At 60.8% G+C, this 55,990-nt stretch carries 54 protein-coding genes, 2 tRNA genes and 1 riboswitch (2 of these 57 only partly in view); of the genes, 29 read left to right on the top strand and 27 right to left on the bottom strand.

What is annotated here, in order from left to right; genetic code table 11:
- The 4 genes from JNB85_RS05615 to JNB85_RS05600 form a co-directional block, all read right to left on the bottom strand.
- Positions 1–623, bottom strand: the 5' portion of a protein-coding gene (locus tag JNB85_RS05615; protein ID WP_220333384.1) for an ABC transporter substrate-binding protein. 367 nt of this gene lie to the left of the window's left edge; only the first 623 of its 990 coding nucleotides appear in the window; the start codon lies at positions 621–623; its stop codon lies off the left edge, out of view.
- Positions 624–834: 211 nt separating this feature from the next.
- Complete coding sequence (locus JNB85_RS05610) at positions 835–1,281, bottom strand: RbsD/FucU family protein (protein ID WP_220333383.1); 447 nt, start codon at positions 1,279–1,281, stop codon at positions 835–837.
- A gap of 9 nt (positions 1,282–1,290) precedes the next feature.
- Positions 1,291–2,310, bottom strand: coding sequence for an aldo/keto reductase (locus JNB85_RS05605; protein ID WP_220333382.1), 1,020 nt, complete (start codon positions 2,308–2,310; stop codon positions 1,291–1,293).
- A 40-nt stretch (positions 2,311–2,350) separates the two neighbouring features.
- On the bottom strand, positions 2,351–3,853 hold the full coding sequence (locus tag JNB85_RS05600; RefSeq protein WP_220333381.1) for a UxaA family hydrolase: 1,503 nt from the start codon (positions 3,851–3,853) through the stop codon (positions 2,351–2,353).
- 250 nt (positions 3,854–4,103) lie between these two features.
- Here JNB85_RS05600 and JNB85_RS05595 point away from each other — a divergent pair, with 250 nt between their 5' ends.
- Positions 4,104–5,000 (top strand): GntR family transcriptional regulator, encoded by an 897-nt coding sequence (locus tag JNB85_RS05595; protein WP_220333380.1) that lies wholly within the window; start codon positions 4,104–4,106, stop codon positions 4,998–5,000.
- A 202-nt stretch (positions 5,001–5,202) separates the two neighbouring features.
- Here JNB85_RS05595 and JNB85_RS05590 read toward each other — a convergent pair whose 3' ends face one another.
- Complete coding sequence (locus JNB85_RS05590; RefSeq protein WP_220333379.1) at positions 5,203–6,696, bottom strand: MDR family MFS transporter; 1,494 nt, start codon at positions 6,694–6,696, stop codon at positions 5,203–5,205.
- Between the two features lie 476 nt (positions 6,697–7,172).
- Between JNB85_RS05590 and JNB85_RS05585 the strand changes: the two genes are divergently transcribed.
- Together JNB85_RS05585 and JNB85_RS05580 are read left to right on the top strand one after the other, a co-directional pair.
- Positions 7,173–8,015, top strand: a complete 843-nt coding sequence (locus JNB85_RS05585) for a glycosyl transferase (protein WP_220333378.1) — start codon at positions 7,173–7,175, stop codon at positions 8,013–8,015.
- A gap of 69 nt (positions 8,016–8,084) precedes the next feature.
- Positions 8,085–8,588 carry a hypothetical protein gene (locus JNB85_RS05580; RefSeq protein ID WP_220333377.1) on the top strand — a complete coding sequence of 168 codons (504 nt, stop codon included), beginning with the start codon at positions 8,085–8,087 and terminating at the stop codon, positions 8,586–8,588.
- Between the two features lie 71 nt (positions 8,589–8,659).
- On the opposite strand, the gene JNB85_RS05575 is transcribed toward JNB85_RS05580, so the two are convergent.
- A complete protein-coding gene (locus JNB85_RS05575; protein ID WP_220333376.1) occupies positions 8,660–9,703 on the bottom strand; it encodes a class I SAM-dependent methyltransferase in 1,044 nt (347 codons plus the stop codon).
- Between the two features lie 257 nt (positions 9,704–9,960).
- Here JNB85_RS05575 and JNB85_RS05570 point away from each other — a divergent pair, with 257 nt between their 5' ends.
- The 4 genes from JNB85_RS05570 to JNB85_RS05555 all read left to right on the top strand — a co-directional run bounded on the left by JNB85_RS05570 (position 9,961) and on the right by JNB85_RS05555 (position 15,012).
- On the top strand, positions 9,961–11,967 hold the full coding sequence (locus tag JNB85_RS05570; protein WP_420852255.1) for a putative bifunctional diguanylate cyclase/phosphodiesterase: 2,007 nt from the start codon (positions 9,961–9,963) through the stop codon (positions 11,965–11,967).
- Between the two features lie 197 nt (positions 11,968–12,164).
- The gene (locus JNB85_RS05565; RefSeq protein ID WP_220333375.1) at positions 12,165–12,398 is read left to right on the top strand and encodes a helix-turn-helix transcriptional regulator; all 234 of its coding nucleotides are present in this window, start codon (positions 12,165–12,167) and stop codon (positions 12,396–12,398) included.
- 29 nt (positions 12,399–12,427) lie between these two features.
- Positions 12,428–14,449 carry a DUF7338 family protein gene (locus JNB85_RS05560; protein WP_220333374.1) on the top strand — a complete coding sequence of 674 codons (2,022 nt, stop codon included), beginning with the start codon at positions 12,428–12,430 and terminating at the stop codon, positions 14,447–14,449.
- Positions 14,450–14,595: 146 nt separating this feature from the next.
- Positions 14,596–15,012 (top strand): hypothetical protein, encoded by a 417-nt coding sequence (locus tag JNB85_RS05555; RefSeq protein WP_220333373.1) that lies wholly within the window; start codon positions 14,596–14,598, stop codon positions 15,010–15,012.
- A 688-nt stretch (positions 15,013–15,700) separates the two neighbouring features.
- On the opposite strand, the gene JNB85_RS05550 is transcribed toward JNB85_RS05555, so the two are convergent.
- From JNB85_RS05550 to JNB85_RS05540, 3 genes are all read right to left on the bottom strand, one after another.
- Positions 15,701–16,450: a hypothetical protein gene (locus JNB85_RS05550; RefSeq protein WP_220333372.1), complete on the bottom strand. Its 750-nt coding sequence runs from the start codon at positions 16,448–16,450 to the stop codon at positions 15,701–15,703.
- Between the two features lie 192 nt (positions 16,451–16,642).
- Positions 16,643–18,058, bottom strand: a complete 1,416-nt coding sequence (locus JNB85_RS05545; RefSeq protein ID WP_220333371.1) for an MBOAT family O-acyltransferase — start codon at positions 18,056–18,058, stop codon at positions 16,643–16,645.
- Positions 18,059–18,342: 284 nt separating this feature from the next.
- On the bottom strand, positions 18,343–18,675 hold the full coding sequence (locus tag JNB85_RS05540; protein WP_220333370.1) for a hypothetical protein: 333 nt from the start codon (positions 18,673–18,675) through the stop codon (positions 18,343–18,345).
- A gap of 178 nt (positions 18,676–18,853) precedes the next feature.
- Between JNB85_RS05540 and JNB85_RS05535 the strand changes: the two genes are divergently transcribed.
- Entirely contained in the window at positions 18,854–19,399 is a 546-nt protein-coding gene (locus tag JNB85_RS05535; RefSeq protein ID WP_220333369.1) for a hypothetical protein, read from the top strand.
- A 243-nt stretch (positions 19,400–19,642) separates the two neighbouring features.
- Here the strand turns inward: JNB85_RS05535 and JNB85_RS05530 are convergent.
- Together JNB85_RS05530 and JNB85_RS05525 are read right to left on the bottom strand one after the other, a co-directional pair.
- Positions 19,643–19,718: transfer RNA gene (locus tag JNB85_RS05530), tRNA-Thr, on the bottom strand.
- A 125-nt stretch (positions 19,719–19,843) separates the two neighbouring features.
- Entirely contained in the window at positions 19,844–20,803 is a 960-nt protein-coding gene (locus JNB85_RS05525; protein ID WP_220333368.1) for an NAD(P)H-dependent flavin oxidoreductase, read from the bottom strand.
- A gap of 292 nt (positions 20,804–21,095) precedes the next feature.
- Between JNB85_RS05525 and JNB85_RS05520 the strand changes: the two genes are divergently transcribed.
- A complete protein-coding gene (locus tag JNB85_RS05520; RefSeq protein ID WP_220333367.1) occupies positions 21,096–22,325 on the top strand; it encodes a hypothetical protein in 1,230 nt (409 codons plus the stop codon).
- 20 nt (positions 22,326–22,345) lie between these two features.
- Here JNB85_RS05520 and ppk2 read toward each other — a convergent pair whose 3' ends face one another.
- Positions 22,346–23,227, bottom strand: coding sequence for a polyphosphate kinase 2 (ppk2, locus tag JNB85_RS05515; protein WP_220333366.1), 882 nt, complete (start codon positions 23,225–23,227; stop codon positions 22,346–22,348).
- A gap of 246 nt (positions 23,228–23,473) precedes the next feature.
- Between ppk2 and phoR the strand changes: the two genes are divergently transcribed.
- From phoR to phoB, 7 genes are all read left to right on the top strand, one after another.
- Complete coding sequence (phoR, locus tag JNB85_RS05510; protein ID WP_220333733.1) at positions 23,474–24,697, top strand: phosphate regulon sensor histidine kinase PhoR; 1,224 nt, start codon at positions 23,474–23,476, stop codon at positions 24,695–24,697.
- 198 nt (positions 24,698–24,895) lie between these two features.
- Entirely contained in the window at positions 24,896–25,930 is a 1,035-nt protein-coding gene (locus tag JNB85_RS05505; RefSeq protein WP_220333365.1) for a substrate-binding domain-containing protein, read from the top strand.
- A 163-nt stretch (positions 25,931–26,093) separates the two neighbouring features.
- Positions 26,094–27,575 carry a phosphate ABC transporter permease subunit PstC gene (gene pstC / locus JNB85_RS05500; protein ID WP_220333364.1) on the top strand — a complete coding sequence of 494 codons (1,482 nt, stop codon included), beginning with the start codon at positions 26,094–26,096 and terminating at the stop codon, positions 27,573–27,575.
- The gene (pstA, locus tag JNB85_RS05495) at positions 27,572–28,894 is read left to right on the top strand and encodes a phosphate ABC transporter permease PstA (RefSeq protein ID WP_220333363.1); all 1,323 of its coding nucleotides are present in this window, start codon (positions 27,572–27,574) and stop codon (positions 28,892–28,894) included. Before pstC ends, pstA begins: the two co-directional genes overlap by 4 nt.
- Positions 28,895–28,908: 14 nt before the next feature.
- Positions 28,909–29,724: a phosphate ABC transporter ATP-binding protein PstB gene (pstB, locus tag JNB85_RS05490; RefSeq protein ID WP_220333362.1), complete on the top strand. Its 816-nt coding sequence runs from the start codon at positions 28,909–28,911 to the stop codon at positions 29,722–29,724.
- 44 nt (positions 29,725–29,768) lie between these two features.
- Complete coding sequence (gene phoU / locus JNB85_RS05485; protein WP_220333361.1) at positions 29,769–30,482, top strand: phosphate signaling complex protein PhoU; 714 nt, start codon at positions 29,769–29,771, stop codon at positions 30,480–30,482.
- Positions 30,483–30,609: 127 nt separating this feature from the next.
- A complete protein-coding gene (phoB, locus tag JNB85_RS05480; RefSeq protein ID WP_183746447.1) occupies positions 30,610–31,293 on the top strand; it encodes a phosphate regulon transcriptional regulator PhoB in 684 nt (227 codons plus the stop codon).
- 224 nt (positions 31,294–31,517) lie between these two features.
- Here the strand turns inward: phoB and JNB85_RS05475 are convergent, their stop codons facing one another.
- On the bottom strand, positions 31,518–32,048 hold the full coding sequence (locus tag JNB85_RS05475) for a GcrA family cell cycle regulator (RefSeq protein ID WP_183823226.1): 531 nt from the start codon (positions 32,046–32,048) through the stop codon (positions 31,518–31,520).
- 423 nt (positions 32,049–32,471) lie between these two features.
- Here JNB85_RS05475 and JNB85_RS05470 point away from each other — a divergent pair, with 423 nt between their 5' ends.
- The 3 genes from JNB85_RS05470 (at position 32,472) to JNB85_RS05460 (ending at position 35,718) form a co-directional block, all read left to right on the top strand.
- A complete protein-coding gene (locus JNB85_RS05470) occupies positions 32,472–33,671 on the top strand; it encodes an aspartate aminotransferase family protein (protein ID WP_220333360.1) in 1,200 nt (399 codons plus the stop codon).
- 45 nt (positions 33,672–33,716) lie between these two features.
- Entirely contained in the window at positions 33,717–34,634 is a 918-nt protein-coding gene (gene argF / locus JNB85_RS05465; RefSeq protein WP_220333359.1) for an ornithine carbamoyltransferase, read from the top strand.
- A gap of 91 nt (positions 34,635–34,725) precedes the next feature.
- Entirely contained in the window at positions 34,726–35,718 is a 993-nt protein-coding gene (locus tag JNB85_RS05460) for an Hsp33 family molecular chaperone (RefSeq protein ID WP_220333358.1), read from the top strand.
- 10 nt (positions 35,719–35,728) lie between these two features.
- Here JNB85_RS05460 and apaG read toward each other — a convergent pair whose 3' ends face one another.
- Positions 35,729–36,121, bottom strand: coding sequence for a Co2+/Mg2+ efflux protein ApaG (apaG, locus tag JNB85_RS05455; RefSeq protein WP_183746465.1), 393 nt, complete (start codon positions 36,119–36,121; stop codon positions 35,729–35,731).
- Between the two features lie 245 nt (positions 36,122–36,366).
- Positions 36,367–37,551 carry an O-succinylhomoserine sulfhydrylase gene (locus tag JNB85_RS05450; RefSeq protein WP_220333357.1) on the bottom strand — a complete coding sequence of 395 codons (1,185 nt, stop codon included), beginning with the start codon at positions 37,549–37,551 and terminating at the stop codon, positions 36,367–36,369.
- A gap of 46 nt (positions 37,552–37,597) precedes the next feature.
- Positions 37,598–37,676: riboswitch (SAM riboswitch) on the bottom strand.
- A 73-nt stretch (positions 37,677–37,749) separates the two neighbouring features.
- Here JNB85_RS05450 and JNB85_RS05445 point away from each other — a divergent pair.
- On the top strand, positions 37,750–38,844 hold the full coding sequence (locus JNB85_RS05445) for a 2'-deoxycytidine 5'-triphosphate deaminase (protein ID WP_220333356.1): 1,095 nt from the start codon (positions 37,750–37,752) through the stop codon (positions 38,842–38,844).
- Positions 38,845–38,902: 58 nt separating this feature from the next.
- A tRNA-Gly gene (locus JNB85_RS05440) sits at positions 38,903–38,976 on the top strand.
- A gap of 10 nt (positions 38,977–38,986) precedes the next feature.
- Here the strand turns inward: JNB85_RS05440 and JNB85_RS05435 are convergent.
- Entirely contained in the window at positions 38,987–39,268 is a 282-nt protein-coding gene (locus tag JNB85_RS05435) for a hypothetical protein (RefSeq protein ID WP_220333355.1), read from the bottom strand.
- Positions 39,269–39,446: 178 nt separating this feature from the next.
- The gene (locus JNB85_RS05430; protein ID WP_220333354.1) at positions 39,447–41,447 is read right to left on the bottom strand and encodes a methyl-accepting chemotaxis protein; all 2,001 of its coding nucleotides are present in this window, start codon (positions 41,445–41,447) and stop codon (positions 39,447–39,449) included.
- A gap of 425 nt (positions 41,448–41,872) precedes the next feature.
- On the opposite strand from JNB85_RS05430, the gene JNB85_RS05425 reads away from it, so the two are divergent.
- Positions 41,873–42,748, top strand: coding sequence for a transporter substrate-binding domain-containing protein (locus JNB85_RS05425; protein WP_220333353.1), 876 nt, complete (start codon positions 41,873–41,875; stop codon positions 42,746–42,748).
- Between the two features lie 59 nt (positions 42,749–42,807).
- On the opposite strand, the gene JNB85_RS05420 is transcribed toward JNB85_RS05425, so the two are convergent.
- From JNB85_RS05420 to JNB85_RS05400, 5 genes are all read right to left on the bottom strand, one after another.
- Complete coding sequence (locus tag JNB85_RS05420) at positions 42,808–43,221, bottom strand: tellurite resistance TerB family protein (protein ID WP_132652752.1); 414 nt, start codon at positions 43,219–43,221, stop codon at positions 42,808–42,810.
- Between the two features lie 48 nt (positions 43,222–43,269).
- Positions 43,270–44,043 (bottom strand): thermonuclease family protein, encoded by a 774-nt coding sequence (locus JNB85_RS05415; protein WP_220333352.1) that lies wholly within the window; start codon positions 44,041–44,043, stop codon positions 43,270–43,272.
- A gap of 10 nt (positions 44,044–44,053) precedes the next feature.
- On the bottom strand, positions 44,054–44,719 hold the full coding sequence (locus tag JNB85_RS05410; protein WP_220333351.1) for a S24 family peptidase: 666 nt from the start codon (positions 44,717–44,719) through the stop codon (positions 44,054–44,056).
- 116 nt (positions 44,720–44,835) lie between these two features.
- Positions 44,836–45,483 (bottom strand): response regulator, encoded by a 648-nt coding sequence (locus JNB85_RS05405; RefSeq protein WP_220333350.1) that lies wholly within the window; start codon positions 45,481–45,483, stop codon positions 44,836–44,838.
- A gap of 90 nt (positions 45,484–45,573) precedes the next feature.
- The gene (locus JNB85_RS05400) at positions 45,574–45,972 is read right to left on the bottom strand and encodes a hypothetical protein (protein ID WP_220333349.1); all 399 of its coding nucleotides are present in this window, start codon (positions 45,970–45,972) and stop codon (positions 45,574–45,576) included.
- 112 nt (positions 45,973–46,084) lie between these two features.
- Between JNB85_RS05400 and JNB85_RS05395 the strand changes: the two genes are divergently transcribed.
- Positions 46,085–46,438 carry a DUF952 domain-containing protein gene (locus JNB85_RS05395; RefSeq protein WP_220333348.1) on the top strand — a complete coding sequence of 118 codons (354 nt, stop codon included), beginning with the start codon at positions 46,085–46,087 and terminating at the stop codon, positions 46,436–46,438.
- Complete coding sequence (locus JNB85_RS05390; protein ID WP_220333347.1) at positions 46,435–47,523, top strand: quinone-dependent dihydroorotate dehydrogenase; 1,089 nt, start codon at positions 46,435–46,437, stop codon at positions 47,521–47,523. Before JNB85_RS05395 ends, JNB85_RS05390 begins: the two co-directional genes overlap by 4 nt.
- Here JNB85_RS05390 and JNB85_RS05385 read toward each other — a convergent pair.
- Genes JNB85_RS05385 through JNB85_RS05375 form a run of 3 tightly spaced genes read right to left on the bottom strand, consistent with a single transcriptional unit; the run spans position 47,499 to position 49,643 of the window.
- Entirely contained in the window at positions 47,499–48,845 is a 1,347-nt protein-coding gene (locus JNB85_RS05385) for an MATE family efflux transporter (RefSeq protein ID WP_220333346.1), read from the bottom strand. The genes JNB85_RS05390 and JNB85_RS05385 overlap by 25 nt on opposite strands.
- A gap of 32 nt (positions 48,846–48,877) precedes the next feature.
- The gene (locus JNB85_RS05380) at positions 48,878–49,375 is read right to left on the bottom strand and encodes a CAP domain-containing protein (RefSeq protein WP_220333345.1); all 498 of its coding nucleotides are present in this window, start codon (positions 49,373–49,375) and stop codon (positions 48,878–48,880) included.
- A 1-nt stretch (position 49,376) separates the two neighbouring features.
- Positions 49,377–49,643: a DUF6460 domain-containing protein gene (locus JNB85_RS05375; RefSeq protein WP_007821228.1), complete on the bottom strand. Its 267-nt coding sequence runs from the start codon at positions 49,641–49,643 to the stop codon at positions 49,377–49,379.
- A gap of 140 nt (positions 49,644–49,783) precedes the next feature.
- On the opposite strand from JNB85_RS05375, the gene JNB85_RS05370 reads away from it, so the two are divergent.
- The 3 genes from JNB85_RS05370 to JNB85_RS05360 all read left to right on the top strand — a co-directional run bounded on the left by JNB85_RS05370 (position 49,784) and on the right by JNB85_RS05360 (position 51,810).
- Positions 49,784–50,716 (top strand): class I SAM-dependent DNA methyltransferase, encoded by a 933-nt coding sequence (locus JNB85_RS05370; RefSeq protein WP_220333344.1) that lies wholly within the window; start codon positions 49,784–49,786, stop codon positions 50,714–50,716.
- 193 nt (positions 50,717–50,909) lie between these two features.
- Positions 50,910–51,545, top strand: a complete 636-nt coding sequence (locus JNB85_RS05365) for a YitT family protein (protein WP_220333732.1) — start codon at positions 50,910–50,912, stop codon at positions 51,543–51,545.
- A 97-nt stretch (positions 51,546–51,642) separates the two neighbouring features.
- Positions 51,643–51,810 carry a hypothetical protein gene (locus JNB85_RS05360; RefSeq protein WP_220333751.1) on the top strand — a complete coding sequence of 56 codons (168 nt, stop codon included), beginning with the start codon at positions 51,643–51,645 and terminating at the stop codon, positions 51,808–51,810.
- Between the two features lie 69 nt (positions 51,811–51,879).
- Here JNB85_RS05360 and JNB85_RS05355 read toward each other — a convergent pair whose 3' ends face one another.
- Complete coding sequence (locus JNB85_RS05355) at positions 51,880–52,341, bottom strand: carboxymuconolactone decarboxylase family protein (RefSeq protein ID WP_220333343.1); 462 nt, start codon at positions 52,339–52,341, stop codon at positions 51,880–51,882.
- A gap of 46 nt (positions 52,342–52,387) precedes the next feature.
- Positions 52,388–52,888, bottom strand: coding sequence for an RrF2 family transcriptional regulator (locus JNB85_RS05350; RefSeq protein ID WP_220333342.1), 501 nt, complete (start codon positions 52,886–52,888; stop codon positions 52,388–52,390).
- 96 nt (positions 52,889–52,984) lie between these two features.
- Between JNB85_RS05350 and JNB85_RS05345 the strand changes: the two genes are divergently transcribed.
- Together JNB85_RS05345 and pdeM are read left to right on the top strand one after the other, a co-directional pair.
- Entirely contained in the window at positions 52,985–55,495 is a 2,511-nt protein-coding gene (locus tag JNB85_RS05345) for a ligase-associated DNA damage response DEXH box helicase (RefSeq protein WP_220333341.1), read from the top strand.
- Between the two features lie 37 nt (positions 55,496–55,532).
- A protein-coding gene (pdeM, locus tag JNB85_RS05340) for a ligase-associated DNA damage response endonuclease PdeM (RefSeq protein ID WP_223216432.1) crosses the window boundary here: on the top strand, positions 55,533–55,990 show its 5' portion. The gene runs 280 nt beyond the window's last position; the window shows 458 of its 738 coding nt (coding positions 1–458); the start codon lies at positions 55,533–55,535; its stop codon lies off the right edge, out of view.

The raw sequence follows: 55,990 nt of genomic DNA, 5'->3' as shown, positions 1-55,990 counted from the left end.
GTTGCCTGACCGTCGCCATACTTGTCGGCGACCACCTTGAGGCCCGGATGCTTGGTCTTGATCTGATCCAGGAAGCCTTCGCGGCGCTGTTCCAGCGAGCCGACGCCGGGAAGGTTGGTCAGGATGACGACGTCGCCCTCTTCCTTGCCGGTCGCTTCCTTGATCGCGGCAGCAAGGCCGTCGGCAGCGATACGGCCACCCTGGACGTTGTCGGTCGTCAGGAACGACTTGAATGCCTTGGAGTCGGCGCCGGAGTCGATGCCGATGATCGGAACCGACTTGGCGGCTTCATCGATCGGCTTGCCGAGCGCCTTGAACTCGGTCGGCGAGATCACGATGGCGGCCGGCTTGCCGGCAACAGCGTTTTCCAGGATCGAGATCTGGCCGTTGATGTCGGATTCAGCCTGGGCGCCGAGTTCCGGCACCTTGACGCCGAGATCCTTGCCTGCCTTGCGGGCGCCGGCCAGAACGATCTGCCAATAGAAGGACGTCGTGTCCTTGACGATGATCGGGATCGTCACTTCGGCGGCAAAGGACGTGGCCGGCATCGCCGTTGCGATGACGGCGGCACCCGCCAGTGCCGTAAAGGCGCGGCGAGACAGAATGGATTTCACGATACTCATAAGGGTTCTCCTCTCAGGTGCGTTCTCCTCCAATGAAACCGGACCGCTGAACGCAGGCGGACGATTTTTATCGATAAAAAACATTTACGATGAGAAGCTAGCCGAGGTGCAGGCAAATTGCAAGTGCGCTGATCTCGCCTTCATGATTCACTGATTTGGCTCCCAACCGATTGTTTTTATTCCAAATACATAAAGACCTAAAATAAGGTCTTTAGTTGAATTGCACCTCATGCGGATGCACGACGCCCTTCTTCAAAATGAGGTTGCCGTACAGCCGGAATTCGGTGGTCGCCACGATATAGGCCGCCTTCCGTGCCATTTCGTAGAAGGCGAAGCGCTCGACGGATGCGATGGGAAAATCGCCGGCGCGCCTGACAACGATCTCCTGGAATTCGGCACAGACCTCGGGCACCGCCTTTGGGTCGCCGACCACTTCCATCCGCCATGCCGACTGCGGCACGAACGTATCGAGCGGCATGTGGGTCAGGATCGCCTCGGCCATATCAGTGGCGCTGACGCCGTCGGCGCGGATGACGTCAGGTCCCATGCTGCTGGCCGGGAAATTGGCGTCGGCAATGACGATATCGTCGCCATGCCCCATGCTCTTCAGTGCGTAGAGCAGGTCGGGGCCGAGAAGTGGATGAATACCTCTAAGCATGTTGTCTCCTCAGACCCGGACCGCTTCCTCGCCGAGCGGCGGCGCGACCAGTGTGTAGGGATCGAATTCGGGATAGATATCTGCCGGAATATGCGGCTCGAAATTTTCCATGTTGCGCGTAAGGCTCGAAGGTTTCGCCGTGCCGATCAGCACCGAGGAGACGACGGGGTCGAGCAACGGAAACTGCAGAGCGGGTGCGGCCAGCGGCAGGCCGTGGCGCTTAGCCACTTCCTCCATCGCACCGACCTTTCCGAGCACCTCGTCGGTCGCGGGCATGTAATCGAAATGCGATCCCGGCACCGGGCCGGTTGCCAGAATGCCGGAATTGAAGACGCCGCCGACGACGAGCGATGTGCCCTTCTGCCGGCAGAGCGGGATGAGCTCGGCAACCGCAGACCGATCGAGCAGCGTGTAGCGGCCGGCAAGCAGGATCGCGTCAATATCCGCATTGCGCATGACGTCGAGGCAGACAGGCACTTCGTTGACGCCGAGGCCGAAAGCCTTGATCGCGCCCGAAGACTTCAGCTTTTCCAGCGCCTTGATGCCGGTATCGAGGAAGTTCTTCAGGTGCACGGCATTCTTCGCGGCGCCATGCGTATAGGAGCCGATATCGTGGACGAAGAGCATATCGATGCGGTTGAGGCCGAGCCGCGCGTAGCTGAAATCGACCGACCGCATGATGCCGTCATAGGAATAGTCGTAGTCGGCATCGAAGGAGAGAGCATCGACATAGCCGTAACCGGGAACGGTGCCCGTCGGCACCGGGCGCAGCAGGCGGCCGACCTTGGTGGACAGCACGTAATCACTTTCCGGCTTGTCGCGCAGGAAATCGCCAACCCTCCGTTCGCCGAGTCCCAGGCCATACCACGGCGCCACATCGTAATAGCGTATGCCGTGGTTCCACGCCGTCTCCAGCGTTTCCATAGCCTGCTCGCGCGGGCAGGCGCGATAAAGGCCGCCGAGCGCTGCTGCACCGAAGCTGATTTCGGTGACCTCCAGCGCTGTCTTGCCAATTCTCCTCGTCTTCATCATTCCTCCTCGTGAAGACCCGAAATTCAATAAATAATATTCAGAGTGTGGCGCCGAGATGCCACGGGACGAACTCGTTGTCGCCATAGCCGAAAATTTCGCTTTTCGTCTTCTTGCCCGAGGCCGTTTCGACGATCAGATCGAAAATCTCGCGGCCCTTGCCGCTGATGGTCGCGTCACCGGTAACGATCGTGCCGCAGTCGATGTCCATGTCCTCTTCCATCGAAGCATAGAGCGCCGAATTGCTGGCGAGCTTCAGCGACGGCGCCGGGCGACAGCCGAAGCAGCTGCCGCGGCCGGTCGTGAACGCGATCATGTTCGCGCCGCCTGCCACCTGGCCGGTTGCGGAAACAGGGTCGTAGCCGGGCGTATCCATGAAGACGAGGCCGGGGGCCGTGACGCGCTCGGCATAACCATAGACGGCGGTCAGCGGCGAGCGCCCGCCCTTGGCAACGGCGCCGAGCGACTTTTCCAGAATGGTCGTCAGGCCGCCGCGCTTGTTCCCCGGTGATGGATTGTTGTCGAGCGAAGCGCCGTGCAGGGCGACATAATCTTCCCACCAGGCGATCTTCTCGTCGAGCTTCTTGGCGACCTCGTCGCTGACCGCGCGGCTGCGCAGCAGATGCTCCGCGCCGTAGATCTCGGAGGTTTCCGAAAGGATCGCCGTGCCGCCGGCCGCCGCCAAGAGGTCGGCAGCCACACCAAGCGCCGGATTGGCGGTGATGCCCGAAAAACCGTCGGAACCGCCGCACTGCAGGCCGATGATGATCTCGCCGACGGATATCGGCACGCGCTTTTCGCGCCCGACATCGGCAGCGATCTCGCGCAGCACACCCATGGCGCGCTCGACTGCGCGGCGCGAACCGCCGGCATCCTGGATGTTGAAATGCCGCTTGGAGGCGCCCGCACCACTCTGGCCGTAAAGGGTGAGCTGGTTGACCTCGCAGCCGAGGCCGATCATCAGTACGCCGCCGAAATTCACATGGCGCGTATAGCCGGCAAGCGTCCGGTGCAGCACGTTCATGCCGTCGCCCGTCGAGCTCATGCCGCAGCCCTGGTCGTGAACGATCGGCACGAAGCCGTCGATGCCGTCATAATGCGGCAGGATGGTGCGGTTGGCTTCGTCGGCGATCGCCCGGCAGACCGTGGTGGAACAGTTCACGCTTGCGATGATGCCGATATAGTTGCGCGTTGCCGCCCGCCCGTCGGCACGGCGATAGCCCATGAACGTTCGCGCCTTGTCCGCCGCACTTGCTTCCTCGGGAGCGGAATTGGCCGTTGCCGCAAGCCGGTCGTTTTCGAAATGCAGATTGTGGCTGTGAACGTGGTCGCCGGCTTTTACGTCAGCAGTCGTGCGGCCGATCGCCTGGCCGTATTTGACGACCGGCATGCCGAGCGGAATGTCCGTGATGGCGATCTTGTGGCCGGCGTCGATCTTCTGCCGGGTCGTCACATTGGCGACATCGGATCCTTCAGCGATCGGTGCCGTTGCGACCGCGACATTGTCTCCGGCCGACAGGATGATCCAATTCTGTCTGTCCAATTTCTTCTCCCTAGGGAAGCGTTCGCTACATCGGCGAAATGCGCATTGATTTTGTTTTTTATCTACAATAAACATTTTCAAGTCAACGGGAATATTGATCCTGTGGACGAGGGAGGCAAACAGCCGCATGCGACCGAAAATAAGATAAAAGTCGCTTGAAGAGGCTCCTGGTCCGGCTATGCCCGTTCTTGGCGGCGGGCATCATCGCCGTGTCGCCAGGACCGTCGGGTTTGGCGGAAAGCAGGGTCTGATGGCAAGACAGAATACGGTCTTCAAGGAAGCGTATAATCGGTATGCGGCAGCGTTGCGCCTGGACACAGCGCTGCCTTCGGAGCCCGAGATTGCCGCCCAGCTCGGCATCAGCCGCAGCACGGCGCGCGCCATCCTGACCCGCCTCAGCGACGAAGGCATCATCCGCTGGAACAAGCGCCAGAAGATCGTGCTGCGCCAGCCTGTTGACCGCGACTTCTTCCCCTCGGAAGAAACGGATTCTCTGCACGACATCATCGAGCGCAGTTTCATGCAGCGGATCCTTTCGGATGAGGCAGCACCCGGCATGCAGATCAACGAATTGGAGCTTGCCCGCGAGATCGGGACCGGGACCACGAGCGTGCGCGAATTCCTGATCCGCTTCTCGCGCTTCGGCCTGATCGAAAAGCGGCCGAACAGCCACTGGACGCTGAAGGGTTTTACCCGCGAATTCGCCCTGGAGCTTGCCGATGTGCGCGAAATGTTCGAGCTGCATTCGGCCGCCGAATTCGGCAGGCTTTCTGCCGACAATCAGGCCTGGGCCGATCTTGCGATCATCAAGGAAGAGCACCTTTCCGTGCTCTCTGATATCAACAACCGCTTCAAGGAATTCTCGGCCCTCGACGAGCGCTTTCACTTGCTGATCCACCGCGCCTCGAAGAACCGCTTCATCGCCGATTTCTACGACGCGATCGCCATCATCTTTCACTATCACTATCAGTGGAACAAGACCGCCGCCCGGGAACGCAACGAGCGCGCGATCCACGAACATCTCGATTATATCGCAGCGCTCGAAGCTCGCGATCAGGCAAAGATCGAGGCGGCCTGTCGCATCCACCTCCGCTCGGCCCGCCAGACGCTGCTGCAGTCCATCCCGCAGACGACGGAAAGTATCTGAGCGAGGACGTCGGTGCTTGGAAAAGTGGTCGTGAAGGCTGTGCCGTGTGGCCCCCTCATCCGCCCTTCGGGCACCTCTCTCCCCGATGGGTAGAAGGGGGAGCCGAGACGCCGCAGCATGTCCCTTCTCCCCTGGGGGAGAAGGTGGCCCGAAGGGTCGGATGAGGCGGCCACACCCACCGATTCCAACCGATCAGCCCACCCTAATGCGACGCCGCCTCGCTCGCCGCCCCGCCCGTCGTCCCGGTCTTCACCCCGTGTCTGACCGGAATAAGCCAAGTCGTCGCAAAGGTCAGCACCGCCACGACCACGACACCCCAGAAGCTCCAGTGCAGTGCCGCATCGAAGACCGCGCGGATCGCCGGATCGGCGGCGAGTGCGGAGAGCCCGGTCGGCTGGTTCAGCGCCTCACGCAGGCTGTTGGCCGCCCCACCCGTCGCATAGTGGTCGATGCCGGCATTGAGGATGGCGCCGAGCACGGTGGCGCCGAGCGTATTGCCGAGGCTGCGGGAAAAGATGTTCGAGGCAGTGGCGCTTCCGCGCATCGACCACTCCACGCTGTCCTGCACCAGTGCGATGCTGGTGAGGTTGATGAGGCCCATGCCGAAGCCCATGAAGAAGGAACCGGCGCCGGCCACGGCCGGATGGCTTTCCGGCGTGAGGAACAAGAGAAAGAAGGCGCCGAAGGGGAACATGAAGCTGCCGACGCGCAGCGTGTTGCGGATGCCGAATGCCCTGAAGAACCGGCTGGAAAGCATCACCGACAGCGGCCAACCGACCACCAGCATGGTCAGCGTGAAACCGGCAACGATCGGCGAGCGACCGAGCACGCCCTGCACATAGATCGGCAGGATCGTGGAAAGGCCGATCAGCGCCATGCCGGCCAGAAGCATGCAGGCATTGCTGGTCGCCACCAGCCGCCGGCTCCAGAGCGCAATCGAAATGATCGGCTCCGGCGTGCGCTTTTCCTGCAGCACGAAAAGAATGCCGGTCACGACGAAGACGACGGCAAGAGAGATGAGAATCCAGGCCGGCGCAGTCGTTTCCGTCAGGATCGTCAGGAGCGCGACGATGGAAATCGAAAACAGGATGGCGCCGAGATAATCGATCCTGGCTTGCCTGTGCGCCACGTCCTCCTTCAGGAAGAGCGTGAAGGCGATAATGGAGAAGATGCCGATGGGCAGGTTGATCCAGAAGATCCAGGCCCAGGAGATCGTATCGACGATGATGCCGCCGGCAAGCGGTCCGACGACCGCCGAGGTGGCCCAGACGGTCGCCATCACGCCCTGCACCTTGCCGCGTTCCTCCAGCTTGAACAGGTCGCCGATGATTGTCATCGTCACCGGCTGGATCGCCCCGGCGCCTAGGCCCTGCACCAGGCGGAAGACGATGAGCGAGGCCATCGACCAGGCCAGTCCGCAGAAGAGCGAGCCGGCGAGGAAAATGAGGATGCCGCCGATCAGCACCGGCTTGCGCCCGAAAATGTCGGACAGCTTGCCGTAGATGACCGTGGTCGTGGACTGCGCCAGCAGGAAGGCGGAGAAGACCCAGCTGTAATAGGTGAAGCCGCCGAGCTGGCCGACGATGCGGGGCATGGCGGTCGCAACGATCGTGGCTTCGATCGCCACCATGAAGGTCGCGAGCATGATCGTGGCGACGACGAGCGTGCGGTTGGATTGCTGGGCTGCGGCGGACATGAGAATCTCTCGGGCTTTCTCAGCGAGACGGGTTTCGACTACAGCATCGGCCTGAAAATCGGAATCGATTTTCAGAAAGCCTGATGCGTAGCTTCAGAAAGCTAGAGCGTCCTTTGTGCGTCCGAATGGACGCACGGCGCTCTAGTAGCCAGGTTGCAATGTGCGATGTCGGCAGTCTTTTATGCTCCTGCTGGTAGCAGGTAAAGCGCAAGTGAATCCTTTCCACTATATCGACGCTTCAAATCGCTTCCGGCCTTGATAAATTTCAAATACAACGCATCTTGCGAAGGACTTTTCGGTGGCTGCCCGCCGAAAAAAGAGGTCTGGCAGGCTGCGATCAGGCAAGCCGCCGGGGCTCTCGGACGTCAGGATTGCATTTCCGGCAGGTTATTCCCAATTGAAAACCTGATGCAGGCCTGTGACCGCTCCATCGCGGCTGCGAAGGGTTTCGGTTCCGGGCACGGAAATGGCGAGTGATGATGGCGCATGTTTTGGCTGCGAGCGGCGGCGTTAAACAGGTAATTTGCATCAATTGGGGTACACGATACGGGCCGACTTTCATAAACCGGCTATATGCGGCGGTGGCCCGCAACATCACGCCGCCCTTTACCTTCACCTGCTTCACCGACTGTCGGGACAATCTCCATCCCGGCATCCTGTGCGAGGACCTGCCGCCTCTCGATGTCGAAATGCCCGTCAATACCAGGGGCATCTGGCCGAAGGCGAGGCTTTGGGGGCCGAAGCTCGGAAGCCTTGATGGCCCGGTCCTCTATCTGGACCTCGACCTCGTCATCGTCGCTTCTCTCGATGCCTTTTTCGAAGTCGGAGGGCCTGACGACGTCGTCATGGCCCGCAACCAGACGACGCCTTTCGAAAGGCTCGGCCAGAGCTCGCTCTTTCGCTTTCCGGTCGGCAAGCTTCTGCCGCTGCAGGAAAAGTTCAGGGCCGACCCGCAGAAGGTGGCCGATGAATATGAGTATGAGCAGCGCTTCGTCACTCGCAATGCCCCCGGCGGGGTGAAATTCTTCCCGCGAAACTGGGTTCTGCATTTCCGGCAGGATTGCCACAGGCCCTTTCCGCTGAACTACTTCCTCGCGCCGCGCCTGCCGTCCGGCGCCCGTGTCGTCCTCTTCCCGCGCGGCTTCCATCCGCAGAACGCCATCGAAGGGAAGTTCGGTCCGAGGGGCCGGGGCGAAACCAGGCTTAATCATATCAAGGGCGTCTTCGACGCCAGCAAACGCGACGGCAAGCAGCCCTTCCGCTACCTGCGCCACTATATATTGCCGACGCCCTGGGTGGCCGAGCATTGGCACGAGTGAGAACGGGCCGCGGCGGAACTATTTCCAACGTCGATTGTTGTCGCCTGAGGAAAACTGCGGGGTGCTCCCATGCGTCCTCTTTTCGTTGCGACATTGCTCACGCTCACAGGCCTGGCCGCCGGCGCAAACGCGTCCGAGGCGGATTTCCTCAATTCGCTCGAGGGTGACTGGAGCGGCAGCGGAATGGTCATGACCAGGATCGGCGGAGCGAAGGTCAACGTCTCCTGCAATCTGAAATCCGATGCGAGCGCTGCGGCCGTCGCCATGAACGGCAGCTGTCGCGGTCTCGCCATCATCACGAAGAGCTTTTCGGCAAATGTGAAGGCGGCCGGTCAGCGTTACGTCGGCAACTACACCGGACCGTCGGGCCAGCCGTCGAAGCTTGTCGGCAGCAGGACAGGGGATGCTCTCAACTTCAACGTCACCTGGGCGCGCGTCACCAACGGCGACCGAAGCGCCAACATGATGATCGAGAAGGTGGGCCAGAACGGCCTTCGCCTGCAGACCGTCGATCGCGACCCGGCTTCGGGCCGGTCGGTGGTGACGAGCCGGATCGATCTGCAGCGGCAGTGACCATATCCCGATAGCGGCGACATCGCCGACCCGGGGGGATCGGATTTGCGATGCCCCCGATCCCTGGAAGTTTACGACTTCTTCCTGATGGTGGCGTAAATAATGTTGCGGTTGGCGCCGAACCAGACCGTCTTCTCGTCCGTGTCCTCAGGCGCGCTGCTGTTGACGATGCGCCACATATCTGCCTCGGAACGCTGGAGGAGCTCCCAGTTCATGTAGGATTCCATGTATCCGTCGTCAGCCATCTCGTCGGAGAAGTTGGCGAAGAGAAAGACGCCGCCCGGCTTCAGCATGTCCATGCAGATCTGCGTCAACCGGATCGCGACTTTATCGGCGAGGTAATCGTACAATCCCGCTGCGTAGATCAGATCGAATGTGCCAATCTGGTGCTTTCGCGCCAGCAGGCCGCGCACGGATCCATTGACAGGCTCGACGGCAGTTCCATGAAATTGGCTGGAGATCGTGCCAATGCTTTCGGGGTCCTGATCGAGGGCAACCCAGCGTTTAAGGCGGCCTTCTGCAAGTGCTTTTGATGCCTCCGCTTCGCGAAGGTGACCGGCGGCGACGGCCAGCACCTCGGTATCCGGACCCGTTCGCGCCGCGGTCTCGTCGACGAAGCGGGTCAGGATGTCGCGACGTTCCCTCACGGCGACCGGGCCGGGAGCGTTTATCGTGTATTCGAAGATATTGAGACCGAGAGGGGTGGATCTGGCCACTTCTTCGGCCACCGCCGGATGCCCGTAAATAAAGTCTATAAGACTGGCATCGCCGGAATAACCGCGAGGTTTTTCAAAGGACCAGCGGGTGAACGGGCACTGCTGCAGAATCTCTGCGGAGGGATGGGCCTGAATGATCGGGATGAGCCTCTGCCAGACCGCAGCGCCGAATTTATGACGGACCTCATGGAGCTGGCCGATCAGCCACCTGACTGCATCAGGCAGGTTTCTGCCCGCGGCCAGCCGCTGCATGGCGATGTTGATGACGACAGCAAACTCGGCCTCCGCAGTGCGCAGGAGATCTGGTTCATTATTCTGGTGGGGTGAAGGGAAGTTATTGCTGACGGACTGCGGTGTGATCAGGCTTTGGCCATCAAGAGCAAAAAGGGGCTGAGCCACGGAACCTCGCTGGTAAATATAGACTTAATACATTGTATAAAATCACCAATACTCGCATAAAGGTCAAGCGTTAAGGTTGGCGGTGGCGGGCAAATGCACGTCTTAGCTTTAGAAAATATTAGTGAACCCAAGAGATACTCCGCCCGCTAGGAGATCGTTCGAGCGTTATTGGTTGATGTGGAGTGGGCGTAAGGCTATCCAGCGTCAGCTAGCAGTCTGCGGAGGGCAGCTGCTGCAAGAAGTTTGGTGGCAGGGGCATGATGCACGTGTTAGCCGAGACCGCAGCCGCTACCGTGCAGCCGACGCTGTCGCCAGAACAGCTGCGTGGCCTGTACAAGCAGGAGAGCGAGAGCGGCCGAAAGAGCGCGACGCGCAAAGGCCTCTGGGTAGCGGTCGCCACTTACCTTGCGTATTCTTTCACGGACTATCTTTTTATCGGCGATGTCGTCCAGTACACGGTCGCCGGCCGGCTCGTAGTTGGCATCGCTGCACTATGCGTGCTGGAATTCCTGCTCTACCGCAAAGCAAAAGCCGATACGGTCGACATGGCCGCGGCGCTGTCGGTGCTCGCAGCCTATCTTGTCTGGCTTCTCACCGCCCAGATGACAACGCTCAGGGATGCGTTCTCCTATTATATGGTGTTTGGCGCGATCTTCATGATGAGCGTCAACCTGTTCTTCAGTTTCCGGTTTCCGGTTGCTCTTGCAGCCTCTGCAACCAACGTCCTCATCTTCATCTGCGCCCTCGATCTGTTCACGCCGATGGTGCTTCTCCACAAGCTGATCCTCGGTGCCTTCTGCATTTCCTGCTTTGTTTTCACCTCTTACGTGAACCTTCAGCTCAACAGGGAGCGCTACAAAGTCTTCCTCAATGCATTTGAAGCCAGTTTGCAGCAGGCTGCCGCCGATGAAAGAGGCAGGGCGCTTTTGCACCTCTCGAACACGGACTCGTTGACTGGCCTCGAAAATCGCCGGGCGATCGATCAGCGTCTGCGCGATTGCTGGCAGCGCTGGCAGGATGCCGGGGTGCCCTTTGCCGTCCTGCTGATCGATGTCGATTATTTCAAACGCTATAACGACTGCTACGGCCACCAGGAGGGTGACCGGTGCCTTGTCGCGGTCGCCGAGCTTCTTCAAAGCGTGGCAGCGTCCTGGGATTCGATGATCGGGCGATATGGGGGTGAAGAATTCATCGTCATCACCCCAATGCCCAATTCGGAAAGAGCGACCGAACTCGCAGAAGCCATGTGTTCCGCCGTCCGAGCCTTGGCCTGGCCGCATGAGCACAGGCGAGACGGGACCGCTGTCATCACCGTGAGCGTCGGCGTGTCCCGTACGCGGCACCAGACCAGGCAGGTCGACAAGATCATTCATGAAGCCGACCGCGCGCTTTACGCCGCCAAGGCTGCGGGCCGCAATACGCTCGTGGTCTTCGATCCTGACGATCCGGAGAGCAGCGATGACAGCGAGGACATTGCCGCGACCCTGAAGATCGCGCTCGAACGCGGCCTCGTCTCCCTCGTCTATCAGCCGATTCGCAACGTCCAGACAGGCAAGACGGACGCCGTCGAAGCTCTGATGCGTTTGACCATGCTGGACGGAACGCCCGTACCGCCAGTCAAATTCATCCCGGTTGCGGAACGGACAGGTTCGATCGTCGAGCTCGGCCGCTGGGCAATTCGCACTGTCTGCCGGGACCTGCTGGCAACCGACCTCATACAGGTTGCGAGCGTCAACGTTTCGCCGATCGAACTGAAGACGCCGGGTTTCGCCGCCTATGTGGCCGCAACACTGGCGGAATTCGGCGTGACGGGCGCCAGGCTTGCTTTCGAGATCACCGAAGGCGTGGAGCTGGAAATCGACCAGGATGTGGTTCGCTGCATCAGCGATTTGAGAAAGCTCGGCGCTCAGGTCTGGCTCGACGACTTCGGCACAGGCTTTGCTGGGCTCTCGTGGCTTCGCCTGATAGAGTTCGACACCGTCAAGATCGACCGCTCCTTCCTCCATGACTGCGACACGGAGAGGGGCAAGAGGATGTTGCTCGACATCATCGGCCTGCTGCGCAATCGCGGCGTGAGGATCCTTATTGAAGGCGTCGAGACCATCGAGCATCAGCGGCTGATGCAGCAGTACGGAATCAATCAGATCCAGGGATATTTCATTGCCCGGCCCGCGCCGGCAGCCCAGCTTGAAGCTGATAACGTGCTGCCGTTCAGCAGGGTCAGGAACCACGATTCAAAACGTCTGTTTGGGAATGGCGCATAGGTTCGCGCGCCTCCGGCCCGCATAGTTTCGCGCGCCTCCGGCCCGCATCGCCTTTGCCGGTGACGAGCCGCACCGATCTGCAGCGGCAGCGAACACAGCTCACGTTACCGCCTGTATCGTGTTGAACTGCATCGCATGAATTAGAAACAACCATCGTCGCGCATTCTGTCTCTGATCGGAAGTTCAGAGGAACGAGCATGACTGGTAGCGCAATCTCCTACACACTTTTAAGCACGAGCGACGTTCAGAAGATCGCTCCGGTTTCGAACGTGACCCTCTGGCGCTGGGTGCGGAACGGCAAGTTTCCCGCGCCGATAAGGGTCGCGAAGAACAATTTCTGGAGGTCCGACGAAGTCGGCGCCTGGATGGATGACATGTCCCTGAGGCGCGCCGCGCCGGATCACAAAGCCCTTTCGCAGGCACGCAAATAGCGCCGGCCCCCAGTTTCATCGGAAAATCCATGGATAGAATCTCGCAATACGCGCCATCGCCGGCCGTGGGCGTCTCAGGCTGCGTCGAACGGCTGCGCCGCGACGTGTCCCTGTCTTCGACAGCTGCACAATACGGCTGCAAGCTCACACGCAGCGGGCGGGACTTTTCCGCCTGCTGCCCCTTCCACACCGAAGACACTCCATCATTCACGATCTTCGCCGGCCAGGATGGGGTCGAGCGTTTCCATTGCTTCGGCTGCGGCAGGAAAGGCGATGTCCTCGATTTCGTGCAGCAGGTCAGAGGCGTCGATCTTCAGGGAGCGATCCGCATTCTCGGCGGCCGCGACGATATCAGGCGGGATACCCCTCCTCGGCATGGCGAGGCGCGCGACCTCTATGAGGGGATCGTGCCCGTTCCGCCGCCGGCCGGTCTCCTTGAGGCCGGCGCGCCCATACGCCTCTACAATCCGAAGCGCAGGGGCGAGCGATCCGAGTGGGGCACCTTCACGCCGTCGATGGTATTTCCCTATCGTCATGCCGACGGCTCGCTGGCAGGTTATGTCCTGCGCCGGGATCTGCCCGACGGCGGCAAGGAAACGCCGATGGTCATGTTCGTTCGCTTGGGCGACGGGGCGCAAACCTGGTCGCGTTTCCCCTTCCCCAAGCCGCGGCCGCTCTACGGCCTCGAAACGATCCCCGATCAAACGATCGGCGACAGCAAGCAGGTGGTGATCGTCGAGGGCGAAAAGTGCCGCGACCGGCTCAGCCAGGCGAGCGGCCGAACCGTCGTCTCCTGGCCGGGCGGAACCCAGGGCGCAAAGCACACGGACTGGTCGCCGCTTTCGGGTCGGCACGTGCTGATCTGGCCGGATTTCGACGGCCCGGGCCTGGCGGCTGCCGATGATATCGCCGCCCGCCTGACCGCGGTCGGCGCGCATGTCCAGTGCGTCGGCTTCGCGGATGCGGCGCACGCTTCCGATATCGAGCGCTACCGTTTCGACGATTGGCGGGCCGGCCGTTTTCCGCGCCGCGGCTGGGACAGCGCCGATGCCGTCGATGCCGGATGGACGCAAAGCCAGCTCGACGCCTTCATGAGCGCCACCATTCGCGACTGGAGGCAGGACGCCGTTGCCGGGATGCCCCTTGCCGAGATGGAGGAGGAGCGCGTCGTGCAGATCGAGCGGACGGTTTCTGGCGAGGCCTCCATAAGCGCACGTCCCGCGCCGTTCCCGGATGCGTTCGCCCAAGACCCACATGCGTCCGAAGGCCCGGATGCGTTCGTCCAGGAAGATGAGCCGGCGCCGGCGGTCACGCCTGCCGGGGATGCGCCCCGGCATTCCGGTCGCCTGATGGGCATCGCGCGCTTCGATATCGAACTCGAACAATGGCTGGTCGATTGCCAATGGCTCATCAAGCTCAACCTGCTTTCGGGCGAGCTGGAGATCCATCGTGAGAGCGGCATCGTTCGCATGAGCGACGCGCGGCTGGCGGAAATTCGCTTCGAGCTCGCCTGTGCGGCGCATTGGCCGGCGAACCTAATCCTCGTCTCGCTCGCATGGCTTCTTTCGCCTCTGCTCGCTGCACTCTCGCTGCTTACCTGGCCGAAGCTTCCCGGCTTCCTGCAGGGGTTCTCGACCACTGATGCAGATCTTGACGGCGGCATTGTTCAGAACGTCGCGGGCTACAAGGCGGCCTTGAGAGGCTGGCGCCTCTGGTGGCAGCGCACGTGCTGGATATGCCGGAACCCGGCCCACGGCTGGCAGGCTGAAGTTTTCGGCATGCCTGCCGCGGGACTGGTGACGATCGAACAGACGCATGAGGGCAAGAACCACCTGTTCCTGTTTCGAAATGCCAAAGGGCAGACGTTCTTTTGCATAAAGCGTGACGTGCCACTTTTCGCCGGCCGATACATCAAGCTTTATCTCGGCTGGTATGACGATGGGCGCAACCATCAGTACGAATTTCAGATCGGTCTGAACGGGCCAAGTCCTAGAGGCGAACATCCATGGCCAAACCGCAGAAGACGGCGGATAGCGACAGCAGCAACGTGATGCCTCTCGGGGCAGGCGATCAACTTCCTGCTTCGGTCGATCGGGCGCCGATCGGCGAATGCGATGATTCTACCCTGCGGTAGATCGGGAAGAAGGGCGCTGTCAGTTACAAGGAAGGAACGACAACGATCGAGCATCCGACATGGATGAATGCGATCGGTACGGAATATGTGAACCTCTCCGAATTCATCGCCGAGCAGATGATTCTGCTCTCGGCGCCGAGAAACAACGTTAGTTCAAAAGAGCTTTCGTTTTTGACCGAGGCGGTCCAAGGGATTGCCCCTAAAGACCACGTTGAAATGATGCTGGCGACGCAGATGGCGGCCGTTCATATGCTCTCAATGACGATGGCCAGGGGCGCCCGACAGGGCGGCTCACTAGAAAAGGTCGGGTTCTATGCGAAGCAGGCAAACCAGTTCATGCGCACGTTTGCCGTACATGCTGAAGCGCTGAAGCGATACCGGACTGGCGGCAAGCAGGTGGTGAAGGTGAGGCATGTTCACGTTCACGAAGACGACCAGGCTATCGTTGGCAACGTCACGAAAGGCGGCGGGGGTGAGTGAAAAGGCTGACGCAATAGCATGTACCCACTCGCCTGCCAATCGGCTGAACGCCGCGCCCCGCTGTCACGCCAAATCGAAGCGCTGGAGCTTCCAAGGGCGAGAGGAACGGCAATTACCGCCATGGCGCCTATACCAATGAGGATCGAGGAGTCCGCCCCCAAACCGGGTTTCTTATGGGCATCTCACGCGAGTTTCTGCGGTCACTTTCGAAGGCGATGGCTTCCGATTGATAACGGCGAATAACGGCTTTCCGCGCCTGATATTACAGGCAGGAAACAGGATGCCGGTCACGCGTATTTATGGGGCAATTACGCCGCGCTCGATACCGGTTCTTAGCGGGGAATAGCGGCGGCGCTGCGGTGACAATACACTGTGGAAACAGAGCACCCCGAATCGACCCTGGCCCTTCAGAAAGGTTCACATGAGCGACGAACACACGAAGAGAATGCTTGGCTACCTTGAGGCGGCCATACACTCGCAGACGGCGATGCAAGTGCACATTTTTCGGCGCCTAGTGGCGAACGGCATATTCTCGCAGCAGGAAGCCACGGAACTGCTCGACGATGCCCTTGCAGATCTGGAGAGGCTGCAAACTAAGGCACATTCCCACGAGCACTGGATCTATGAATTGGCCAGGGGCCATATTGAGGCGGCCTTACCTTCCTTCCGACCGAAAGCCGCCAGGGCTCTAATTTCTCCTTGCTGCCTTAATAGCTTGCTCCAGCTGCCGAGCTGCCAAGACCGCGGATCTTGAATCAAGGTGCGCGCCGTCCGGGTCCCATCGCAGTTCGTTACCCCAATCGACGGATAGCAATCGCTCCGAGAACTTCGGATCCGCTGCGGCCATCGCGCTTTGGCTTCGCTTTTCGTAGTTGGTTGAGGCCAACAAGGGATGCATTGGCATCAGCAGATAGTAAACCTTGCTGCCGCGTGCTTCGAATGAATCCGCGATTGCGCGCAACTCATGCGCCGATATGGCAATCGTGTCGGAGACAGGGCGCTTATCCAGTGAAACGGCCGCGGATGAAACAGTCTCTCCCGAGTCGGGTTGCGCCGGTGGCTGATCGACAAGACGCCGCGCTGCCGTAGCCGCCGCCTCCTCTCGCTTGGAAAGCTTCGCGTCCAGTTCGAACAACCGAGAAACGAATGAACGGACCGGACTGTAAGCAAAACTCAGCGCCCCAAGTCCAAGCGGCGGGGAAAAAACGCGCCTAGAGAAGCGTTCAAGTCCTGTATCGCGACCCCGATCCAAAATGTTTATCTCGATAACCATTGTCTCTGCGGGCTTTGCCACAGCAATCTCGGCACTAGATACGGGGGATTGGCCAGGAAGCGCTATGTTGACCGGCGTTTCGCTGAAGTAGAGCGGGGAGAGACGGTAAAGCAAAGACGAACCGGCAAGCACCACTGAGGCCGGGTCGCTTCGTTCGAAATTCATACGAGTTGTCGATTGTCGTCCGATTGGTTGAGGGTCGGAACGTATTTCGGAAGATGCGGTATTGCCAAGCTCCACACCACAAACAGCGCCAGGGCTGTTAGGCCAATCGACAATAGAAATGACTTTTCATTCGGCGTGCGCGTCATCGAGATCAAACGCTCGTCGTACTGGCGCCGGCGCAGCGCGAGGGCTTCAGAACTGGAAGTAGATGAAGGCATCTGTCGGACCTTTGTCGAAGATCGATAACGTCAGCATCGCGCCGTAGCAAACAGCCATAAGCAGATTGTCTTTCTCACTAATCCTTTTCGGAACAAGGTGAGCTAACAGAACCGGAATGGCATAGATTGCAACGGCAGCATATTGGTAAGCTTGGAAGGCCGATTGTGTTTGGCCATAAAGAATCGTCTTGATGTAGAGCAGAGCGTGGTCGAAGGTCTGCAGTTTGAAAAATAGCCACAGACAGGAAACCACCACGAAGATCCAGGCGCTGTAGCCAAGCTGCAGAGCTTTCAATACCGCGCCATTCGAAGGCAGAAAGCGCACGACGGGGCTTGCCGCTCTCTCGACGCACAATGCGACTCCATGGGCTGCTCCCCATATGAGGAATGATAGGTCGGCGCCATGCCATAGGCCGCCAAGTGCCATCGTCGCGAACAGATTGAAGTATGTCCGCATTGGCCCGCGACGGTTTCCGCCAAGCGGAATGTAGAGGTATTCGCGCAGGAAGCTCGAAAGACTGATATGCCATCTCCTCCAGAAGTCGGAGAAGGACCGCGCGACGTACGGCCGGTTAAAGTTGATGGGTAACCGATAGCCCAACAAGGCGGCCGATCCGATCGCGATAGCGGAGTATCCCGCGAAATCGGCGAATATCTGGTAGCTGTAGCAACAGAGCAGCGCGACAAGATCGAATCTCCCAAGCCCTTGGAACGTCGCGGGTTGATCCATCCATACCGTGAACTGCGCCAGGTTGTCCGCCACAAAGGACTTAAAGAACAGACCCCAAATGATCCATTTCGCGGCTTCGGAGAATGGGACATCGCTCATCGACTTCTTGCCGATCTGCGGCATGAACTGGTGCGCCTTGACGATCGGCCCTGCAACGATTTGCGGAAAGAAAACGAGATAGAGCAGGCCGTTGCGCATGAAATGCCAATATCTCAGGCCGCCGCGAAGGTCTGCTTCGGTAAATTGCTGCCGGTAGGCATCACCGATCAGACTAATGCAATGGAATGTATAGAAAGAGATGCCGATCGGAAGTGGGGCATACAGGATGCTCTCAACCAGACCATTGGGGCTGGAGGCTGCGGCAAACCCTGGATCAATGGCAAGGAATTTGTATTTGAAGAAGGCCAGGACCGCGAGATTGGCGCTGATCCCGTAGAACATAAGCTTTCTCGGGTTCCCGCGTTGTCTGAGTATCAAATACGTTGCCGAGCTGGAGCCGAACGAAACCGCCAGCAGTAGCGGAATTTCCAAAGGCTGCGCCCATCCGTAAAATACGAGGCTGGCGACTAAGAGAATAGCGAGCTGGTGGCGCGGCAAGAGGTAATAGAGCGCGAAAACCACGCAGAAAAGCAGCGCGTACTCAGGCGATACGAAATTCATTACTGCCCCAGGGTTGAAAACGCCCCGATGGGTTACACGATAGCCGAGCTCATCACAATCCAGCAAACGACGCCAACCACGGGTGCTAACGGCTTATTCCCGGACAAGTACGCGCGTGCGCGCGAGAGGCTTACCCAGCCAATAGTATCGGGGCTGGCAGTTACTTCATCGCGGGGCTGTTTGAGCTACGTCAGGTCCGCACAGAATGCGAACTTCGATCCCGTCGATAATGACATCATTGCCGCGGGCGTATAGGTCGGCGAAGCGGAAACCTGGCAGTGTCGTCAGAACGTCAACGCCGTTGTCGGGGCTGATTTCCAGAACGTCACCGTCCCTGTCCTGATAAGCCAAACATCATCCGGAAACTTCATCTGCACCATCGGGCGCAGTGCAAGGGGTGGCGTAAGCTCAAGCATGGTATGGATCGGGTATCGCCGCTTCCATTCCAGCAACGCCGCTTCTATGGCGTCTCGTGGCTCCTCGATGTCAATCAGAATGTCGAGATCCACTGTATCTCCGCCCGCATAATGCCGCCGTGCTACCCCGCCAATGACGAGGAAACGCACCTGATGCAGGATAAGGTTGTCCAGAAACTCTTTCTGATAGTCGTTTAGCAATTGCGCCTCTGATATGTTCAAGCAAATAGGGGGTAAGGATGCACCGCGCGGATTGGCTGTTCCGGATTACATTTCTGCTCGCGTTGATCCATGCCAGCAATGCCATGGGTGGCTCCATCAACGATTTTGCAGACTGGCAGAAGATAGATGTTTATGGGCGTATCCGATAGCAGGCATAATGCCGGCCCTCATCCATCCCGCCGCCGCGCCCTTCGTGGGGCCGGCTTCGCTTGTCCGTCTCGTCGAGCTGCGCCGTTCCGCGCTTGAAGCGCTGATAGAGGAGCTGATTGCCTTGCTCGATTCAATCGACCTGATCCAGACCTTGAGGACAACGCCGATGCAGAGCCCCCCGCTCGGCAGCACTGCCAAGTGCATAGGCAACGATTGCATTGAGGATCTGGAATTAGACGATTGCGACGATGAGGACGGCGGCGACGAAGAGCCAACAATGAGTTGGTCCAACCCGGAAGGGTTGAGAACCCAATCAAAATCCATGATTTTGATTGTGATGACGGCTCCCTCGATTTCGATGGCTCCGGGCGCCAGATGGCACGAGCGCTCCTCCGCACACTGCTTCAGCGTAACTGTGGGGCGAAAGCGTAACTTCTCGATTTGGTGGGCGCGAACGCAAGAGGCGGCCGATGTGGTTGCCTTTTCCGTTTCAGGTGTCGAAAACTTTGCAACACCATCGCCAGCAAGGGTTGGGGTGTGGGTTCTTCTGTAGCCGCACCTGATGCTGACGGCTTCAAGTCCCTGACGCAAACGAAAACTTCTGCGTTCACCAATCACGTTGCTACTCCGCTGAGAACAGCGAAGGAACAGCGCACACCCCCGGCTACGCCGGCAGCACATCCATCACGACTCGTGAACTTGTTCCTACCGAAAGCAGAAAGGTGGTCTAAAAGGTGGATAGAACGAATAGCTAAAACGCTATTTAGCAGCAAATTCAACGGTTATCAGGAAAAAATGGTGCCGCTTACGTGACTCGAACACGTGACCCCATCATTACGAATGATGTGCTCTACCGACTGAGCTAAAGCGGCAATCCGGCGGGAGAAGCGTGTCGCCCGCGATTTGCATGGGGCTGATACAGGCATTGTCTGAAGATTTCAAGCGCCCTCTTATGCCCCCGGGCAAAAAAGCTGGAGCTTGTGGAAAGGCTTGCCCTTCAGAGGGAGAGCCGGGCGCGGGCGGCCTGATATTCGGCTTCCAGCCGGTCGACCAGCTTTGCGACGGGCTCCACGGCCTTGATCGCGCCGATGCCCTGGCCGCTGCCCCAGATGTCCTTCCAGACCTTTGCGCCGCCGGTCGCCTGTTCGAAATCCATCTTCGAGGGGTCGGCATCCGGCAGGTTGTCCGGGTCGAGGCCGGCCGCGCGGATGGAGGGTTTCAGGTAGTTGCCGTGTATGCCGGTGAAATAGTTGGAGTAGACGATATCGGCGGCAGCACCCTCGACGATCGCCTGCTTGTAGGCATCGGAAGCGCGGGCCTCTTCGGTCGCGATGAAGGGGGTGCCGATATAGGCCATGTCGGCGCCCATCGCCTGCGCTGCCAGAATGGCGCCGCCGGTCGCAATCGAGCCGGCGAGCAGCAGCGGGCCGTCGAACCAGGAGCGGATCTCCTGCACCAGCGCGAAGGGAGAAAGCGTGCCCGCATGGCCGCCCGCGCCCGCCGCAACGGCGATCAGCCCGTCCGCGCCCTTGCGGATCGCCGAATTGGCGTGGCGGTTGTTGATGATGTCGTGCAGCACGATGCCGCCATAGGAATGCACCGCCGCATTCACCTCCGGCACCGCGCCGAGCGAGGAAATGACGATTGGCACCTTGTATTTCACGCAGAGCATCAGATCGTGCTCCAGCCGCTTGTTCGACATATGGACGATCTGGTTGACGGCGAAGGGGGCTGCCGGCCGCTCCGGATGCCTGGCATTATGCGCGGCAAGATCTTCCGTGATCATCGCCAGCCACTCGTCGAGCTGGCTTTCCGGCCGCGCGTTGAGCGCCGGGAAGGCGCCGATCACGCCGGCCTTGCATTGGGCGAGCGTCAGCGCCGGATGGGAGATGATGAAAAGCGGCGAGCCGATAACGGGCAGTCTCAGATTATCCCTAAGGATCGCGGGCAGGGCCATGCTTTCACCATTTTTGACGTTTACGAAAACGTCAATTGATTATCAGAGCCGTCGCCCGAGGAAAAGAGCGAGCCTGATGAAAAACCGGGACGTCAAGCCCGCCCTCTTTCCGTTATGCTCTCCACTTTCGGAATATCTGATGGAGCTGGCAGCCTGGCAGCATCGCTTTTCCCCCGCCGATACGCTCCCGAAAGGCTGCAAGGCTTGCGGTTTGCCGCACTTGCCGCTACCCAATTTTGACAGGCATTTTATCTTTTGCGGTGGATGTCCCGAGTAACGTGAAGGACCTGACGTGAGCGGACTAGAAACGGCCATCAGAACTGCGCTCGATAATTCCGACCGCGACAATCCGGAAGTTCGCGCCCGCATCTATCAGTCCGCGCGTCAGGCGCTGGAAGCCGGCCTGCGCAAGCAGGATATCACGGATGCCGATGCGGTCGCCCATCATCGCCACCGTCTCGAAACCACGATCCACGCCATCGAGAGCGAAGAGCGCGCCCGCCTTCACCCGCGCCAGGGGCCTCCGGAAGTGCCGGTCCCGCCCGTCGTGGAGATGCCCGAGCCCGCCCATCATCAGGTGGAGCCCGTATATCCGGAGCAAGAGCGCGTCTATCGCGAGCACGAGGACGACCATCTCGCCGTTACAGGCGAGACGCGCGGCCACAGCGCCGCTTCCGCGCGTATGGACGATGCGAGCCTCGATGGCGTTCATGCCAGCAGCGCCGACCAACTGGGGGCGGCACCCGATGGAGAGATGCGTGGCGAAATGCGTGCGGCGCCGGAAAAGCGCGGCGGCATGGATTTTCGCCCTGAAAGGGCCGCCGTCCGGCGCAAGCCGCGCAAGTTCTTCTCGCGCTTGCTCGTCTGGTGCGTGGTTCTAGCCTTCATCGGCACGGGCGCCTGGTGGGTCTATACATCAGGCCTGCTGATGACGGCGGCCGAGCGCGACACCAGCGTCGCCAATCCGCCCGCCAGCACCCAGCCGGAAGATTTCAACGGCGAGGATAGCGCCGGCAACGGCACGCCCGCCAATGGCGACCAGCCGGTGGCGATCGACCCGCAAAACAGCTTCTCGGCAGACTGGATCGAGATCTTCAAGCCTTCCGATGCCGACAAGATCCAGGCCGGCCCGCAGGCCCGCACGGAAAATGTCACGGAAACCGAAGGCCCAGCCGTCCGCCTGACGTCCGAGAGCGGCAATACGGATGGCAATGTCTCCGTCAGCATTCCCGCCAATGTCCTGCAGCAGCTCGCCGGCAAGTCCTCCACCATCGCGCTGACCCTGCAGTCCACCACGGACGAACCCACGCAGATCACCGTCGAGTGCGATTTCCAGTCGCTCGGCAATTGCGCCCGCCATCGTTTCAGCGTCACGCGTGAAAAATCGGACGCGCTGCTGCAGGTGCGCTTCGACCGCTCGCTCGCGCCGAATTCTCCCGGCCGGCTGATGATCAACAGCGATGTCGACGGCAAGGCCCGCGGCATCAATCTCTTTGCCGTGCGCATCCTGCCCGGCCAATAAGCCGCGTTTGCGCGGGTTGGCTATTTCAGGAAACCGGGACCGGAGCCGATGATCTTGTCGTCGATTGCGCCGATCGCGTTCTTGTCCTTGCCGTCATAGTCGATGGTGTCAAGCATGTGGCGGATGAGGTTGATCCGCGCCCGGCGTTTGTCATTGGCGCGGATCACCGTCCAGGGCGCAAATTCCGTGTGGGTTTCCTTCAGCATGCGGTCGCGCTTCTCGCTGTAGTCGCCCCATTTGGTCAAGGCGGCTATATCCATCGAGGAGAGCTTCCAGACGGCGAGCGGATCGTGCCGCCGGTCGTGGAACCGCTTGATCTGCATTTCCCGGCCGATATCGAGATAGAACTTGAAGAAGAAGATGCCCTCGTGAGCGATGATCTTTTCGAGCTGCGGCGCCTGATGCAGGAAATCCTCATATTGCTTCGGCGTGCAGAAGCCCATGACCGGCTCCACCCCGGCGCGGTTGTACCAGGAGCGGTCGAACAGCACGAACTCGCCCGCTGTCGGAAACTGCGCGATATAGCGCTGAAAATACCATTGACCCTGTTCCCGCTCGGTCGGCTTGGCGAGCGCCACCACGCGGGCGAGGCGCGGGTTCATATGGGCTGACGATGCCTGGATGGCGCCGCCCTTGCCGGCCGCATCGCGCCCTTCGAAGAGCGCCATCACCCGTTTGCCCGTCGCCTGCAGCCAGAACTGCACCTTCACGAGCTCGACCTGCAGCTTCCTGAGCTCCTCGGTATATTCCTCTTCCTTGAGCTTCTTCTTGTAGGGATAGCCGCCGGATTCAAGCGCGTGATCGTCCACCCAGTCGGGCAGGACGGGATCGTCGATGTCGAAGACGCGCTTCTTGCCCCCGATCTCCAGCTCCACGGCTCTGCTTTCGACGTTCTCGGCCATCGTCTCCCCCTGCGCTTGGATAATGTCGTTTTCAGCAGGCGAACATATTTATCATTGAAAATCAAATCCGCCGCGGAAGCAAAGCGCAATTCGGTGTCGCGCGCGCCAGCTTTTCGCGGAAGTTTCGGAAACGGAAAACTTCTGTCATGAAACGCGGCTATCAGGCAGAGTTTAAATATGAAGAAAAACGAATCGATGCCATGAGGGGGCAGTTTGGAAGACGAGATGCCATGGACGAAAAGCCTGTTGGCGCGCATCCGGCGCGAGCGCCCGGTCCTGCTCGCGACGCTGCTGAGCGCGCTGGTGGCGCTTGCCGCCGGCATGAACAAGTGGATCGTGCTCGCCCTGCTGCTCGTCATGATCGTGACCTCGCTCTTCAACGAAGCGCCGGTCATCGCGCCTGATGTCGTCGAGCCGGCCGAACCCGAGCCGGAAGTGCTGCCGAGCCGCCTGCCGGACGTTTCCGCCACGCTGGCGAGCCTCGATATCCCGGCCATGGTGCTCTCGGACGATGCATCGGTGCTGTTTCAGAACCGCGCGGCCGAAAAGGCCTTCGGCGAGGTGGCGCTCGGCTCCCATCTGTCGGCACGACTGCGTTCGCCCGGAATCCTGGACATGGTGCGCGAAACCATCGCCACCAACGCTCCGAACCAGATCGAGCATTCCGAGCGCCTGCCTTCGGAGCGCGTCTACATCGTTCGCAGCGCGCCCGTCGAATTCAAGGACGACGACGGCCGCGACGAGCGCTATTACATCCTCTCCTTCCGGGATATTTCCGAGGTGCGCCGCATCGATCGCATGCGCTCGGATTTCGTCGCCAATGCCAGCCATGAGCTGCGCACGCCGCTCGCCTCGCTGCGCGGCTTCATCGAGACCATCCAGGGCCCGGCCAAGAACGACCCGAAGGCGCAGGCGCGCTTCCTCTCCATCATGCTCGATCAGGCGACGCGCATGAGCAGGCTGGTCGACGACCTCCTGTCTCTGTCCAGGCTCGAGCTGAAATCGCATATCGCACCGGATGAAAAGGTGGATCTCGTGCCGCTTCTCGGACATGTCAGGGATTCGCTCGTGCCGCTCGCGCGTGAGGTCGGCGTTTCGATCAACCTGCATCTGCCCGAAGGCAAGGTCGAGGTGGCGGGAGATCGCGACGAGCTCGTGCAGGTCTTCGAAAACCTGATGGAAAATGCCTGCAAATACGGCCAGGAGGGCAAGACCGTCGATGTCTGGCTGAAGAACGCGCCGGGTCAGCCGGTAGAGGTCAGCGTCGTCGACAACGGACCCGGCATTCCGGCCGAACACGTGCCGCGCCTGACGGAGCGTTTCTACCGCGTCAGCATCGAGGACAGCCGTTCCAAGAAGGGCACCGGCCTCGGGCTTGCCATCGTCAAGCACATCCTGACGCGCCATCGCGCAAGGCTGATCGTCAAATCCGAGGTTGGCAAGGGCACGGACTTTACCGTGCGTTTCTGACGCCATATGTCACGTCTAATTTAGGATGTCATATTTTTACGTTTAAAATCAACAACTTGAGTTGTCATAAATGTTTCACCGATTTGACATAAAAGGACGGTGCTTAAGGCGCTAAGAGAGTCCTGCCGATGAAAAAAGGCATGCGAGGGCCTCTTCGAGGCCGCACTCACACAAGCCCAAATGCCCGGGAGATTTCTAATGAACACCTTTAAACTCACTGTTGCCGCGCTCGCTGCAACCGCCGCTTTCGCTGGCGTTGCCGTCGCCCGCGACCAGATCCAGGTTGCCGGTTCGTCCACCGTCCTGCCTTACGCCAAGATCGTCGCTGAGTCCTTCGGCGAGACCTTCACCAACTTCAAGACGCCGGTCGTCGAATCCGGCGGCACGGGCGCTGGCCTGAAGGAATTCTGCAAGGGCGTCGGTGAAGACACGATCGACATTGCCAACGCTTCGCGCCCGATCAACAAGAGCGAACTGGAAGCCTGCAAGGCTGCCGGCGTAACCGACATCCAGCAGGTCAAGATCGGTTATGACGGCATCGTCTTCGCAACCGACTCTTCCAACCCTGACGTCGCCTACGTTCCGGCCGACATCTACAAGGCGCTGGCTGCCCAGGTCGTCGTCGACGGCAAGCTCGTCGCCAACCCCTACAAGAAGTGGTCGGAAGTCAACCCGAAGCTCCCGGCCGTTGATATCGCCGCCTACATCCCCGGCGAAAAGCACGGCACGCGCGAAGTCTTCGAACAGAACGTTCTGGCTGCCGGCTGCAAGGCCTCCGGCGCTCTCGATGTCATCGCCAAGGAAATCTCCGACAAGGCTGCCCAGACCAAGGCTTGCGTCGCAGTCCGCAAGGACGGCGCTGCAGTCGACATCGACGGCGACTATCCGGAAACCCTGGCACGCATCGCTGCCAACAAGACCGGCGTTGGCGTCTTCGGCCTTTCCTTCTACGAAAACAACGCCGACAAGCTCAAGGTTGCGACCATGAGCGGCATCGTTCCTTCGACGGAAACCATCGCCAACGGCACCTATCCGGTTTCCCGTCCGCTGTTCTTCTACGTCAAGAAGGCGCATCTCGGCGCCGTTCCGGGCCTGAAGGAATATGTCAACTTCTTCGTATCCGACCAGATGATCGGCCCCGACGGCCCTCTCGCCGAATACGGCCTGGTTGCCGCTCCGGACGCAGAGCGCGACGCGATCCGCAAGGACGTCGAGGCTGGCAAGACCATGTAATGACTTTGCCGGCGCAGCGCTTCGGGCGTCGCGCCGGCATCGCCTTTTCCGCCCGGCCCATTGAGTGCCGAGCGGATTAACTTCTTCTCCATGATATTGAAGCCGACGGCACGCTCCTGGAGATGCCGCGCTTTTCGGGGCTGTGGGCCTGGGGACGTAACGAATGAGCACATCCATCATACTCTTGTGCCTGCTGGTGATCGGCGCCGTTGCCTATGTGGCCGCGCGCAGCCGTGCCGCAGCGCTTTCCGGAGGCAGGTCCGCTGCCATGCATTCGCGGCCGGCCTATTACGGTTCCTATGCTGCGATCTGGGCCGTTCTGCCGTCTTTGATCGTTCTGTTTGTCTGGCTGGCCGTCAGCCCCGGCATCGTCTCCTCTTCCGTTCGCGGCACCTTTCCTGCCGACGTGAAGGCGCAACCGGCCGTCCAGCAGGATCTCGCCTACAGCATGGTCGTCACCGTTGCGCGCGGCATGAATATGCTGACGTCGAGCGAGCTTTCGTCGCTTTCCAGCGATCCCGCCGCCCTGCAGGCAAAGCTCAGCGAAAAGGGCGTACCGCTTGCCGGCGAACCGCAGCCTTACATGATCGATGCCGCAAAGACGCTCAACTCTGAGAGCATGACGAGCCGCGTCATCATGACGGCGGTCGTCCTGCTCATATCTGTTGCAGGTGCTTTCTACGCGCTGCGCTCGGTTGCCCCGCGCTTCCGCGCCCGCAACCGTGTCGAGCGGGTCATGCTCTGGGCGCTTCTCGTCGCCTCCTCCATCGCCATTCTGACGACGATCGGCATCGTGCTCTCGATGCTGACGGAAGCGGGCCGCTTCTTCGCGGTCGTCCCCTTCACCGACTTCTTCTTCGGAACGGTCTGGGATCCGCGCTTTGCCGGCGCCGGCAATTCGTCCTTCGGCCAGTTCGGCCTCATCCCGCTGCTGCTCGGCACGCTCTATATCGGCCTGGTCGCCATGCTGGTCGCCGTTCCGGTCGGTCTCTTTGCCGCCATCTACATGGCGGAGTACGCTTCCTCCAAGGTGCGCTCGGTTGCCAAACCGCTGCTCGAAGTACTCGCCGGCATTCCGACGATCGTCTACGGCTTCTTCGCCCTCGTCACCGTCGGTCCGTTCCTGCGTGATTTCTCGGCACAGATCAGCGGTCTCCTGACCGGCAGCTATACGAACTTCATCCAGGCACAGAGCGTCATCACGGCGGGTATCGTCATGGGCATCATGCTGATCCCGTACGTCTCCTCGCTGTCGGACGATATCATCACGGCCGTTCCGCGCGCGCTTCGCGACGGCTCGCTCGGTCTTGGCGCCACCCGCTCAGAGACCATCAAGAAGGTGGTTCTCCCAGCCGCACTTCCCGGCATCGTCGGCGCCCTGCTGATGACGGCGTCCCGCGCCATCGGCGAAACCATGATCGTGGTTCTGGCCGCCGGTGTCGCCGCCCGCATCCAGATCAATCCCTTCGAGCCGATGACGACAGTGACCGTCAAGATCGTCAACCAGCTGACCGGCGACCTCGAGTTCACCTCGCCGCAGACGCTGGTAGCCTTCGCGCTCGGCATCACGCTGTTCTTCATCACGCTTTGCCTCAATATCTACGCGCTCTACATCGTGCGCAAATACCGGGAGCAGTACGAATGACGAATATTGTTTCCCCCATCGCCGGTACGGCCGTCTCCAAGGCGCCTGCACGCCGCGACATCGGCATCAAGCGCCGCTATGCCGCCGAGCGCCGCTTCCAGGCCTATGGTATCGCCGCTATCGCATTCGGCCTGATCTTTCTGTTCATCCTGCTGTGGACGGTGATCGGCAAAGGCTACACCGCCTTTCAACAGACCGCGATCACGCTGCCGATCGAGTTTTCCGAAAAGACCATCGATCCCGACAACAAGCGCGCGACCGATCCTTCGGTTCTGGTCGCCGCCAACTATCCGGTTCTGTTGCGTGATGCGATCGTCAAGCAGCTTGGCGTCAACCCGTCGAGCCGTCCTGACGTTCGCGATGCATCGAACATGCTCTCGAAGAGTGCGCCGATCCAGCTGCGCGACATGGTCGTGGCCGACCCCTCCATCATAGGCAAGACGGTCGATGTCACGGTGCTTGCCGATGCCAATGTCGACAGCGCCAACAAGGGCCAGATCGATCTCTCGGTCGATGAGAAGAACCGCAAGGTCAACGACAAGCAGGTTACCTGGATGAACGAGCTGAAGGCGAGCGGCGCTCTCCACAAGCAGTTCAACACCGGCCTCTTCGTCAACGGCAATTCCAGCCGCCCGGAAGCTGCAGGCCTTGGCGTCGCCCTCATCGGCTCGCTCTACCTGATGCTGATCGTTCTCGTCCTTTCGTTGCCGATCGGTGTCGCCGCCTCGATCTACCTCGAGGAGTTCGCGCCGAAGAACAAGCTGACGGACCTGATCGAGGTCAATATCAACAATCTCGCCGCCGTCCCGTCGATCGTCTACGGTCTGCTCGGCCTGTCGGTCTTCATCAACTTCGCCGGCCTGCCGCGTTCGGCATCGCTGGTCGGTGGCCTGGTGCTGACGCTCATGACGCTGCCGACGATCATCATCGCCACCCGTGCGGCTCTGCGCGCCGTGCCGCCGTCGATCCGCGCGGCAGCCCTCGGCCTCGGCGCTTCGAAGATGCAGATGGTGTTCCACCATGTGCTGCCGCTCGCCATGCCCGGCATCCTGACCGGCACGATCATCGGCCTTGCCCACGCACTCGGCGAAACCGCGCCGCTGCTCCTGATCGGCATGGTCGCCTTCGTCGCCCAGGCGCCGACCACTCCGCTCGACCCTTCCACCGCACTTCCGGTTCAGGTCTACATGTGGGCCAATGAAGCCGAGCGTGCATTCGTGGAGAGAACCTCAGGCGCCATTATCGTCCTGCTCCTGTTCCTCATCGTCATGAACATCGGAGCCATCCTCTTGCGTCGTCGCTTTGAGCGCCGCTGGTAAACGGAGTAAAGATCATGAACATGTTGACGGAAGCAGCAGTTGAGAAGGCGCTGGACCAGAAAATGAGCAACGTCCCGTATAAGATGATCGGTCAGGATGTCTCCGTTTATTACGGCGACAAGCGCGCGCTTTTCGATGTCAATCTGAACATCCGCGAAAACACCGTGACTGCCTTGATTGGTCCGTCCGGCTGCGGCAAGTCTACCTTCCTGCGGTCGCTGAACCGTATGAACGACACGATCGACGGCTGCCGCGTCACCGGCAAGATCTCGCTCGACGGCGACGACATCTACGATCCCGATATCGACGTCGTCGAGCTCCGCGCCCGCGTCGGCATGGTCTTCCAGAAGCCGAACCCGTTCCCGAAGTCGATCTACGAGAACGTCTCTTACGGCCCGCGCATCCATGGCCTCGCCAAGTCGAAGGCCGACCTCGACCAGATCGTCGAGTCGAGCCTGCAGCGCGCCGGCCTCTGGAATGAGGTCAAGGATCGCGTGCACGAATCCGGCACCGGCCTTTCCGGCGGTCAGCAGCAGCGTCTGTGCATCGCACGCGCCGTTGCCGTCAGCCCCGAAGTCATCCTGATGGACGAACCCTGCTCGGCGCTCGACCCGATCGCGACCGCCAAGGTCGAAGAGCTGATCCACGAGCTGCGTGAAAACTACACCATCGTCATCGTGACGCATTCCATGCAACAGGCCGCACGCGTGTCGCAGCGCACGGCAATGTTCCACCTCGGCAACCTGGTCGAGGAGAACGATACCGACAAGATGTTCACCAATCCGGACGATTCGCGCACCCAGGACTATATCATGGGCCGGTTCGGCTGATTTTGGCGGTGTGAAGCCTTTCCGATTTTCGAGGACAAAGCCCCATGGCATCGACACATATTTTTTCCGCCTATGACGACGATCTGAAATTCCTGTCCCGGCGCATCTCCGAGATGGGTGGTCTTGCCGAACAGATGGTCGGCGAGGCCGTCCGCGCGCTGGTCAACGGCGACACCGCGCTCGCTCAAAAGGTCATTTCCGACGATGTGATCCTCGATCACACCGAGCGCGAGATCAACGACAAGGCGATCGTGACGATCGCCCGCCGTCAGCCGATGGCCGCCGACCTTCGCGAGATCATGGGTTCGATCCGCATCGCCGCCGACCTCGAGCGCGTTGGCGATCTCGGCAAGAACACGGCAAAGCGCGTCATCGCCGTCCAGAGCACCGGCGTTCCGCGCAAGCTCGCCCGCGGTCTTGAGCATCTGTCCGAACTGGCGCTGGTCCAGCTCAAGGAAGTGCTCGACGTCTACACGACGCGCTCCGCCGACAAGGCCAAGTCCATCCGCGAGCGCGACGACGAGATCGACGCGATGTATACCTCGCTGTTCCGCGAGCTCCTGACCTACATGATGGAAGATCCGCGCAACATCACGAGCTGCACGCACCTGCTCTTCTGCGCCAAGAACATCGAGCGTATCGGTGACCACGCGACCAACATCGCCGAGACGATCTACTACATGGCGACCGGCGCCCAGCCGGAGGGCGAGCGTCCGAAGGACGACAGCTCCAACACCGTCGGCGCGGTGACGGAGTAATCCGGACCTGCCCATTGCATGCGCGCCCGCGCGGGCGCGCAAGAATGCAGCCAATTCCGAGTTCCTGCATGATCCCCTGCTTGAATCACCCCCGGTTTAAGGATCGTGCATTAGGAGACTGACACGCATGATTCCAAGAGTTGCAGTTGTTGAAGATGAAGAGGCGCTGAGCGTGCTTCTCCGCTACAATCTCGAAGCGGAAGGTTTCGAGGTGGACACGATCCTTCGTGGCGACGAGGCCGAAATCCGGCTTCAGGAGCGCACGCCGGACCTGCTCATCCTGGACTGGATGCTGCCGGGTGTTTCCGGCATCGAACTCTGCCGCCGGCTGCGCATGCGGCCGGAGACCGAGCGTCTGCCGATCATCATGCTGACGGCGCGCGGCGAAGAGAGCGAACGTGTTCGCGGTCTTTCGACCGGCGCGGACGATTATGTCGTCAAGCCCTTCTCCACGCCGGAACTCGTTGCCCGCGTCAGAGCGATGCTGCGCCGCGCCCGCCCGGAGGTTCTCTCCACGGTTCTGAAATGCGGCGATATCGAGCTCGACCGCGAAACCCATCGCGTTCATCGCAAGAGCCGCGAAGTCCGCCTCGGCCCGACCGAATTTCGCCTGCTGGAATTCCTGATGTCGTCGCCGGGCAGGGTCTTTTCTCGCTCGCAGCTGCTCGACGGCGTCTGGGGCCATGATATCTACGTGGACGAACGCACCGTCGACGTCCATGTCGGCCGCCTGCGCAAGGCGCTGAACTTCTCCAACATGCAGGATGTCATCCGCACCGTCCGCGGCGCGGGATATTCCATGGAAGCCTAATCCGAGTGATCGGAGGTCCAGACGGGTCGCTCGCTTGCCGGGCGGCCCGTTTGCTTACTGAGCTGCCAGTCGCAAAATGTGCAGTGGGCGGGGTGTCCCCGTCCGTCGGGCTCGGAGCTGCTTTTGTCCAGCTGCAGGCAAACCAGCAGCCTAAAAATATTGCCCCTCCACGCGTCGGCGAGGAGGGGCAACGGAATGCTGCATATTTTTCGAAAGCGGCGGGGTCAGCCGACCCGGACAGCCTTGCGGCGCTCGCTCACCGGCTGGTAGGCGAGGCGCTGATGGTAGCTGCAGTAGGGCGATGAGTCCGTCGAGTCGCAACCGCAAAAATAGAAGTCGTCCTTCATCGGATCGCCGACCGGCCACTTGCAGGTGCGCTCCGTCAGTTCCGTCAGGCCGAGGCGGCGCGAAATCGGCACGACCACATTTTTGGCCGGCACATATTCCATTTCCTCGGCCGTTTCGATCTCGATCTCTTCCTTCAGCATCGTTGCGCCCTGTTGGCGCGTCACGGTGCGGGTAGCGATGCGAGATGCATAGTTCGGGGCGCGGGGCGCCGAGGTCGTGCGCTTCGGTGCGCGCGCCGCGGTTGCCGTGCCGCCGGCCTTGGCACGGCCGGGAAGACTGAGCCGGTGAACCTTGCCGATAACGGCGTTTCTACTCACACCGCCAAGCTGCGCTGCGATCTGGCTGGCGCTCAGCCCCTCCGACCAAAGCTTCTTGAGCTTCTCGACACGCTCGTCTGTCCAGTTCATTGCCCTGTCTCCACCTTTCGCGTTGGTGATGGCAGAATCCCTCACCGTTGCCTCGAAAGTTTCCGAAGCAAGAAACGCCTGATCAATTTTGGTGACTAGTTCCGCCGCATGCAGTCTAGTAATTGAACTTTAACCTAGTGTGAGCCTGACTCTGTGACAAGAGTCGCACGAATCCGATGAATCCGAATTCGGGGTTTTCCCCAACTTGCTTCCCGGGCGAGTCATTTCTGCAACATTAGCTGTTGATAGACCTGAAAGTTCGATTTGAGGCTTGACGCATGCGCTAAATCCTCAGTTTTGTTGACATTGCAGTGCGGAAAGTAAATAGTGCTCCAGGCCGCCGAAAGGCGGCATTTTTAATTTTTCGGGCTTGGTTTTCTTAGCCGGAGTCCATTGTCTCAGAGCCTGACCAGGAGATGCGCCATGGCTGAAGCCTCGCCGCTTTATGATACCTATTCTCGTGCCCCATTGCGGTTCGAGCGAGGTGAAGGCGTCTGGCTGATCACCGAAACCGGCGAGCGATATCTGGATTTCGGCGCGGGCGTTGCGGTCACCTCCGTGGGGCATGGCAATCCGCATGTCGTGGCGGCCCTGAAGGATCAGGCCGACAAGGTCTGGCATCTTTCCAATATCTATGAGGTGCCGGGGCAGGAGAAGCTTGCCAAGCGCCTGACGGATGCCACGTTCGCCGACAAGGTGTTCTTCACCAATTCCGGCGCCGAGGCTCTCGAATGTGCCATCAAGACGGCGCGCCGCTACCAGTTCTCCAGGGGGCGTCCCGAGCGCTTCCATATCATCACCTTCGAAGGCGCCTTCCACGGCCGCACGCTCGCGACGATCGCCGCCGGTGGACAGGAGAAGTATCTCGAAGGTTTCGGCCCGAAGACTCCGGGTTTCGATCAGGTTCCCTTTGGCGATATCGAGGCCGTCCGCGCCGCGATCACCGACAAGACGGCCGGCATCCTCATCGAGCCTGTGCAGGGTGAGGGCGGTGTCCGCCCGGCGACATCAGAATTCATGAGGGCGCTCCGCCAGCTCTGCGACGAGCGTGGCCTGCTCCTTATCCTCGACGAAGTCCAGACCGGCGTCGGCCGTACCGGCAAGCTCTTCGCCCATGAATGGTCGGGTATAACGCCCGATATCATGGCAGTTGCCAAGGGCATCGGCGGTGGCTTTCCGCTCGGCGCCTGCCTGGCGACGGCAGAGGCTGCCTCGGGCATGAAGGCAGGCACGCATGGCTCCACCTATGGCGGCAACCCTCTGGCAATGGCGGTCGGTAATGCGGTCCTCGATGTCATCCTGGCTGAGGGCTTCCTGCAGCACGTGCGCGATGTCACCCTCGTCTTCCGCCAGGGCCTTGCATCGCTCAAGGATCGGTATCCCGATGTGATCGAAGATATCAGGGGCGAAGGCCTGCTGCTCGGCATCAAGGCCGCCATTCCCTCGGCTGAACTCCTGAAGGAAATCCGCGCGGCACACCTTCTGGCGATCCCGGCAGGTGACAATGTCATCCGCCTGCTGCCGCCGCTGGTCGTAACCGCCGAGGAGGCGCGCGAGGGGATTTCCCGTCTCGAGCGCGCCGCCGAAAGCATCCGCGCCGCCAAGGTTAAGAAGACCGCTTGATAGGACAATGCCCCGCCCGCTGGCGGGCGTAGCAGGTAAAGAACAATGGCTTCCCCGAAACATTTCCTCGATCTCTCCGCAGTCACCGCATCCGACCTCAGAACCATCATGGAGGATGCCAAGCTGCGAAAGCAGGCATTCAAGGCGGGTACTGCTGACAAGCCGCTCGCCGGCAAGATGCTCGCCATGATCTTCGAGAAGCCTTCCACTCGAACCCGCGTCTCCTTCGACGTCGGCATGCGCCAGCTCGGCGGCGAGACGCTATTCCTGTCCGGCACCGAAATGCAGCTCGGCCGCGCCGAGACGATCGGTGACACCGCCAAGGTTCTGTCGCGCTATGTCGATGCGATCATGATCCGCACGACCGAGCACAGCCGGATGCTGGAGCTCGCCGAGCATGCCACGGTGCCTGTCATCAATGCGCTGACGGACGATACCCATCCCTGCCAGATCATGGCCGATATCATGACCTTTGAAGAGCATCGCGGCCCGATCAAGGGCAAGACGATTGCCTGGACGGGTGACGGCAACAATGTGCTGCATTCGCTGGTGGAAGGGGCTGCCCGTTTCGGTTACCGCATGAACATGGCCGTACCCCTTGGTTCCGAGCCGAAGGATCACTATCTGAACTGGGCCCGCAATGAGGGCGCCGAAATCATGCTTTACCATGATGCCGACCGTGCGGTCGCCGGCGTCGATTGCGTGGTGACCGATACCTGGGTCTCCATGAATCAGGAACATCGGGCTCGCGGTCACAATGTCTTCCAGCCTTATCAGGTCAACGCGCATTTGATGGCGCAGGCCGGCAAAGACGCATTGTTCATGCATTGCCTTCCCGCTCATCGTGGCGAAGAGGTGACGGACGAGGTGATCGATGGCCCGCAATCCGTGGTCTTCGATGAAGCGGAAAACCGCCTTCATGCGCAGAAGTCGATTCTTGCTTGGTGCCTGGGCGCGATCTGAACCATAATCGGATGTCGCGAGTCCAAAACTCGCGGCTGCGCAAGCAGCCGGTGCACTAGCCGGCTGCTCTGACAAAACAGGAGTGAAAGCCATGGCAGAAGCTGCCGCCGCCCTCGGCGAGTTCGATTTCGCCGGCGATGATCATGTCGTCCCTTTCCAGGTGGAGGGGCTTGATGTGCGCGGTCGCGCCGTCCAGCTCGGCCCGATGCTGGATTCAATCCTCGAACGCCATCATTATCCCACGCCCGTCGCCCGCCTTCTGGCGGAGGTGGTCGTGCTCACGGTGCTTCTCGGCACCTCGCTGAAGTTCGAGGGCAAATTCACGGTCCAGACCAAAAGCGACGGTCCCGTCGATCTCCTGGTCGCCGATTTTTCGACGCCGGAAAATGTCCGGGCCTATGCCCGCTTCGATCAGGCCTCGCTCGACAAGGCGATTGCGGCAGGCGAAACCGAGCCGGAACAGCTTCTCGGCAAGGGCATTCTCGCCTTCACCATCGATCAGGGGAAGTTCAGCCAGCCCTATCAGGGCATCGTGGCACTTGACGGTACCTCGCTGGAAGACATTGCCGGTGTCTATTTCCGCCAGTCTGAGCAGATTCCGACCCGCGTGCGCCTTGCCGCCGCCGAGCTCTTCGACCGCGACGAGAAGGGTAAGCCGCGTCACCGCTGGCGGGCAGGGGGCCTCGTCGCCCAGTTCCTGCCGGAAGCGCCGGAGCGCATGCGTCAGCCCGACCTTCATGGCGGCGATGGCGATACACGTGAGGGCGCGCATGTCGAGGACGATGCCTGGACGGAAGCCCGTTCGCTTGTTGAAACGGTCGATGCTGACGAACTGACCGATCCACAGGTCGGCACGGAACGCCTGCTCTTCCGCCTCTTCCACGAACGTGGCGTGCGCGTCTACGATCCGCGGGCGGTCTTCGATCGCTGCAGCTGTTCGCGCGAAAAGATCGGCGGCGTGTTGAAGGGTTTCAGCGCCGAGGAGATCGAGGCAAGCCAGGAAAACGGCGAGATCGCCGTGACCTGCGAGTTCTGCTCGACCACCTATCGCTTCCCGGTGCATGAGGTAGCACCGGCGGAGTAGTGGGGCGGCCCTAGTTCAGCACTCTGAGCAGGCCGGGCGAATCCAGCGAGAAGGCGGGTATCTCGACATCGAACATCTCGCCTTCGTCCGTTTCCATCTGATAGTGGCCGAACATCAGGCCCGACGGCGTATCCAGCGGACAGCCCGATGAATATTCATAGGTGTCCCCCGGCTGCAGCCGCGGCTGTTCACCGACGACCCCTGGGCCGCTGACCTCGTCGATCTGCCCGTTCTGGTCGGTAATATTCCAGTAGCGGTTGACGAGACGCACGGCTATGTCGGAGTTGTTGGCGATGACGACGCGATAACCCCAGACATAACGATCGTCGTCCGGATCGGATTGCTCCTCCAGATAAAAGGGTTCGACAACCACTTCGATGTCTCGTGTGAGGGCGCGATACATGCCTTACACCTTAGTCAAGATAAGTTACCCGTATCTTATAAGTGGCCCCATCCGTCAAGAAACGGTACAGTGATCACCGCCCAGCCACTCCCGGCTGGTCGGCCTTTCGTTCATTAAGCCTAACTCTCGGTGTTAATTTCAAGGCAAATGCCGCCGTCGCGGCGTGGTCCTTGGCGCTCTACTCTTGAAGCGCATGCATCGGCCCGAAAATCGATCCCGATTTTCAGAGCCGATACTGGAAAAGATCAGGCCGAAACCTTCGACAGGGCGCGGGCAAAATCCTCGACGAGATCGTCCGTGTCTTCGATGCCGGCTGAGAAACGTACCGTGCCGGGCGAGATGCCAAGCTCGGCGCGGGCTTCGTCCGTCAGGTTCTTGTGCGTGGTCGTCGCCGGATGGGTGATCAGGCTCTTGGAGTCGCCGAGATTGTTGGAGATCTTCACGATATCGAGCGCGTTCTGCAGCGCGAAGGCCGCTTCCTTGCCGCCCTTCAGCTCGAAGCAGACGAGCGTCGACCCCCCCGACATCTGCTTGGCGATGATATCGGCCTGCGGATGGTCCTTGCGGCCGGGATAGATGACCTTGGCGACCTTGCCCTGATCGGCGAGGAAATCGGCGATCTTTGCTGCATTCTGCGTCTGCTGCTTGACGCGCAGCGGCAGCGTCTCGATGCCCTTCAACAGTGTCCAGGCATTGAAAGGCGACATGGCCGGGCCGGTATGGCGGAAATAATCGTGCAGGTTCTCGTCGATCCATTCCTTGTCGGAGAGAACCACACCGCCAAGGCAGCGGCCCTGGCCGTCAATATGCTTGGTGGCGGAATAGACGACGATATGGGCGCCGAGCTCCAGCGGCTTCTGGAAGAGCGGCGTTGCAAAAACGTTGTCGACGACGACCTTGGCGCCGATCTGGTTGGCGAGCTTGGCGACACCGGCGATGTCGATCACTTCCAGCGTCGGATTGGTCGGGCTTTCCAGGAAGAACACCTTGGTCTTTGGCGTGATCGCCTTTTCCCAGTTCTCCAGAGAGCGGCCGTCGACCAGCGTGCAGTCGATGCCGTATTTCGGTGCCAGCGTCTCGACGACCCAGCGGCAGGAGCCGAAGAGGGCGCGGGCGGCAACGATATGATCACCGGCCTTCAGCTGGCAGAGGATGGCGGCGGTGACGGCGGCCATGCCGGAGGCCGTGGCACGGGCATCTTCAGCGCCTTCGAGAGCGCACATGCGCTTTTCGAACATGTCATTGGTGGGGCTGCCGTAGCGCGCGTAGATGAAACCATCCGTCTCGCCTTTGAAGCGCGCCTCAGCGGCTTCCGACGTATCGTAGACAAAGCCCTGCGTGAGGTAGATTGCCTCCGAAGTCTCGCCATATTGCGAGCGGAGCGTTCCGCCGTGGACGAGTTGGGTTGCCGGGCGCCAGGTCTTGCTCATGCCATCACCACTTTCAAACAACAAAAAAACCGGCCGCAAAAGCAGACCGGTTTTCAACCCGGTCTTTTTAGCCACTTGTTTAACGTGGCTGCAAGCCGACCGGCCAAATCACCACGGGATAAATTTGCAATACTGCCGTTCTGCGCTTGCGTCAATTCCCCGACTTTGGTTTTGTCGGCAGCAAATTATGGATGGAGCATGATGGCTCGCGAAACTGGAATTCTGGCCGACCGCGCAATTGCCGCGCTGTTTGAAACGGGGCGTCTTCAAAGCGAACGCGAGCTGGATCGCGACCAGATCCAGCCTGCCAGCCTGGATCTGCGGCTGGGCGCCAAGGCGTTCCGTGTGCGCGCGAGCTTCATGCCCGGCCCGTCGCATCTTGTCTCCGACAAGCTCGACCGGCTGAGCCTGCATGTCATCGACCTCAGCGAAGGCGCGGTGCTGGAAACCGGCTGCGTCTACATCGTACCGCTGATGGAGCATCTCGATCTGCCGGCCGACATGTCGGCTTCCGCCAATCCGAAGAGCTCGACCGGCCGGCTCGATATCTTCACCCGTGTCATCACCGACTACGCGCAGGAATTCGACAAGATCCCGGCAGGCTATTCCGGCCCGCTCTATCTCGAAATCAGCCCGCGAACCTTCCCGATCGTCGTGCGCCGCGGCTCGCGCCTGTCGCAGATCCGTTTCCGCGTCGGCCATTCGGTTCTGAGCGAACCCGATCTTCTGAAGCTGCACGAGACGGAAACGCTGGTCGCCGCCAAACAGCCGAACGTCTCCGGCGGCGGCATTGCGCTGTCGATCGATCTGACGGGTGACAAGGACGGCCTGATCGGCTACCGCGGCAAGCACCACACCGCCGTCGTCGATGTCGACAAGAAGGCCCAGCACGATATCTACGATTTCTGGGAACCGCTTTATAGCCGCGGCCGCAACGAGCTTATCCTCGATCCGGATGAATTCTATATCCTCGTCTCGCGCGAGGCCGTACATGTCCCGCCTGACTATGCGGCTGAAATGACACCCTTCGACCCGCTCGTCGGCGAATTCCGCGTCCATTATGCCGGCTTCTTCGACCCGGGCTTCGGCCATGCGCCCGCCGGCGGGCGCGGCAGCCGTGCGGTGCTGGAAGTACGCAGCCACGAAGTGCCCTTCATCCTCGAAGACGGCCAAATCGTCGGCCGCCTGATCTACGAACACATGCAGGAACAGCCCTCGAGCCTCTATGGCTCAGGCCTCGGCTCCAACTATCAGGCCCAGGGCCTGAAACTCTCGAAGCATTTCCGCATCTGATATGCGGAATGCCGCGACTTGACAGCGGCGGCCATTTGTTGGAAGTCTCAGGCGGTTGGCGGGTGTAGCTCAATGGTAGAGCAGCAGCTTCCCAAGCTGAATACGAGGGTTCGATTCCCTTCACCCGCTCCAGTTTCGCCTCTTAATCATCCCCGAAAATGTTGATCGGCCGGTATTGGCGATGCGTGATCGCAAGGCTGCGGTCCGGGCGGATGATATAGGTCTCCTCCACCTGCCGGCCGTATTGGTCGATGAAGGTGTGTGGGAAGGTCGATCCAACCGGCGATTTCGTGAGTTTCGTGCGCGGCTGGCCATTATAGGTGATGCTGCCAGGGATGGGCTCGATGCCCGGCCCGGTATATTCGACAGTTGTGCAGCCGGCGAGCGTGAGCGCGCCAATGAGGCCAAGTGCGATAAGTTTCATGTCTGGAGCCTTTCCTTCCGCTGCACGGTGTTATTGTAACCCAATTCGCGGAAAGCTCACGATGGAAATGGACCGATCACTTCGATCTGATCTCGCACGCGTCCATCGGTCGGAGAAGGCCATGAAACGCAAATGGGCGGCCGAGGCCGCCCATTTGTGATTCGTTTGGATCTCGTGCTCAGAATTCCGTCCAGTCCGCTTCCTGGCTGCTCGACGGGGCGGCGGCATTGCTCGCGCCGAAGGCGCTGGCGAGTTTCTGACCCAGTGCGCGGGCCGGGGAAGCCTTCGGGCGTGCGGTGCTTTCGGCAACGCGAACCGGGGTTCTGGCGGCTGGTCGTGAGGTAGTGCGTGGCGCGGCGGGCGCCATCGGGATCGGCGCGCTCGCGACGAAGCCGCCGGTGCCCGTCAGGCGGAACTGGCCGAGCAGGTTGTTGAGCGCCGTCGCTTCCGTGGCAAGATTATAGCTTGCCGCAGTGGATTCCTCGACCATGGCGGCATTCTGCTGCGTGCCCTGGTCCATGGTGTTGACGGCGGTGTTGATCTCCTGCAGGCCGATCGACTGTTCGCGGGCGGCTTCGGCGATCGCATGGACATGCTGGTTGATTTCCTGCACCTCATGGACGATCGCATCGAGCGCCTTGCCCGTTTCGCCAACCAGCGAGACGCCGGTTTGAACATGCGTGCCTGACGTGGTGATCAGCGCCTTGATCTCCTTGGCGGCGTTTGCTGAGCGCTGGGCGAGTTCGCGCACTTCCTGGGCGACGACGGCAAAGCCCTTGCCGGCTTCACCCGCGCGCGCAGCCTCGACGCCGGCATTCAGCGCCAGCAGGTTCGTCTGGAAGGCGATATCGTCGATGACACCGATGATATTGCCGATCTCGACGGAAGACTGCTCGATCTGACGCATGGCCGCAACCGCCTTACGGACGACGTCGCCGGATTTCTCTGCACCAAGGCGAGTGCGGGCAACGAGTTGGCTTGCCTCTTCGGCGCGCTTTGCTGCGTCCTTCACCGTCGTGGTGATCTCTTCGAGCGCTGCTGCCGTTTCTTCGACGGACGCTGCCTGCTGCTCGGTGCGCTTCGAAAGCTCGTCGGCAGACGACCTGATTTCGTTGGCGCCGGCGCTAATGGCACGGGCGTTGGAGCCGACCGTGTTCATCGTCTCGTTGAGCTTCTCGACGGAATTGTTGAAGTCCTGGCGCAGCGCATCGAGATGCGCGACGAATGGCGTTTCGATATGCGAGACGAGGTCTCCCGCCGAGAGCCGGCGCAGACCGTCGCCGAGTGCGCTGACCGCCCGCTCGAGCTCGGCAGCTTCCGCGGTCTTCTGTGCCTCACGTTCGCGGCGCTCGTTGTCGCTGAGGCTGCGATCGGCTTCGGCGCGGGCTTCGAGCTGGATGCGCTCGATCGCATTGTCACGGAAGACCGAGACCGCTTCCGCCATCTTGCCGACTTCGTCGCGGCGGTCGAGGCCGGCGATTTCGCTGTCCGTGTCGCCTTCTGCCAGGCCGGTCATCCGGTCGCGCAGCTTTGCCATGGGGGTGGTGATGCCGATCTGGGCGACGACGACACCGAGACCGATGGCGCCGATGACGGCAAGGCCGATCAACGTGAAGCAGAGGTTGATGCGGTCGTTGACGGCGGCCGAGAGCGCGTCGCCGCCGTCGTTGAGCATCGCCATCATCGCATCGTTGTTGGCGATCATCTTCGGCGTCAGCGCGTTGAGCTTGGCATTGATCAGGCCGACATTCGCCAGGGCGCCGGCGCTGTCTTTAGCCTTGCTCTGCTCGATGATCTTGTTCGCCAGAGTTTCGATTTCATCGATACCGGCCTGGATTTCATCGATGGCGGCCTTGCGGCTGGGGACAAGCGTCAGCGCCTGATTCATGCGGTCGCGTGCCTGCGGCAGCTTGCTCGGTGTGGCGATCGCCGCTTGGAACGCGGGCGTATCGGGCTTCATGTCGGCGAGAAGACTGACCTGCAGCACCGAGGCAACGACCGATGCGCTGGCACGCGCACTCAGCATCGAGGCCGTCGCCTCATGATCGATGAAGGCGGAGTAGGCAATGTCAGCTCTGCGAAACTCGGAGATGACGTAGATCAATCCGGCCATCGTGATCAGTCCCAGGAGCGCCACGACCGATATAATTTTTGTGCGGATTTTCAGATGTTTCAGCATGGGAATGTCACCCGATTGGCCGGGCGTGTTGAAAACCCGGTGCTTTTGAAATCACTTGTTGCGGAATGATTCTTCGATATTGCGCTGGCGGGGATACCTGAAGAGGTTCGACACGCGCATCATGCAGTCGGCCGGTGGGTCGATGTCGTCGTGACGAATAAGAGCCGACATTGCTTAATTCCGCGCTAACGGGCTTGGGGTCGCCGTAAATTTCAGGGGTGCGGTTGTGGTTCGCGATTAGCTCCTAAAGAAGCAATTTATGCCGGTATTTTGTTGGGGGCTGGCACCGAGCCTCCGAAAGACGCTTCGAAGGCTGCCGTGCGCTCGCCGTCTGTCACCAGTCAGGTCATATTCCCCGACAGGCATGATTCTGCTACATCTCAGCCCGTGGCCAAGCGCCGCTCTTAATCCCGAGGCAGGTTATAATGATGCTATCTAAACCGGTGTTTCTGGCATTCAGAGGGTTTCTCGTCCTTTGCCTGTTTTCGGTTGTCCTGCTGTCGGCTTTTTCCGTTTTTGCGCAGCAATCGGGCCTGTCCGTGCCGCTGCTTTTCGATTCCCGCGAGCGGCTGGCAAAGCCCGATCTCTCCTCGCTCGTGCGCCTGCGTTTCCTGACCTCGGTGGACTTCCCCCCCTTCAATTTCACCGACCAGAACGGCAAACTCGCAGGCTTTAACGTCGATCTCGCCCGCGAGATTTGCACTGAGCTCGAGATCGCCGACAAATGTCAGATCCAGGCGCTGCCCTTTGCCGACCTGCAGAAGGCGCTTGCCGGCTCGCAGGGTGACGCCGTCATCGCCGGCCTTGCCGTCACGCCCGAGCTGCGCCGCGAATTCCTCTTCTCCCGCCCTTATTTGATGCTGCCGGCCCGCTTCGTCCGCAACATGGGCGCCTCCGTGACCGGAACGACGGCTGCCGGCCTCGCCGGCCATTCCGTCGGCGTCGTCAAGGGCACAGTGCATGAGGCGATGCTGGCGGCCTTTTTCCCCGCTATCAAGGCTCAGGCCTTCGACAATAAGGAAGCGCTGCTGACGGCCTTGAAAGAACGCAAGATCGATGCTGCCTTCGCCGATGCGCTGCAGCTTTCCTTCTGGGTCGCTTCGTCTGCTTCGGACAAATGCTGCGCCCTGTTCGACGGTCCCTATCTGTCCGAGCATTTCCTGGGCGAGGGCATGACGATTATGCTGCGCCAGAACGACAGCGTGCTGACGGCAGCGATCGACCACGCGCTGGCAACCCTCTCGCGCAATGGCCGCCTGCAGGAACTCTATCTGCGTTATTTCCCTTACGGGCTGTATTAAAGCAGTTCCAGCGAAAGTGTAGCGGTTTTGCGTCCGGAATTGCTTGAAGAAAAGCAGTGTCAGCCCTTGCGGAAGCGGGCGATGGCGCTGCGCTCGATGGCAGCGCAGGTCAGCTTGTCGAGGCCGAGACGGTCGCGCAGCAGGCTGAGCAGCCGCAGTTCTTCGGCTTTGACGGAAAGGTCCGCGGAGGCGACTTCGACCGCTAGCGCATAGGCCGTGTCGTAGAGCCGGGCAGGCAACGTATCGCGCACTGTCTCCAGCACCACATCCAGCCCTTCCGGACCGGCCAGCAGCGAGGCGCAGTCGCGGGCGACGGAAATCAGATTGTCGTCGTCGAAATCGCGGAATACCGGCAGGAAGCCGATGAGCTGGCCGATCCTCTCCATTTCCCGGTCGTTCATGGTGCTGTCGACGGCAGATGCCATCACCATCACATAGATCAGCGCATCATGGGCGGAAAGCGGCTTGTTCATGTCTGATTCCCTCTTCGATGAGCGGAGATTAGGAATTGACGGCGGCCATTACAAGGGATCGGCCGTTTCCGGTCGGGTCGCAGCCGCCGGCCTGCGGCGCGGGTCCTCGCCGTGAATGCCTTCCTTCGCCTGTTTTGCCTTTTCGCCCGCGGCGGCAAGCGGTGAGCCCGGCTGCGCCTCTGCCCAGCCGTTGTCCACCAGCCAGGCGCCGATATCCTGCTGCCCCAGCCGGCAGGCCGCAACCGCCATGTCTTCCCATGCGTCGGAACGCAGATCGCAATCGACCGCGCGGTTGCGCAGGTAAAGCCGCAGCGCCGTCTTCGCCATCATGCCGCATGGCCATTGTTTGCCTTGCGAGCCGCAGCTTTTGTCCACCGGCGTCTCGATGACATTGGCGATCTGCAACCTCCGTTTGCCGAAGGAGAAAATACCGGCGCTTTCCACCGTTGGCCGCAGCAGTTCCACGCTGTTCTTTCCGTCCGGTGCGGTCGGCGGGGTCTCGGCCGGCGCGGGAGCGTCTTGCACCATTTTATCCATCGGCGCATTTTCGGCGGGAGCCTTTGCATTTTCAGGTGGAGCCGTCGCCGGTTCCGATGGCGCAGGCTCCGTCGCCCGGGCGATCAGCGCCGCATCCTCATCCGTCAGAGATCCAGGCGGTTTTGCCGTATCGGCATTTGCAGCGGGCGGTGCCGCGGCCACGCTGCCGGCATCGGCATCCAGAGCCGATCCGCCGCCCCTGTTGAGCCGCGCTTGCCCGGCCAGCAGCAGGCCGGCCACGATCGCCATCCCCGCGACACCTGTGACGAAGGCTGCAGGGCGCATGATTATTTTCCTATTGACTGGCCCAGATAATGCGGGCGATCCATTCGACGTCGGAAAGCTCGATCGTCCGGTTAGGATGCTCGGGGTTGAGCGACAAAAGTTCGATGGAGCGCGGGCTCTGGCGCAGGAGCACCTTGGCCATCACCTCACCCTCGCGAGTCTTGACGACGACACGGTCGTTGCGGCGCACCTGCGCACCGGGCTCCACGATCAGCACATCGCCGTCTCGATAGAGCGGCATCATGCTCTCGCCCTGTACCTCAAGCGCATAGACGCCGGCCTTCTGCGAGGGACCGGCCGGAAATTCCACCACATCCCAGCCCTGGCCGGCAGGAAAGCCGCCATCGTCGAAAAAGCCGCCGGCGCCTGCCTGCGCAAAGCCGAGCAGCGGAATGGAACTTCCCTGTGAGGCAAAAATACCTTCGGGCAGGCTGGCGGCAGTACTCGCCGGCCGCATGAAGCCGAGGAATTGCTCCATGCTCGCCCCCGTCGCCTCCAGCACCTTGGCGATGGATTCCGTCGAAGGCCAGCGCAGGCGTCCGTCTGACGAAAGACGTTTGGATTTGTTGAAGGAGGTCGGATCGAGCCCCGCCCGTCGCGCAAGACCAGACGGCGTCAGGTCATGCCCTTCGGCAAGTCTGTCGATCGCTCCCCAGATCTGCTCATGTGACAGCATATGCGTCCGGTCCCGCGGTCCGTCCGGCCGCTTTCTATCGCCGGCAGATTAACCGAGGCATTTCCCCGAGTAAAGCGAAAATGAGGAATAAAATCCTGTCTGGCAGAGGGTTTGGCTCAGGCGACCATCGCCATATTGATCTTGCCGAGCTGGATGACCGCCTGCGTACGGCTATCGACGTTGAGCTTCAGGAGGATCGCCGAGACATGCGCCTTGATCGTCGCTTCGGAAACGCCGAGTTCGTAGGCGATCTGCTTGTTCAAGAGCCCTTCGCCGAGCATGGTCAGCACCCGGCTCTGCTGCGGTGTCAGCGTATGCAGGCGGTGGATGAGATCTGCGACATCAGGGTCCTGTTCCTGTCCGTCGCGATAGCTCTCCGGCGTGGCAATGTCGCCCGCGAGAACCGTCAGGATACTGCGGCGGATATCCTCGATGCCCGAGGATTTCGAAATGAAACCGGAAGCGCCGAGCTCCAGCGCCCGGCGGATCGTCGTGGTGTCATCGGTTGCCGAGATGATGACGATCGGCAGGCTGACGAATTCGGAGCGCAGCGCCATGAGGCCGGAGAAACCGCTTACTCCAGGCATAGCGAGATCGAGCAGCATCAGGTCCGCATCCGGGTGCTCGGCCGCGGCCGTTCCTGCCGCGGAGAAATCCCCGGCTTCGACGATCTCCTGCCGTCCGTCCATGCCGGTCACCGCCTGACGCAACGCGTCGCGGAAAAGCGGGTGGTCGTCGGCGATGATGATGGTCTGTTCCTGCATCGAAAACTCCCTCCCAAGAGCTCGACCCCGTAGGTCCTGTCCTGCTTCCCTGCGCGAACATGACTTTCTACTTATATGAGTATAACCGGGTCAACTCCGCTGCGGAAGAGGATTGGCCTCATCCTCAGCCCGGAATTCCCGAACTATACCCATGAAACTGCGCATCATCCGCTCCATGATGCCGATCGAGCGGTCGACTTCCGCATCCGTCGGCAAGGCGGGCCGGGCGGCTGTATTCTTCTCCAGCGCGCTCACCCGGTCGGCAAGCCGGTCGAGTTCGTCCTCGTAAGCCGCGCGTTCATCGGCCGCCATGCGGCAGACCAGCGCCCCGTCCTTCTCAGTACAGAGCGACATGGCCCCCGTTTGCCGGTCGAGGCGCACGAAATGATCGCCGCTGCGCTCGAGCTGGAAGCGCGTCGCATCGGGCTCCGCTGCCATTGCCGCAAGCGGCAGAAGACCGGCGGCAAGCGTGATTGCAAATGCCTTCATCGTCTCATCCTCCGCAAAGCATGGTGCCTGTCCGTTTTTGCGCCTACAGGCGTGGACATCGCCGTCTCTTTCGGGCAAAGCCCTCATCAACAAGGCCACTAACGGGACCATCATGACCGCGACACCGACCCTTTACAAGATCGTGCCGGAGGCGCTCTGGCAGGAAGCCAGACAAACCGGCGTTTTTCATGGCGCCGGGATCGATCTCAAGGACGGCTTCATCCATTTCTCGACGGCAGATCAGGTCAAGCAGACGGCAGCCCTGCATTTTGCCGGCCAGACCGGTCTGGTCCTCGTCGCCGTCGATGGCCGCAGTTTCGGCGACAAACTGCTCTTCGAACCCTCGCGCGGCGGCGCGCTCTTCCCGCATCTTTATGCCAATCTGCCGCTTTCGGCCGTGCTTTGGGAGGCGGCCCTGCCGCTCGATGATGCCGGCGCCCACATCTTTCCGGAGCTCGCACCGTGATCGATCCTTTCAAGCGCATCGCCCGCCGTGGCCTCTTTCTCTTTGATCCCGAAACCGCGCATGGCATGTCGGTCGCGGCGCTGAAGTCAGGCGTCGTGCCTGCCTGCCGCATCGCGCCGGATCCGCGCCTGCGCCAGACCGTTGCCAACATCGACTTTCCCAACCCGCTCGGCATGGCTGCGGGCTATGATAAGAACGCCGAAGTGCCGGAAGCGCTGCTGAAGCTCGGCTTCGGTTTCACCGAGATCGGCACCGTCACGCCGAAGCCGCAATCCGGCAATCCGCGCCCGCGCATCTTCCGCCTTGTCGAGGATGAAGGTGTCATCAACCGCCTCGGCTTCAACAATGAAGGCCATGAAGCAGCCTTCCGCCGTCTTACGCAGATCGGCCGCGCCGGCATCGTCGGCGTCAATATCGGCGCCAACAAGGACAGCGAAGACCGCATTGCCGATTACGTCGCCGGTATCCGCCGCTTCTATTCCGTCGCCCGCTATTTCACCGCCAATATTTCCTCGCCCAATACGCCAGGCCTGCGCGACCTGCAGGCGCGCGAAAGCCTCGCGGCCCTGCTGTCGGCCGTGCTGACCGCACGCGACGAGGAAGCTGAAAAAGCCGGCCGAAAAATCCCGATCTTCCTGAAGATCGCCCCTGATCTTACCGAAGAGGGCATGGATGACATTGCCGCGGAGGCGCTGTCGCGTGAGCTGGATGGGCTCATCGTTTCCAATACGACGCTTTCACGCGACGGCTTGAAAGATCAGCTCCAGGCGAAGGAGGCTGGCGGTCTCTCCGGCGCGCCGCTGTTTGAGAAGTCGACGGTCGTTCTTGCTAAGATGCGCAAGCGTGTCGGTTCAGCCCTGCCGATCATCGGGGTCGGAGGCGTCTCCTCGGCTGAAACGGCGCTGGAAAAGGTCAGGGCAGGGGCCGATCTCGTGCAGCTCTATTCCTGCATGGTCTATGAAGGCCCCGGCCTTCCCGGCATGATCGTGCGCGGCCTGTCGAAGCTCATCGATCGAGAGAAGGTTGCCTCGATACGGGATATCAGGGACAGCCGTGCCGATTACTGGGCGGCCCGGAAGGTCTGAGCCGCGCGCGGCTTGATCAGCACCACCAGGAAGAAACCGCGAAACAGCAGGAAGGCATTCATCGCCAGCCAAAGGCCGTGATTGCCGAACAGCGGCACGAAGACGGCAAGCATGGCGAGATATCCAGCAAAGGACATGAGCATGCGGTTACGCATGTCGACAGACCACGTCGCGCCGATGAAGACACCGTCCATCAGGAAGGCGAGCGCGCCCGTCAGCCCCGTTATCGCGGCCCAGGGCAGATAGGTCTCGGCCGCTGCCTGGACCTCCGGCGAACTGGTCAGGCCGGAGATCAGAGTGGGTCCGGCGAAATAGAAGAAGGCGGAAATGATCGCCGCCAGGCCGAAGGACCAGAGGGCCGTGAGCCTCAAACCGCGGTCGAAGGCCGGCCGGTATCGCGCGCCGATCGCCCGCCCGGTGATCTGTTCGGCGGCATTGGCAAGCCCGTCGAGATAATAGCCCGACAGCAGGAAGAAGTTCATCAGCACCGCGTTGGCCGCAAGGGTAATGGCGCCGAAGCTGGTGCCGATGCGGGTCATGATCGCGAAGGAGCCGATCAGCACGAAGGTGCGGATCAGGATGTCGCGGTTCAGTGCGAAAAGTTCGGCGAGTTTGCTGCGCGAAAAGATCTCCGTCCGGCTTGGCCGGTATGCGCTGTCGAAGCCGCGCATCACGATGAAGAGACCGGCAAGCGCGCCCGCCGTTTCGCCCGCCATCGTGCCCCAGGCGACACCCGAAACGCCCCAGTCGAGGGACAGGCCGAGATAGATGGAAAGCAGGATGTTGATGCCGTTGATCAGCGCCTGCAGCAACAGCCCTGTCCGCCCTTGTCCGCGCCCGAGCACGAAACCGAGCAGCGCGTAATTGGCAAGCGCTGCCGGCGCCGCGAGGATGCGGATCGAGAAATAGGTAGTGGTCGCTTCGGCAATCCGTCCTTCCGCGCCCATCAGCTTCAGACCGACAAGGATCAGCAGCGGTGACAGCAGCAGAAGGGCCAGACCGGAGCCGAGCGCGGAGACCATCGCCCGCCAGAAGACGGCCTGCTGCTCATGCGCGTCACGCCGCCCGAGCGCCTGCGCCGTCAGGCCGGTGGTCGAGGCGCGCAGGAAATTGAAGCTACCCATGATGAGATCGAACAGCATGGCGCCGATGGCAAGCCCCGCCAGCGCTTCCGGATCGCCCATATGGCCGACGACGGCGGTGTTGGTGATGCCGAGCAGCGGCGTGGTCATGAAGCCCAGCGTCATCGGAATGGCGATCGACAGCACCATCCGGTGCGTCACGTCGAAGGCCAATGTATTTCTGTTGCCGCCGGTATCCATATCCGCCTCGTGAGGATCGAGGCGGAATCGCCTCAGCTGGAAAGTACCATGGCCCAATAGGGCAGGTTCTTGGAAGACGTATTATGTGCAACGGCAACGCCAAGACCGCTATAGCGCCCGAGCATATTTTCCAGATGATGGGGGGAATTGATCCAGGCGGTGACGACCGCATCGACGCTCTGCTGACCGGAAGCGATATTTTCGGCAGCCGGCAGGGCAACACCGCTCGCCTTCACGCGGGCGCCGAAACTGTCCGTCATGCCCATCACATGCTTCATCCTGCCCGCACTTGCCATGCGCTTGGCCTGGAAGATGGCGGCGGCACTTGCATGCGGATCGACGCTGAGCGGCGGCAGGCCGTTCTTGGCGCGAAGCTGGTTGACGAGCGGCAGTGCCGAGGCGGTCTCGTCTGCGGCATTGGAAGGCGTGGTCGCAAGCTTCGGAGTCGTGGTGCAGCCGGCAATGCCGGCCACGAATGCGAGGCCCGAAAGTTGCAGCAGGCCGCGGCGAGAAAGGATGATTGAGCTCATGTTATTTGCGATAGCTGAAAAGACGGATGATGATGAAGATCGGGATGACGATGGTGGCGCCGAGGATCAGATAGTCGCCGACGCGGCCGAGCGCAGAGAAGCCCTGCCGCCATAGATGGATGACGAAATCGCGGAAATTGTAGATGAGCTCCCAGGGCGTAAGGCCGAAGATGGCCATGACGAAGCCGACGATCAGCGACACCACCAAAAGCTTGATGATCGTGCGGCCAATGGAATCGCCGAGGAACCTGTTCACCTGATCGGACATGCGCCATCTCCTGTTTGCCTTGAGATACGGTCGCGGCGATTCGCCCGCAAGCCTTTTCCGACAAGACAGCACCGCCTCTGAAATAGGACTTGAGTTTTTTTGTGGCCGAAGCCAAATGCCGCCAGCCAAAGGGTCCGACCATGCAGCCAAGCCAGCTTTCCTCGGGTGATGTCATTGCCGACCGCCGTGCCGACTATGCGAAGATGCTCGACGAGGGCGGCGAAGCGGAAGCGGCAGCCGAACTGATGGAGCAGGCGCTGGAATTGGCACCGGCCTGGGCAGCAGGCTGGTATCGCCTCGCCACATACCGCGAAAAAGCGGGCAGGGCCGATACGGCCGTCGAAGCCTATCGCCGCACGTTGGAGCTTGACCCCGACGATATCTTCGGCGCCGGCCTGAAACTTGCCTTGCTCGGCGATGCCGAAATGCCGGCGCAGCCGTCGAGCCACTATGTCGAGCGTCTCTTCGATGATTATGCCGATCGCTTCGAGACCTCGCTCGTGGAGAAGCTGGATTATTCCGTCCCGCAGAAGATCGCCGCGCTCGTTGCGTCTACCGGCCGACACTATCAGCGTGCCGTCGATCTCGGCTGCGGTACGGGCCTGCTCGGTCCGCAAATCCGCGCTCATGTCACAGAGCTCGAAGGCTTCGACCTCTCGCAGAACATGCTGGCGAAGGCTGCGGAAAAGCGTGTCTATGACCATCTCGCCCAGGCAGATCTGTCGCTGCCGGCCAACACCTCCGGCCTCTTTACAGATGGTCCACGGCACCGCGCCGATCTCGTCACCGCCGCCGATGTGCTGATGTATCTCGGCAATCTGGAAAGTGTCTTCGCGATCGTCGAGACGCTTGCCGCACCAGGCGCCGATTTCGTCTTTTCAGTCGAAGATGCCGGCGATGGAGAGGGTTTCTACCTGGCCCCGTCGCTGCGCTATGCCCATTCTGAAATCTATGTGAAAGGGCTCGCGGCAGCGCACGGTCTCGAAATCCGTGATATCGTCAAAACGACCATTCGCAAAGATGGCGGCAAACCGGTTTCCGGTATTCTGTTCCTTACGTGCAAGACCATCTGAACGCATGTTTCTTGCGATTTTAAAATAGGTCAGCATTACTTACATATTTCGCTTGCGTGCGGCCTTGTAAGGCCTGATAATTCGGCCATTCCGCGAGAAAGCGATGCGCTCCAAGCGCAGCACGCGCCGCATTCACCCTTACATCCCCTCTACCTCCGGTCTGACCGGAGCAGCCGCCATCGGAGATCGCGACATGAGCCAGCTCATCAGTGCCCTCGGTTTCTGGAATACCACTGCGACCCGTCACACGCCGATCGAGGATGTGCAGGGCATATTCTCCGGCAGCCTCGTTTCCGCTCTCGGTCTTTACGTTCTCGCCAGCGCCGGCCTCCTCACCGGCAGCACCGCCGGCATTGCCTTTCTGTTGCATTACGCAGTCGGCGTGAATTTCGGCCTCGCCTTCTTCCTGCTGAACCTGCCATTCTTCTATCTTTCGTGGAAGCGCCTCGGCATGGCCTTCACGATCAAGACCTTCATCGCCATCGGCCTCACCTCGGCGCTGACCAGCCTGCAGCCGAAGGTCATGGAAATCGCCGCCATCCATCCGGCCTGGGCGGCGCTTCTTGGCGGCCTGCTGCTCGGCTTCGGCCTTCTGGCGCTCTATCGTCATCGCGCCAGCCTCGGCGGTGTCGGCATTCTCGGCGTTTATATGCAGGAGCGTTTCGGCATCCGCGCCGGACTTGTGCAGCTCGCCATCGACATGTGCGTGCTGGCTGCCGCCTTCTTCGTCACCACGCCGCCGGTCGTCTTCTATTCCGTGCTCGGTGCGGTCGTTCTCAATCTCTTCGTCGCCATCAACCACCGCGCCGACCGCTACATCGCTTTGTAACCTTACAAAACCGTAAGCCGTTCTAAACAAAACGTAACTTGCCTGTGATCGACCCTGGCGCGACACTTTCCTTGCGCCGGATATGATGAGGTAAGCTATGTCAGATTTGGAAAAGCTTGTCAGACGCCGCATGCAGGAAGAATACGCCAAGGGTTCTTCTGCAGAGGAAATCGCCAAGGTCGTTCGCGACATATTCAACAGTACGGACCTGTCGGCCAAGCGGCCTGGAGCCGTTGCTATCGGGGCCGTGACGGACCACGGGTGACCATAAGGTCAACCGACCCGAGAACTTCGGGCCGGCCACCGGGGATGAATTCCCTGTCGACGGAATCGATCAGGCCGCCTTCTGCGGCGCATCGATCGGATGCTGGCTGCGGAAGCCGACGGCAAGCCGGTTCCAGATATTAATCGTGCCGATCGCAACCGTGATCTTGGTCATTTCCTCTTCGGAAAAATGCGCCTTCAGGGCCTCGTAATCGGCATCCGGTGCACCGGTTTGTGCAATCTTCGTCACCGCATCGACCCAGCCGAGCAAGGCGCGTTCACGGGCGTCGTAAACCGGCGATTCCCGCCAGACGCACATCAGGTTGATCCACTGTTCGGAAAGCCCGTGATGGCGCGCCTCCTTCGAATGCATGTCGACACAATAGGCGCAGCCGTTGATCTGCGAAGCGCGAAGCTTGATCAGGTGAATGAAACGCTTATCCAGTCCGGATTCCTGAACATACTGCTCCAGCGCGGCGACGGCCTTATAGGCATCCGGAGCGGCTTTGCCGAAGTTGAAACGTGCTTGCATGGTATTTTCTCCTTGTGTTTGGAATTGGGGTTGGTTTTATCGAGGCTCAGCGAGCCGCTTTTCTTTCATGCATTTCCATGAAGGCGCAGCCTCTGGCGGCGATCCCACCGTCATCGTCTGCGGAAAGTTCAGCCAGGATATCGGCGATGCTGGTGCTTGCGAGTTCGGCGCGATAGGCGCGTTCGGCTCTGAGCATCGCCGCCGCGATCTGGCAGGGCTTGGTGAAATAGCGCTGCGGCAATGGGTTCGGCCCTCGCTGGCGGATTTCTGAACAGCGGAAGGCAGGCGTAGGTCCCTCGACCGCGAGCACGATATCGAGCAGCGAAATATCCTCCGGCTTCTTCGCCAGCCGATAACCGCCCTTCGGCCCCGGCACTGTCTCCAGAATTCCGGCTCCGGAAAGCGCCTGCAGATGCTTCAAGAGATAGCTCGTCGAGACACCGTGAAATTCGGCGAGGGCTGCTGCCGATAGCACGCCGCCCGCCGAAAGCCCTGATAGGACCGCCACGCAATGAATGCTCTGTTCGACGCCGTCACCAAGTTTCACAGCCAATCTCCTTTAATCGTGGATATTATTTATCCATGATTATGCCAAGGAGTCAATACCGCTTCTATTCGCCCGCGTTTGAACTACATTTGCCCCGTGGATCAGATCGATGCCGAGACCAGCCTTGCCTTGCCCACACCCTTCCTTCGCTGGTTCGCGGAAAAGGGCTGGCGCCCGCGCGCCCACCAGCTCGAATTGCTGGCCCGTGCCGAAGCGGGTGAGAGCACGCTGCTCATTGCTCCGACCGGCGCCGGCAAGACGCTAGCCGGCTTCCTGCCGTCGCTGACCGACCTCACGCGCCGCGGCAAGACCCCGCCGGGCTCGGCCTTCACCGGCATCCACACGCTTTACGTCTCGCCGCTGAAGGCGCTGGCCGTCGATATCGAGCGCAATCTCATGAAGCCCGTTACCGAGATGGGCTTGCCGATATCGATCGAGAACCGCACCGGCGATACGCCAAACGCCAAACGCCAGCGCCAGAAGCTCAACCCGCCTGACATACTCCTGACGACGCCGGAGCAGGTGGCGCTGCTTCTGGCAAACCGGGAGGCGGAGCGCTTCTTCAAGGATTTGAAATATGTCATCTTCGACGAACTCCACTCGCTCGTTACCTCAAAGCGCGGCCATATGCTCTCGCTCGGCCTTGGCCGGCTGCGCAGGCTTGCACCCGATCTGAAGACGATCGGCCTTTCGGCGACCGTCGCCGATCCCCTCGATCTGCAGAAATGGCTCGTGGCGCAGGTGCAGGGAAGGGAAAATCACGCCAGCCTCGTCCTCGTTGACGGCGGCGCCAAGCCCGATATCTCCATCCTCGATACCGAAGAGCATATTCCCTGGGCGGGCCATTCCGCCAAATACGCCATTCCGGACGTCTATCGGCAGCTGATCGACCATCAGACCACACTGCTCTTCGTCAATACCCGCTCGCAGGCCGAAATGCTGTTTCAGGAGCTCTGGACCGTCAACGAGGAGAACCTGCCGATCGCGCTCCACCACGGTTCGCTGGATGTTGCCCAGCGCCGCAAGGTCGAAGCCGCCATGGCAGCCAACAAGCTGCGGGCCGTCGTCGCCACCTCGACGCTCGACCTCGGCATCGACTGGGGTGATGTCGATCTCGTCATCCATGTCGGCGCGCCGAAAGGCGCTTCACGTCTTGCCCAGCGCATCGGCCGCGCCAATCACCGCATGGACGAACCGTCGAAGGCGATCCTCGTTCCCGCCAACCGTTTCGAGGTGATGGAGTGCCAGGCGGCACTCGATGCGAATTACATCGGCGCGCAGGATACACCTTCCGTCGGCCGCGGCGGGCTTGATGTGCTCGCCCAGCACGTGCTCGGCATGGCCTGCGCCGAACCTTTCGATATGCTGGAGCTCTATGACGAGATCACCAGCGCCTCGCCCTATGCCGATCTTTCATGGGAGACGTTCGAGCGCGTCGTCGATTTCGTCGCGACCGGCGGTTATGCCCTTCGCACCTATGAGCGCTATGCCCGCATCCGCAAGACCAAGGAGGGCCGCTGGCGTGTCTCCAATCCGCAGGTCGCCCAGCAATATCGCCTGAACCTCGGCACCATCGTCGAAGATCCGATGCTGAACATCCGCATGACCAAACGCGGCGAGGGCGGCAGGCTCGGCCGCCCCGGGGCTGTGCTTGGCAAGGTGGAGGAATATTTCCTTGAACAGCTCGCACCGGGCGACACCTTCATCTTCTCCGGCAAGGTATTGCGTTTTGAGGGTATCAGGGAGAGCGAGGCGCTGGTCAGTCCGGCCTATTCCTTCGATCCGAAAATCCCGTCCTATAACGGCGGCAAGTTTCCGCTCTCGACCTATCTCGCCGATCAGGTCCGCTCTATGCTGGATGATCCGGACCGCTGGCACCGACTGCCGGATCAGGTGCGCGACTGGCTCTCGCTGCAGAAGGAAAAGTCCCTGCTGCCGAAGCACGACGAGCTGCTGATCGAGACCTTCCCCCGCGGCAGCCGCGGCTACATGGTCATCTATCCCTTCGAAGGACGGCTGGCGCATCAGACGCTCGGCATGCTGCTGACCAGGCGTCTGGACAGGGCCGGGGCAAAACCCCTCGGCTTCGTCGCCACGGACTATTCTCTCGGCATCTGGGGGCTGGAGGATCTCGGCCTGATGATCGCCAATGGCCGCCTCAGCCTCTCCGATCTCTTCGATGAGGACATGCTGGGAGACGATCTGGAATCCTGGCTGAACGAATCCTTCCTTTTGAAGCGCACCTTCCGCAATTGCGCCGTGATTGCAGGCTTGATCGAACGGCGCCATCCGGGCAAGGAAAAGACCGGCCGGCAGATCACCGTCTCGGCCGACCTGATCTACGATGTGCTCAGAACCCACGAGCCCGACCACATCCTGCTGCAGGCGACGCGACAGGACGCGGCATCGGGACTTTTGGATATTTCCCGGCTTGGCGATATGCTGAAGCGAATCAGAGGCCATATCACCCATCGGCCGCTGGACCATATCTCGCCGCTTGCCGTGCCGGTCATGCTGGAAATCGGCAGAGAATCGGTGCCGGGTCAGGCTCATGACGCACTGCTTGCCGAAGCCGCCGACGACCTGATCGCCGAGGCGATGGGCTGATGAGCGGGCCTGAGAAATCGGGCTCGAAACGATTGGAATGACGAGAGTGATGAACCGCCTTGCGCTCGCGCGCGACATGGCACGCCTTGCCGCAATACCGAGCGTCGAAACCGCAGTTCACGGTGTCGCTGCCGTCTGTGATCCCTTGGGCGCGCTCTATCTGCCGGATGCCGGCATTCTTGTCGTCTCCGACCTGCATCTGGAAAAAGGGGCGGCCTTTGCCCGTCGCGGCATGATGCTGCCGCCCTATGATACGCTGGCAACGCTCACGGTGCTCGCCGCCGTCATCTCCCGCTACGATCCAAAAGTCGTCATTTCGCTGGGTGATAACTTCCACGACCGCGTCGGCTCCGAGCACCTGCCGGATGCCTTCCGCACGCTGATCGTCGAAATGGCCCGCAGCCGCGAATGGATCTGGATCAACGGCAACCATGATCCTGACGGCACCGTCGATCTGCCTGGCGCCTGTTCGGACGAGTTACACTATGCCGGCCT

Source organism: Rhizobium mesosinicum, from assembly GCF_019511345.1.
Classification (GTDB): Bacteria; Pseudomonadota; Alphaproteobacteria; order Rhizobiales; family Rhizobiaceae; genus Rhizobium; species Rhizobium mesosinicum.
Note: the sequence above shows the minus strand (reverse complement) of the source record. Positions and strands in the feature narration are given on the sequence as shown.

Excerpts from the sequence above, each read along its gene's own strand:
- JNB85_RS05425 (WP_220333353.1), top strand. The coding sequence starts at position 41,873 with ATGATGCTATCTAAACCGGTGTTTCTGGCATTCAGAGGGTTTCTCGTC.
- JNB85_RS05445 (WP_220333356.1), top strand. The coding sequence starts at position 37,750 with ATGATGGCTCGCGAAACTGGAATTCTGGCCGACCGCGCAATTGCCGCG.
- phoU (WP_220333361.1), top strand. The coding sequence starts at position 29,769 with ATGGCATCGACACATATTTTTTCCGCCTATGACGACGATCTGAAATTC.
- JNB85_RS05545 (WP_220333371.1), bottom strand. The coding sequence starts at position 18,058 with ATGAATTTCGTATCGCCTGAGTACGCGCTGCTTTTCTGCGTGGTTTTC.
- JNB85_RS05475 (WP_183823226.1), bottom strand. The coding sequence starts at position 32,048 with ATGAACTGGACAGACGAGCGTGTCGAGAAGCTCAAGAAGCTTTGGTCG.
- pstB (WP_220333362.1), top strand. The coding sequence starts at position 28,909 with ATGAACATGTTGACGGAAGCAGCAGTTGAGAAGGCGCTGGACCAGAAA.
- JNB85_RS05560 (WP_220333374.1), top strand. The coding sequence starts at position 12,428 with ATGGATAGAATCTCGCAATACGCGCCATCGCCGGCCGTGGGCGTCTCA.
- pstA (WP_220333363.1), top strand. The coding sequence starts at position 27,572 with ATGACGAATATTGTTTCCCCCATCGCCGGTACGGCCGTCTCCAAGGCG.
- JNB85_RS05595 (WP_220333380.1), top strand. The coding sequence starts at position 4,104 with ATGGCAAGACAGAATACGGTCTTCAAGGAAGCGTATAATCGGTATGCG.
- JNB85_RS05410 (WP_220333351.1), bottom strand. The coding sequence starts at position 44,719 with ATGCTGTCACATGAGCAGATCTGGGGAGCGATCGACAGACTTGCCGAA.
- argF (WP_220333359.1), top strand. The coding sequence starts at position 33,717 with ATGGCTTCCCCGAAACATTTCCTCGATCTCTCCGCAGTCACCGCATCC.
- pstC (WP_220333364.1), top strand. The coding sequence starts at position 26,094 with ATGAGCACATCCATCATACTCTTGTGCCTGCTGGTGATCGGCGCCGTT.
- JNB85_RS05430 (WP_220333354.1), bottom strand. The coding sequence starts at position 41,447 with ATGCTGAAACATCTGAAAATCCGCACAAAAATTATATCGGTCGTGGCG.
- JNB85_RS05585 (WP_220333378.1), top strand. The coding sequence starts at position 7,173 with ATGATGGCGCATGTTTTGGCTGCGAGCGGCGGCGTTAAACAGGTAATT.
- JNB85_RS05405 (WP_220333350.1), bottom strand. The coding sequence starts at position 45,483 with ATGCAGGAACAGACCATCATCATCGCCGACGACCACCCGCTTTTCCGC.
- JNB85_RS05355 (WP_220333343.1), bottom strand. The coding sequence starts at position 52,341 with ATGCAAGCACGTTTCAACTTCGGCAAAGCCGCTCCGGATGCCTATAAG.
- JNB85_RS05470 (WP_220333360.1), top strand. The coding sequence starts at position 32,472 with ATGGCTGAAGCCTCGCCGCTTTATGATACCTATTCTCGTGCCCCATTG.
- JNB85_RS05395 (WP_220333348.1), top strand. The coding sequence starts at position 46,085 with ATGACCGCGACACCGACCCTTTACAAGATCGTGCCGGAGGCGCTCTGG.
- JNB85_RS05555 (WP_220333373.1), top strand. The coding sequence starts at position 14,596 with ATGAATGCGATCGGTACGGAATATGTGAACCTCTCCGAATTCATCGCC.
- JNB85_RS05525 (WP_220333368.1), bottom strand. The coding sequence starts at position 20,803 with ATGGCCCTGCCCGCGATCCTTAGGGATAATCTGAGACTGCCCGTTATC.
- JNB85_RS05380 (WP_220333345.1), bottom strand. The coding sequence starts at position 49,375 with ATGAGCTCAATCATCCTTTCTCGCCGCGGCCTGCTGCAACTTTCGGGC.
- JNB85_RS05435 (WP_220333355.1), bottom strand. The coding sequence starts at position 39,268 with ATGAAACTTATCGCACTTGGCCTCATTGGCGCGCTCACGCTCGCCGGC.
- JNB85_RS05550 (WP_220333372.1), bottom strand. The coding sequence starts at position 16,450 with ATGAATTTCGAACGAAGCGACCCGGCCTCAGTGGTGCTTGCCGGTTCG.
- JNB85_RS05565 (WP_220333375.1), top strand. The coding sequence starts at position 12,165 with ATGACTGGTAGCGCAATCTCCTACACACTTTTAAGCACGAGCGACGTT.
- JNB85_RS05590 (WP_220333379.1), bottom strand. The coding sequence starts at position 6,696 with ATGTCCGCCGCAGCCCAGCAATCCAACCGCACGCTCGTCGTCGCCACG.
- ppk2 (WP_220333366.1), bottom strand. The coding sequence starts at position 23,227 with ATGGCCGAGAACGTCGAAAGCAGAGCCGTGGAGCTGGAGATCGGGGGC.
- JNB85_RS05605 (WP_220333382.1), bottom strand. The coding sequence starts at position 2,310 with ATGAAGACGAGGAGAATTGGCAAGACAGCGCTGGAGGTCACCGAAATC.
- phoB (WP_183746447.1), top strand. The coding sequence starts at position 30,610 with ATGATTCCAAGAGTTGCAGTTGTTGAAGATGAAGAGGCGCTGAGCGTG.
- apaG (WP_183746465.1), bottom strand. The coding sequence starts at position 36,121 with ATGTATCGCGCCCTCACACGAGACATCGAAGTGGTTGTCGAACCCTTT.
- JNB85_RS05370 (WP_220333344.1), top strand. The coding sequence starts at position 49,784 with ATGCAGCCAAGCCAGCTTTCCTCGGGTGATGTCATTGCCGACCGCCGT.
- JNB85_RS05400 (WP_220333349.1), bottom strand. The coding sequence starts at position 45,972 with ATGAAGGCATTTGCAATCACGCTTGCCGCCGGTCTTCTGCCGCTTGCG.
- JNB85_RS05505 (WP_220333365.1), top strand. The coding sequence starts at position 24,896 with ATGAACACCTTTAAACTCACTGTTGCCGCGCTCGCTGCAACCGCCGCT.
- JNB85_RS05580 (WP_220333377.1), top strand. The coding sequence starts at position 8,085 with ATGCGTCCTCTTTTCGTTGCGACATTGCTCACGCTCACAGGCCTGGCC.
- JNB85_RS05535 (WP_220333369.1), top strand. The coding sequence starts at position 18,854 with ATGCCGGCCCTCATCCATCCCGCCGCCGCGCCCTTCGTGGGGCCGGCT.
- JNB85_RS05570 (WP_420852255.1), top strand. The coding sequence starts at position 9,961 with ATGATGCACGTGTTAGCCGAGACCGCAGCCGCTACCGTGCAGCCGACG.
- JNB85_RS05460 (WP_220333358.1), top strand. The coding sequence starts at position 34,726 with ATGGCAGAAGCTGCCGCCGCCCTCGGCGAGTTCGATTTCGCCGGCGAT.
- JNB85_RS05375 (WP_007821228.1), bottom strand. The coding sequence starts at position 49,643 with ATGTCCGATCAGGTGAACAGGTTCCTCGGCGATTCCATTGGCCGCACG.
- JNB85_RS05365 (WP_220333732.1), top strand. The coding sequence starts at position 50,910 with ATGAGCCAGCTCATCAGTGCCCTCGGTTTCTGGAATACCACTGCGACC.
- JNB85_RS05385 (WP_220333346.1), bottom strand. The coding sequence starts at position 48,845 with ATGGATACCGGCGGCAACAGAAATACATTGGCCTTCGACGTGACGCAC.
- JNB85_RS05360 (WP_220333751.1), top strand. The coding sequence starts at position 51,643 with ATGTCAGATTTGGAAAAGCTTGTCAGACGCCGCATGCAGGAAGAATAC.
- JNB85_RS05610 (WP_220333383.1), bottom strand. The coding sequence starts at position 1,281 with ATGCTTAGAGGTATTCATCCACTTCTCGGCCCCGACCTGCTCTACGCA.
- JNB85_RS05420 (WP_132652752.1), bottom strand. The coding sequence starts at position 43,221 with ATGAACAAGCCGCTTTCCGCCCATGATGCGCTGATCTATGTGATGGTG.
- JNB85_RS05450 (WP_220333357.1), bottom strand. The coding sequence starts at position 37,551 with ATGAGCAAGACCTGGCGCCCGGCAACCCAACTCGTCCACGGCGGAACG.
- JNB85_RS05415 (WP_220333352.1), bottom strand. The coding sequence starts at position 44,043 with ATGCGCCCTGCAGCCTTCGTCACAGGTGTCGCGGGGATGGCGATCGTG.